General features: G+C 67.0%; 38 protein-coding genes (1 of these 38 running past the window's edge). 26 read left to right on the forward strand and 12 right to left on the reverse strand.

The annotated features are described in order from the left end of the window. Both AC1DFC_RS13645 and AC1DFC_RS13650 read right to left on the reverse strand, forming a co-directional pair. Nucleotides 1–1,022: the 5' portion of a sugar ABC transporter ATP-binding protein gene (locus AC1DFC_RS13645; protein WP_413332459.1), read on the reverse strand. Its footprint begins 574 nt before the window's first position; the window shows 1,022 of its 1,596 coding nt (coding positions 1–1,022); its start codon is at nucleotides 1,020–1,022; the stop codon falls past the left edge of the window. A gap of 125 nt (nucleotides 1,023–1,147) precedes the next feature. Further along, nucleotides 1,148–2,092: a sugar ABC transporter substrate-binding protein gene (locus AC1DFC_RS13650; protein ID WP_007838312.1), complete on the reverse strand. Its 945-nt coding sequence runs from the start codon at nucleotides 2,090–2,092 to the stop codon at nucleotides 1,148–1,150. Nucleotides 2,093–2,300: 208 nt separating this feature from the next. On the opposite strand from AC1DFC_RS13650, the gene ychF reads away from it, so the two are divergent. Further along, the gene (gene ychF / locus AC1DFC_RS13655; protein WP_007838310.1) at nucleotides 2,301–3,392 is read left to right on the forward strand and encodes a redox-regulated ATPase YchF; all 1,092 of its coding nucleotides are present in this window, start codon (nucleotides 2,301–2,303) and stop codon (nucleotides 3,390–3,392) included. Nucleotides 3,393–3,579: 187 nt separating this feature from the next. Continuing rightward, complete coding sequence (locus AC1DFC_RS13660; protein ID WP_007838308.1) at nucleotides 3,580–4,254, forward strand: glutathione S-transferase; 675 nt, start codon at nucleotides 3,580–3,582, stop codon at nucleotides 4,252–4,254. Here AC1DFC_RS13660 and AC1DFC_RS13665 read toward each other — a convergent pair whose 3' ends face one another. After that, the gene (locus AC1DFC_RS13665) at nucleotides 4,255–4,719 is read right to left on the reverse strand and encodes a YqaA family protein (protein WP_007838306.1); all 465 of its coding nucleotides are present in this window, start codon (nucleotides 4,717–4,719) and stop codon (nucleotides 4,255–4,257) included. Between the two features lie 175 nt (nucleotides 4,720–4,894). Between AC1DFC_RS13665 and dusB the strand changes: the two genes are divergently transcribed. Genes dusB through purH form a run of 3 tightly spaced genes read left to right on the forward strand, consistent with a single transcriptional unit; the run spans nucleotide 4,895 to nucleotide 7,861 of the window. Further along, nucleotides 4,895–5,959 carry a tRNA dihydrouridine synthase DusB gene (dusB, locus tag AC1DFC_RS13670; protein ID WP_056595435.1) on the forward strand — a complete coding sequence of 355 codons (1,065 nt, stop codon included), beginning with the start codon at nucleotides 4,895–4,897 and terminating at the stop codon, nucleotides 5,957–5,959. A gap of 17 nt (nucleotides 5,960–5,976) precedes the next feature. Then, nucleotides 5,977–6,213 carry a Fis family transcriptional regulator gene (locus AC1DFC_RS13675; protein ID WP_007838304.1) on the forward strand — a complete coding sequence of 79 codons (237 nt, stop codon included), beginning with the start codon at nucleotides 5,977–5,979 and terminating at the stop codon, nucleotides 6,211–6,213. A 16-nt stretch (nucleotides 6,214–6,229) separates the two neighbouring features. Beyond that, on the forward strand, nucleotides 6,230–7,861 hold the full coding sequence (purH, locus tag AC1DFC_RS13680; RefSeq protein ID WP_478179404.1) for a bifunctional phosphoribosylaminoimidazolecarboxamide formyltransferase/IMP cyclohydrolase: 1,632 nt from the start codon (nucleotides 6,230–6,232) through the stop codon (nucleotides 7,859–7,861). Nucleotides 7,862–8,068: 207 nt separating this feature from the next. Here the strand turns inward: purH and AC1DFC_RS13685 are convergent, their stop codons facing one another. The 3 genes from AC1DFC_RS13685 to thiD all read right to left on the reverse strand — a co-directional run bounded on the left by AC1DFC_RS13685 (nucleotide 8,069) and on the right by thiD (nucleotide 11,088). Next, on the reverse strand, nucleotides 8,069–8,542 hold the full coding sequence (locus tag AC1DFC_RS13685; protein ID WP_007838392.1) for a hypothetical protein: 474 nt from the start codon (nucleotides 8,540–8,542) through the stop codon (nucleotides 8,069–8,071). Between the two features lie 169 nt (nucleotides 8,543–8,711). Beyond that, nucleotides 8,712–9,998 (reverse strand): glutamate-1-semialdehyde 2,1-aminomutase, encoded by a 1,287-nt coding sequence (gene hemL / locus AC1DFC_RS13690; RefSeq protein WP_007838394.1) that lies wholly within the window; start codon nucleotides 9,996–9,998, stop codon nucleotides 8,712–8,714. 127 nt (nucleotides 9,999–10,125) lie between these two features. Further along, nucleotides 10,126–11,088: a bifunctional hydroxymethylpyrimidine kinase/phosphomethylpyrimidine kinase gene (gene thiD, locus AC1DFC_RS13695; RefSeq protein WP_007838396.1), complete on the reverse strand. Its 963-nt coding sequence runs from the start codon at nucleotides 11,086–11,088 to the stop codon at nucleotides 10,126–10,128. Nucleotides 11,089–11,199: 111 nt separating this feature from the next. On the opposite strand from thiD, the gene AC1DFC_RS13700 reads away from it, so the two are divergent. The 6 genes from AC1DFC_RS13700 (at nucleotide 11,200) to AC1DFC_RS13725 (ending at nucleotide 21,277) form a co-directional block, all read left to right on the forward strand. Next, the gene (locus tag AC1DFC_RS13700; RefSeq protein ID WP_007838397.1) at nucleotides 11,200–11,370 is read left to right on the forward strand and encodes a rubredoxin; all 171 of its coding nucleotides are present in this window, start codon (nucleotides 11,200–11,202) and stop codon (nucleotides 11,368–11,370) included. Nucleotides 11,371–11,454: 84 nt separating this feature from the next. After that, entirely contained in the window at nucleotides 11,455–11,853 is a 399-nt protein-coding gene (locus AC1DFC_RS13705) for a response regulator (RefSeq protein WP_007838399.1), read from the forward strand. Next, nucleotides 11,853–12,218, forward strand: a complete 366-nt coding sequence (locus tag AC1DFC_RS13710; RefSeq protein WP_007838401.1) for a response regulator — start codon at nucleotides 11,853–11,855, stop codon at nucleotides 12,216–12,218. Before AC1DFC_RS13705 ends, AC1DFC_RS13710 begins: the two co-directional genes overlap by 1 nt. A gap of 19 nt (nucleotides 12,219–12,237) precedes the next feature. Further along, nucleotides 12,238–12,771, forward strand: a complete 534-nt coding sequence (locus AC1DFC_RS13715) for a chemotaxis protein CheW (RefSeq protein WP_007838404.1) — start codon at nucleotides 12,238–12,240, stop codon at nucleotides 12,769–12,771. A 42-nt stretch (nucleotides 12,772–12,813) separates the two neighbouring features. Beyond that, nucleotides 12,814–15,129 carry a methyl-accepting chemotaxis protein gene (locus AC1DFC_RS13720; protein ID WP_007838406.1) on the forward strand — a complete coding sequence of 772 codons (2,316 nt, stop codon included), beginning with the start codon at nucleotides 12,814–12,816 and terminating at the stop codon, nucleotides 15,127–15,129. A gap of 31 nt (nucleotides 15,130–15,160) precedes the next feature. Continuing rightward, entirely contained in the window at nucleotides 15,161–21,277 is a 6,117-nt protein-coding gene (locus AC1DFC_RS13725) for a hybrid sensor histidine kinase/response regulator (protein ID WP_478179405.1), read from the forward strand. A 57-nt stretch (nucleotides 21,278–21,334) separates the two neighbouring features. On the opposite strand, the gene AC1DFC_RS13730 is transcribed toward AC1DFC_RS13725, so the two are convergent. After that, a complete protein-coding gene (locus tag AC1DFC_RS13730) occupies nucleotides 21,335–22,837 on the reverse strand; it encodes a cryptochrome/photolyase family protein (RefSeq protein WP_478179406.1) in 1,503 nt (500 codons plus the stop codon). Here AC1DFC_RS13730 and AC1DFC_RS13735 point away from each other — a divergent pair, their 5' ends adjacent. The 6 genes from AC1DFC_RS13735 to AC1DFC_RS13760 all read left to right on the forward strand — a co-directional run bounded on the left by AC1DFC_RS13735 (nucleotide 22,838) and on the right by AC1DFC_RS13760 (nucleotide 27,765). Next, the gene (locus tag AC1DFC_RS13735) at nucleotides 22,838–23,437 is read left to right on the forward strand and encodes a YqgE/AlgH family protein (protein ID WP_007838420.1); all 600 of its coding nucleotides are present in this window, start codon (nucleotides 22,838–22,840) and stop codon (nucleotides 23,435–23,437) included. 118 nt (nucleotides 23,438–23,555) lie between these two features. After that, nucleotides 23,556–23,987, forward strand: a complete 432-nt coding sequence (gene ruvX / locus AC1DFC_RS13740; RefSeq protein WP_478179407.1) for a Holliday junction resolvase RuvX — start codon at nucleotides 23,556–23,558, stop codon at nucleotides 23,985–23,987. Next, complete coding sequence (pyrR, locus tag AC1DFC_RS13745) at nucleotides 23,984–24,481, forward strand: bifunctional pyr operon transcriptional regulator/uracil phosphoribosyltransferase PyrR (protein WP_478179408.1); 498 nt, start codon at nucleotides 23,984–23,986, stop codon at nucleotides 24,479–24,481. Before ruvX ends, pyrR begins: the two co-directional genes overlap by 4 nt. Continuing rightward, a complete protein-coding gene (locus AC1DFC_RS13750; protein ID WP_056516281.1) occupies nucleotides 24,481–25,443 on the forward strand; it encodes an aspartate carbamoyltransferase catalytic subunit in 963 nt (320 codons plus the stop codon). The genes pyrR and AC1DFC_RS13750 overlap by 1 nt, the downstream gene beginning before the upstream one ends. A 139-nt stretch (nucleotides 25,444–25,582) precedes the next feature. Beyond that, nucleotides 25,583–26,866: a dihydroorotase gene (locus AC1DFC_RS13755; protein WP_478179409.1), complete on the forward strand. Its 1,284-nt coding sequence runs from the start codon at nucleotides 25,583–25,585 to the stop codon at nucleotides 26,864–26,866. A gap of 152 nt (nucleotides 26,867–27,018) precedes the next feature. Beyond that, nucleotides 27,019–27,765: a lysophospholipid acyltransferase family protein gene (locus AC1DFC_RS13760; protein ID WP_007830981.1), complete on the forward strand. Its 747-nt coding sequence runs from the start codon at nucleotides 27,019–27,021 to the stop codon at nucleotides 27,763–27,765. Between the two features lie 303 nt (nucleotides 27,766–28,068). Here AC1DFC_RS13760 and AC1DFC_RS13765 read toward each other — a convergent pair whose 3' ends face one another. Further along, on the reverse strand, nucleotides 28,069–28,431 hold the full coding sequence (locus AC1DFC_RS13765) for a hypothetical protein (protein WP_478179410.1): 363 nt from the start codon (nucleotides 28,429–28,431) through the stop codon (nucleotides 28,069–28,071). A 285-nt stretch (nucleotides 28,432–28,716) separates the two neighbouring features. Between AC1DFC_RS13765 and AC1DFC_RS13770 the strand changes: the two genes are divergently transcribed. The 7 genes from AC1DFC_RS13770 to AC1DFC_RS13800 all read left to right on the forward strand — a co-directional run bounded on the left by AC1DFC_RS13770 (nucleotide 28,717) and on the right by AC1DFC_RS13800 (nucleotide 36,130). Continuing rightward, on the forward strand, nucleotides 28,717–29,073 hold the full coding sequence (locus tag AC1DFC_RS13770) for a cupin domain-containing protein (protein WP_042673053.1): 357 nt from the start codon (nucleotides 28,717–28,719) through the stop codon (nucleotides 29,071–29,073). A gap of 234 nt (nucleotides 29,074–29,307) precedes the next feature. Further along, complete coding sequence (locus tag AC1DFC_RS13775; RefSeq protein WP_478179411.1) at nucleotides 29,308–30,969, forward strand: ABC transporter substrate-binding protein; 1,662 nt, start codon at nucleotides 29,308–29,310, stop codon at nucleotides 30,967–30,969. 26 nt (nucleotides 30,970–30,995) lie between these two features. Continuing rightward, nucleotides 30,996–31,949, forward strand: coding sequence for an ABC transporter permease (locus AC1DFC_RS13780; RefSeq protein ID WP_413334451.1), 954 nt, complete (start codon nucleotides 30,996–30,998; stop codon nucleotides 31,947–31,949). 19 nt (nucleotides 31,950–31,968) lie between these two features. After that, nucleotides 31,969–32,868: an ABC transporter permease gene (locus tag AC1DFC_RS13785; RefSeq protein ID WP_478179412.1), complete on the forward strand. Its 900-nt coding sequence runs from the start codon at nucleotides 31,969–31,971 to the stop codon at nucleotides 32,866–32,868. A gap of 4 nt (nucleotides 32,869–32,872) precedes the next feature. Then, nucleotides 32,873–33,913, forward strand: a complete 1,041-nt coding sequence (locus AC1DFC_RS13790; protein ID WP_478179413.1) for an ABC transporter ATP-binding protein — start codon at nucleotides 32,873–32,875, stop codon at nucleotides 33,911–33,913. Beyond that, nucleotides 33,910–34,920 carry an ABC transporter ATP-binding protein gene (locus tag AC1DFC_RS13795; RefSeq protein WP_478179414.1) on the forward strand — a complete coding sequence of 337 codons (1,011 nt, stop codon included), beginning with the start codon at nucleotides 33,910–33,912 and terminating at the stop codon, nucleotides 34,918–34,920. Before AC1DFC_RS13790 ends, AC1DFC_RS13795 begins: the two co-directional genes overlap by 4 nt. A gap of 31 nt (nucleotides 34,921–34,951) precedes the next feature. After that, nucleotides 34,952–36,130, forward strand: a complete 1,179-nt coding sequence (locus AC1DFC_RS13800) for an amidase (protein ID WP_478179415.1) — start codon at nucleotides 34,952–34,954, stop codon at nucleotides 36,128–36,130. A gap of 10 nt (nucleotides 36,131–36,140) precedes the next feature. Here the strand turns inward: AC1DFC_RS13800 and AC1DFC_RS13805 are convergent, their stop codons facing one another. Continuing rightward, a complete protein-coding gene (locus tag AC1DFC_RS13805; RefSeq protein ID WP_413334443.1) occupies nucleotides 36,141–36,656 on the reverse strand; it encodes an ureidoglycolate lyase in 516 nt (171 codons plus the stop codon). A 418-nt stretch (nucleotides 36,657–37,074) separates the two neighbouring features. Here AC1DFC_RS13805 and AC1DFC_RS13810 point away from each other — a divergent pair, with 418 nt between their 5' ends. Then, nucleotides 37,075–37,287, forward strand: coding sequence for a hypothetical protein (locus tag AC1DFC_RS13810; RefSeq protein ID WP_478179416.1), 213 nt, complete (start codon nucleotides 37,075–37,077; stop codon nucleotides 37,285–37,287). Nucleotides 37,288–37,676: 389 nt separating this feature from the next. Here AC1DFC_RS13810 and AC1DFC_RS13815 read toward each other — a convergent pair whose 3' ends face one another. The 3 genes from AC1DFC_RS13815 to AC1DFC_RS13825 form a co-directional block, all read right to left on the reverse strand. Beyond that, nucleotides 37,677–38,309, reverse strand: coding sequence for a hypothetical protein (locus AC1DFC_RS13815; protein WP_478179417.1), 633 nt, complete (start codon nucleotides 38,307–38,309; stop codon nucleotides 37,677–37,679). A gap of 84 nt (nucleotides 38,310–38,393) precedes the next feature. Then, nucleotides 38,394–38,714, reverse strand: coding sequence for a hypothetical protein (locus AC1DFC_RS13820; protein WP_413334441.1), 321 nt, complete (start codon nucleotides 38,712–38,714; stop codon nucleotides 38,394–38,396). 149 nt (nucleotides 38,715–38,863) lie between these two features. After that, entirely contained in the window at nucleotides 38,864–40,432 is a 1,569-nt protein-coding gene (locus AC1DFC_RS13825) for an MFS transporter (RefSeq protein WP_478179418.1), read from the reverse strand. Nucleotides 40,433–40,563: 131 nt separating this feature from the next. Between AC1DFC_RS13825 and AC1DFC_RS13830 the strand changes: the two genes are divergently transcribed. Next, complete coding sequence (locus AC1DFC_RS13830; protein WP_007830996.1) at nucleotides 40,564–41,469, forward strand: LysR family transcriptional regulator; 906 nt, start codon at nucleotides 40,564–40,566, stop codon at nucleotides 41,467–41,469. The last annotated feature ends 806 nt before the right edge of the window (nucleotides 41,470–42,275 follow it).

Consider the following 42,275-nt stretch of genomic DNA (forward strand, 5'->3'; position numbering starts at 1 on the left):
CCGGCGCGGATGGCCTGCATCGGCGAGCGCCAGCCCTTGTGCGCGTGCTGCGTGGGCTGGCCGTTTTCATAAAGGGAGATCTCGCCGCGGTCCGCGCGGTCGGCGCCGAACAGCAGGCGCACCAGTTCGGTCCGGCCCGAGCCGACGAGGCCGGCCAGGCCCATGACTTCGCCCGCGCGCAGGTCGATGTCGACGTCGCGCACGACCTGCGCCCGGCCGATGCCGCGCGCGCTCAGCAGCACCGGGCCCGCCACGCGGCGGTCGCGGCCTTCATGTTCGTGCACCGCGCGGCCCACCATGCGCTGCACCAGTTCGGATTCGCGCACGCCGGCCATGGCGCGCACGTCGACCAGCCGGCCGTCGCGCAGCACCGCCACGCGGTCGGCGATGCGCTGCAGCTCTTCGAGGCGGTGCGACACGTAGACGATGGCCACGCCGCGCGCCTTCAGCAGGTCGATCTGCTCGAACAGGTGCGCGGTTTCGCGCGGCGTGAGCATGGCGGTGGGCTCGTCGAGCACCAGCACGCGCGTGTCGTCCTGCAGGTTGCGCGCGATCTCGACCATCTGCTGCTGGCCGATGCCCAGCCGCGCCACGGGCGTGGCCGGGTCGATGTTCTGCATGCCGATCTTGGCCAGCTGCTGCGCGGCCAGCTCGTGCAGCTTGCCGCGGCGGATCCAGCCGGTCTTGTTGGGCAGCCGGTCGAGCAGCAGGTTCTCGGCCACCGACAGCGTGGTGACGAGCCCGAGCTCCTGCATGACCATGCGCACGCCCAGCCGCTCGGCGTCGCGGCGCGAGGTGGGCGCAAAGGGCTTGCCGTCGAGCAGCATCTGGCCGCGCGTGGGCTGCACCAGGCCGCAGACGATCTTCGACAGCGTGCTCTTGCCGGCACCGTTCTCGCCCGTGAGGGCCAGCACTTCGCCGGGGTTGAGCACGAGCGAGACGTCGTCCAGCACCGGCGCCGCATAGTCCTTGCCCATGGCGCTCAGCGAGAGCACTGGCGTACTTCGATCGTTGTCAGCCATCGATGGGCAACCTCATTCATTCATTCCAGAAACACCACGGAACCGGCTTCGCCGGGCCGTTGGTGTTGCCCCCGGTAGGGGGAAGGCGCGCGCGACACGAAGTGCGCGAAGCCTGGGGGCGAGCATTATTTCGTGACCAGCACCACGTCGGTCTTCACTTCGGCGGGCATCTCCGACTGCTTCTTCTTGTCGGCGATGGCCTTCAGCGCGGTCTCGATGCCGAACACGGCCTGCTTGGCGGCGAACTGGTCGGCGGTGGCGAGCACGCGGCCGTCCTTGAGCATCGGCTTGATGGCGCCGATGTTGTCGTAGCCCACCACCAGCACCTTGCCGGTCTTGCCCGCGGCCTTGACCGCAGCCACGGCACCCAGCGCCATGCTGTCGTTGCCGGCGAGCAGGGCCTTCAGGTCGGGGTGCTCGCGCATCATGCCGGCGGCCACCGTGTTGCCCTTGTCGATTTCCCACTGGCCCGACTGCACGCCCACCACCGTTGCGCCGGCAGCCTTCATGGCATCTTGATAGCCCAGCGTGCGCTGCTGTGCATTGAAGGTGGTCGACACGCCTTCGATGATGCCGACCTTGTCGCCGGCCTTCAGCTCCTTGGCGAGCGCATCGCCCACCAGCTTGGCGCCGGCGCGGTTGTCGGGGCCGACGAACGGCACCTGGATGCCCTTTTCCTTGAGCGCGGCCGCGTCGAGCTGGTTATCGATGTTGACCACCAGGATGCCCTTGTCGATGGCGGCCTTGATCACCGGTACCAGCGCCTTCGAATCGGCCGGGGCGATCACCAGCGCGTTGATCTTCTGCGCCACCATCTGCTCGACCATCTTGATCTGGGCGGCGGTGTCGGTCTCGTCCTTGATGCCGTTGGCCACCAGCGTGTATTCGGAGGCATGGGCCTTCTGGTGCGCCTTGGCGCCGTCTTCCATGGTGCGGAAGAACTCGTTGGCCAGCGACTTCATGACCAACGCGACCTTGGGCTTGTCCTGTGCGAAGGCGGGGGTTCCGGCAATGGCGCCCAGCAGCATGAGGGCGGCAGCGCTTTGCAGGGTACGGCGGGTGAACTTCATGGGAATGTCTCCTGGGATGGTTGATCAGAGCGGTACGCCGGTCTTTGCCGGGGGCTCCGATGTTAGCCGAGGGAAACGTTTGCGCAAACGTTTGCTAATCGGGGCTAACCCTGATGTTTTTGGGTAGGGAAGGAGGGGGTGAAGCCCTGCCCGGACCGGCCTGCAATCCCGCTCGCCTAAAATTGGCGGTTACCCAAGAGGACCCCCCATGAGTTTGCAATGCGGCATCGTCGGCCTGCCCAACGTCGGTAAATCCACCCTTTTCAATGCGCTGACCAAGGCCGGCATCGCGGCCGAGAACTATCCGTTCTGCACCATCGAGCCCAACGTGGGCGTGGTGGAAGTGCCCGATCCGCGGCTTGCGCAACTGAGCGAGATCGTCAAGCCCGAGCGCATCGTGCCCGCCATCGTCGAGTTCGTCGACATCGCTGGCCTGGTGGCCGGTGCCAGCACGGGCGAAGGCCTGGGCAACAAGTTCCTGGCGCACATCCGCGAGACCGACGCCACCGTCAACGTGGTGCGCTGCTTCGACGACGAGAACGTGATCCACGTGGCCGGCAAGGTCGACCCGATCTCCGACATCGAAGTGATCCAGACCGAACTCTGCCTGGCCGACCTCGCCACGGTCGAGAAGGCGCTGCACCGCCACACCAAGGTGGCCCGTTCGGGCGACAAGGACGCGCAGAAGCTCGTCGGCCTGCTCGAGCGCTGCCAGGCCGCGCTGAACGAGAACACGCCGGTGCGCGCGCTCGAGTTCACGAAGGAAGAGCAGCCGCTGGTGAAGAGCTTCACGCTGATCACCGCCAAGCCCGCGATGTTCGTCGGCAACGTGGCGGAAGACGGCTTCGAGAACAACCCCTACCTCGATCGCCTGCGCGAATACGCCGCCAAGCAGGGCGCGCCCGTGGTCGCCATCTGCGCCAAGATCGAAGCCGACCTGGCCGAGATGGATGACGAAGACAAGAAGATGTTCCTCGCCGAGATCGGCCAGGAAGAGCCCGGCCTGAACCGCCTGATTCGCGCCGCCTTCAAGCTGCTGGGCCTGCAGACCTACTTCACCGCCGGCGTGAAGGAAGTGCGCGCCTGGACCATCCACATCGGCGACACCGGCCCGCAGGCCGCAGGCGTGATCCACGGCGACTTCGAGAAGGGCTACATCCGCGCCCAGACCATCGCGTTCGAGGACTACATCGCCTTCAAGGGCGAGCAGGGCGCGAAGGACGCGGGGAAGATGCGGTCGGAAGGCAAGGAATACGTCGTGAAGGATGGCGACGTGATGAACTTCCTGTTCAGTTCGTAATAGGGCTCGCCCCCAGGCTGCGCGCACTTCGTGTCGCTTCGCCTTCCCCCTACCGGGGGCGACACCTGAGGCCCGGCCGAGCCGGTTCCTCGGTGTCTCGCGAAAACGCGGTTCGCGGGTTTTGCATGTTGTTGGGTAGACTCCGCGCGCCCGAATCGCTCGATTCCTCCTGACAAGGCCCGCCTCCATGCTCACCGTCCACCACCTCAACAACTCTCGCTCGCAGCGCGTGCTCTGGCTGCTCGAAGAACTCGAGCTGCCCTACGAGATCGTCCACTACCAGCGCGATCCGCAAACCAGTCTGGCGCCTGCTTCGCTGCGGGCTGTCCATCCGCTGGGCAAGTCCCCGGTCGTCACGACGCAGGACGGGCTCACGCTTGCGGAGTCGGGCGCGATCATCGAGACGCTCATCGAGCGCCATGGCAACGGCCGCCTCGCGCCCGCGGTGGGTTCGCCCGAGGCGCTGCGCTATCGCTACTGGCTGCATTTCGCCGAAGGCACGGCGATGTCGCCGCTGCTGCTGAAGCTGGTGTTCGACCGCATCGAGACGAGCAAGATGCCCTTCTTCGCGAAGCCCATCGCCAAGGCCATCGCGGCAAAGGCGAAGTCGGCGTTCATCAACCCGAACATCGCGAATCACCTGAACTACATGGAGGCCGAACTCGGCAAGAGCGAGTGGTTCGCGGGCGATGCCTTCACAGGCGCCGACATCCAGATGAGCTTCGTGGTCGAAGCTTCGCAGGCGCGCGGCGGGCTCGATGCGAAGCGGCCGAAGCTGATGTCGTACCTGGAGCGCATCCACGCGCGTCCCGCGTACAAGCGCGCACTCGAGCGCGGCGGCCCCTACGCTTTGTTGAACTGATCAGAAGACCTGCAGCAGCGCCACCGTCATGGTGATGTAGCGCAGGAATTTCCCGATCGCCATGTAGGCCACGCAAGGCCAGAACGGCAGCTTGAGCCAGCCCGCCACCGCGCACAGCGGATCTCCCACCAGCGGCAGCCAGCTGAGCAGGCAGGCCTTCGGGCCGAGCCGCTCCAGCCAGCCCAGAACCCGCACATGGTGTTTCGAGTGCGAGTATTTGTCGGCCACCTTGTGCGCGCCGTAGCCCATCCACCAGTCGACCGCGCCCCCCAGCGTGTTGCCGATGGTGGCCACCGCGATGGCCGGCCAGAACATGTCGGGGTTGAGCTTGAGCAGCCCGAAGAGAAAGGGCTCGGAGCCCACCGGCAGCAGCGTGGCCGAGACGAAGGCCGCGACGAACAGGGTCGACAGGCCGTATTGCGGCAGCGCCAGCAGCGCCATGAGGGAGTCGAGCCACGCTTGCATAAGGTGGGCGAAGTATAGGCAGTGCTCACCTCGCAATTCCGTGGGAGAAAGCCCCGGATCGCACCGGTGTTTACACGGGTACCCGGACCGCAAATCGTTTCAGTCGCTGAAATGCGGCGTGGCTACAATCGTGCCTCATTTTTCAGCAGCCGAACGCGCACCGCTCCCCTTCCAAATGACCTTGCAGATCGGCACCCACACGCTGGAAAACCGCCTGTTCGTCGCGCCCATGGCCGGCGTGACGGACCGGCCCTTCCGCATGCTGTGCCGCCAACTCGGCGCTGGCTACGCGGTCAGCGAGATGGTCACGTCGCGCAAGGAACTCTGGGGCACGCTCAAGACATCGCGCCGTGCGAACCACGACGGCGAACCGGGCCCCATCGCGGTGCAGATCGCCGGCACCGACGCGGCCATGATGGCCGAGGCCACGGTCTACAACATCGAGCGCGGCGCGCAGATCATCGACATCAACATGGGCTGCCCGGCCAAGAAGGTCTGCAACAAGTGGGCCGGGTCGGCGCTGATGCGCGACGAACCGCTGGCGCTTGAAATCGTGCAGGCCGTGGTCGATGCCGCGCAGCCTTTCAACGTGCCGGTCACGCTCAAGATGCGCACCGGTTGGAGCGAAGAGCACCGCAACGCGGTGAAGCTCGCGCGCGATTTCGAATCGGCCGGCGTGCAGATGCTCACGGTGCACGGCCGCACGCGCGAGCAGGGCTACAAGGGCTTTGCCGAGTACGACACCATCGCGGCGGTAAAGGCCGCGGTGCGCGTGCCGGTGGTGGCCAACGGCGACATTCGTTCGCCGGAGAAGGCGCGCGACGTGCTTGCGGCCACCGGCGCCGACGCGGTGATGATCGGCCGCGCCGCGCAGGGCCGGCCGTGGATCTTCCGCGAGATCGCGCATTTCCTGGAGACCGGTACGCACCGCGCGCCGCCGCTGGTGGCCGAAGTGCGCCGCTTGCTGCTCGACCACCTGGTGGAGCACTATGCGCTGTACGGCGACTACAGCGGTGTGCGCACGGCGCGAAAGCACATCGGCTGGTATGTGCGCACGCTGCCCGACGGCGAAGCGTTCCGCGCACGCATGAACACCATCGAGGACTGTGCCGAGCAGCTGCGCGCGGTCGGCGGCTATTTCGACGGGCTGGCGGACCGCATGGACCGCATGCCCGTGCAGCACCTGGCGGACGAAGAGGCGTCGTCGGGTGAAGAGGAGGCGGCTTGCGCCGTCGATTGAGAAAAAGAGAAGAAGCAATGAGCAAGAAACATATCGAGGACTGCGTACGCACCAGTCTGGACAGCTACTTTCGCGACCTGCGCGGCACCGAGCCCGACGGCATGTACGAAATGCTCGTGCGCGTGGTCGAGAAACCCCTGCTCGACGTCGTCATGACGCGCGCGGAAGGCAACCAATCCAAAGCCGCGCAATGGCTGGGCCTGAATCGCAACACGCTTCGCAAGAAGCTGGTCGAACACAAACTTTTGAAATAACTCCACGGCATATCCCATGGCCCAGACCGCACTCATCTCCGTTTCCGACAAAACCGGCATCCTCGAATTCGCCCAGGCGCTGCATGCGCTGGGCATCAAGCTGCTGTCCACCGGCGGCACCGCCAAGCTGCTGGCCGATGCCGGCCTGCCCGTCACCGAAGTCGCCGACCACACCGGCTTCCCCGAAATGCTCGACGGCCGCGTGAAGACGCTGCACCCGAAGATCCACGGCGGCCTGCTCGCGCGCCGCGACCTGCCCGCGCACGTGGCGGCCATCAAGGAACACGGCATCGACACCATCGACCTGCTGGTGGTCAACCTGTACCCGTTCGAAGCCACGGTGGCCAAGCCCGGCTGCACGCTCGAAGACGCGATCGAGAACATCGACATCGGCGGCCCGGCCATGGTGCGCAGCGCGGCAAAGAACTGGAAGGACGTGGGCGTGCTGACCGACGCATCGCAATACGCCGTGGCACTCGCCGAGTTGAAGGCCGACGGCAAGCTCAGCGACAAGACCAAGTTCGCGTTTTCGGTGGCCGCGTTCAACCGCATCGCCGACTACGACGGCGCCATCAGCGACTACCTCTCGGCCATCGACTTCGACGCCAGCATCGGCCAGCCCGCGCCCAAGCGCTCGCTGTTCCCCGCGCAAAGCAACGGCCGCTTCGTGAAGGTGCAGGACCTGCGCTACGGCGAGAACCCGCACCAGCAGGCTGCGTTCTACCGCGACCTGTACCCGGCGCCCGGTTCGCTCGTGTCGGCCAAGCAGCTGCAGGGCAAGGAGCTCAGCTACAACAACATCGCCGACGCCGATGCGGCGTGGGAATGCGTGAAGAGCTTCGACGTGCCCGCCTGCGTGATCGTGAAGCACGCCAACCCGTGCGGCGTCGCCATCGGCAAGGACGCTGCCGAGGCTTACGGCAAGGCCTTCAAGACCGACCCGACCTCGGCCTTCGGCGGCATCATCGCCTTCAACCGCCCTGTGGACGGCGCGACCGCACAGGAAATCGCCAAGCAGTTCGTCGAAGTGCTGATGGCGCCGGGCTACACGCCGGAGGCGCTCGAAGTGTTCCAGGCCACCAAGGCCAAGCTCAACGTGCGCGTGCTCGAGATCGCGCTGCCCGCGACCGCAGGGTCGCCTGGCTCCCGTGGCGGCGCCACCGACTGGGACAACGGCCGCAACGCCATGGACGTGAAGCGCGTCGGCTCGGGCCTGCTGATCCAGACCGCCGACAACCACGAGCTGGCCGTCAGCGACCTCAAGGTGGTCAGCAAGAAGCAGCCCACGCCGCAGCAGCTGCAGGACCTGCTGTTCGCCTGGAAGGTCGCGAAGTACGTCAAGAGCAACGCGATCGTGTTCTGCGCCAACGGCATGACCATGGGCGTGGGCGCGGGCCAGATGAGCCGCCTCGATTCGGCGCGCATCGCCAGCATCAAGGCCGAGCACGCCGGCCTGTCGCTGAAGGACACGGCCGTGGCGAGTGACGCCTTCTTCCCGTTCCGCGACGGCCTCGACGTGGTGGTCGATGCGGGCGCGAGCTGCGTCATCCAGCCGGGCGGTTCGATGCGCGACCAGGAAGTGATCGACGCTGCCGACGAGCGCGGCGTGGTGATGGTGCTGTCGGGCGTACGGCATTTCCGCCACTGACGACGCTCCCTTCCAGAACACCGCGGAACCGGCTTTGCCGGGCCGCTGGTGTTGCCCCCGGTAGGGGGTTGGCGAAGCGACACGAAGTGCGCGCGGCCTGGGGGCGAGCCAAGGGCTACCGCGGAACCGGCTTTGCCGGGCCGCTGGTGTTGCCCCCGGTAGGGGGGTGGCGAAGCGACACGAAGTGCGCGCAGCCTGGGGGCGAGCTCATTCCCCGAACCGGTATTTCAGCTGCAAGGTGAGCGCGCCGTACAGCCGGTTCTTGATCGTCGGCACGTAGGCGATGTTCAAGCCCCAGTGCCTGCCTTCGATGGCGGCCACCGGAAGGATGGCCGGGAACCAGTTGCTGTTGCGGTAGTTGGGGTAGCCGTCGAAGCCGCCGACCACGGCGCCGAACTTCACGCCGTAGAACTCGAAGGGCAGCACGTACAGTCCGAGGTAGTTCGATTGCCTGCGGTCGCTGTTGTGGAAGGTGCCCGCCGTGATGCGGTACGTGTCGTTCAGCGGGTACTCGACGCCGAGGCCCTGGTTGACGTTCTCCAGCCCCTTGCTGCGGTCGAAGTGTGCCGAGTAGAAGCCGGGGTTGACCCAGATGTTCTTCGGCTCGAAGGCGTCCTGTGCGCACGCGAGTGCCGGAAGAAGAAGGGCCGCCAGCATCGGCAGCGTGCGCAAGGGGATCATGGGCCGGAACGTCTTCGGTGTCTGTACGTGCAGGGCCGCTTCGATGGCAGGCGCACTTTTCTTGGGATCCCTGGTGCCGCAACCCGTGAAGCCGCCTTCGCCAAGTGCCGGCGCAATATACCCGGCGCAATCACGAAATTCGTGACACCGCGCCGCGATTCGCGCGGCCTCAGCGCTTCCTGAAGATGTCCTGCGCGGCCTCGACGGTGGCGGCGATGTCGTCGTCGGTGTGGGCCGCGCTCACGAAGCCCGCTTCGTAGAGTGCCGGCGCGATGTACACGCCGCGGTCGAGCAGGCCGTGGAACAGCGCATTGAATTTGGCGTTGTCGGTGGTCATCACGGTGGCATAGTTTTGCGGCAGGTCCTTCATGAGGAAGAAGCCGAACATGCCGCCTTCGCTGTCGGCATTGAAGGGCTGGCCTTCGGCCGCGGCTGCGGCCTTCAGGCCGTCGACCAGCGAGCGTGTCTTCTTGCCGAGCGCTTCATAGAAGCCGGGCCTGGCGATCTCCTTCAGCGTTGCAAGGCCGCAGGCCGTGGCCACCGGATTGCCCGACAGCGTGCCTGCCTGGTAGACCGGGCCCAGCGGCGCGAGCTGCTCCATGATCGCGCGCGGACCGCCGAAGGCCGCGAGCGGCATGCCGCCGCCGATGACCTTGCCGAGCACCGTGAGGTCGGGCTTGATGCCGAGCACGCCCTGTGCGCCGTGCAGGCCCACGCGGAAGCCGGTCATCACTTCATCGAATATCAGCAGTGCGCCGTGCTGGGTGCACAGCTCGCGGCAGCGCCGGGCGAACTCGGGTGTCGCGCGCACGAAGTTCATGTTGCCTGCGATGGCCTCGATCATCAGGCAGGCGATGTCGTTGCCGTGCAGCGAGAAGGCTTCTTCCAGCTGCTGCAGGTTGTTGTACTCGAGCACGATGGTGTGCTGCACCACCTCGGGCGGCACGCCGGCGGAGGTCGGGTTGCCGAAGGTGGCGAGGCCGGAGCCGGCCTTCACCAGCAGTGCATCGGCATGGCCGTGGTAGCAGCCTTCGAACTTGACGATGCTCTTGCGGCCGGTGGCGCCGCGCGCGAGGCGCAGCGCGCTCATGGCGGCCTCGGTGCCCGAGCTCACGAGCCGCACCATTTCCATCGACGGCACCAGCGCGAGGATGGCTTCGGCCAGCTCGATCTCGCGCTCGGTCGGCGCGCCGTACGAGAAGCCTTCGAGCACGGCCTTCTGCACCGCCTCGACCACGGCGGGGTGGCCGTGGCCCAGGATCATCGGACCCCAGGAGCCGATGTAGTCGATGTAGCGCTTGTCGTTGGCGTCCCAGAAATAGGCGCCATGCGCGCGCTGGATGAAGCGGGGCGTGCCGCCCACGGCCTTGAAGGCGCGCACGGGCGAGTTCACGCCTCCGGGGATCACGGCGCGGGCGCGCTCGAAGAGGGTGTTGTTGCGGTCAGTGTTGGGCATCGGAGGCAAGTGGGTGGTTATTCAGTGGAGGGCCGCCGCGCACGGCCGCCCGAAGCGGCCGGCACGCCCCCGGTAGGGGGTAGGCGAACCGACACGAAGTGCGGGCTGCCTGGGGGCGAGCAACATGTCAGTGCCGGGTGTCGTGGGGTGGGAGGGCGAAGTCCGGTTCGGCGCCCGGGTCTTCATCGTCATCGTCGTCCTCGGGCTCGGCCCAGAACAGGCGGTCGGGCAGCACATGGCCCATGCCGGGGCGGAAGCCCGCGTCGAGGCATCGGTCCATGTAGGCCAGCGCTTCGCTGGTTGCGGCCACGAGGTCGGTGCCGCTGGCGAGCAGGGCGGCCAGCGCGGCCGACAGGGTGTCGCCGGCGCCGGCGAAGACGGCCTCGAGCCGCTCGTATTTTTCGCTGGCGAGCACCGACTGCGGGGAGGCCAGCACGTTGTCGATGAACTGCTCGGGCAGCATCAGGCCGGTCACGAGCGTATAGGGCACGCCGAACTCGCCGGCGGCCTTGGCAATGTCGCGCGCAGTGGGCGGACGCTCCCCGTTCCAGTCCGGAAGCAGCCAGCGCCACAGCGTACTGTGGTTTCCTACCAACACTGTGGTTTGCGGCAAAACAAGTTCCCGAAAAGCGTCCAGATAAGGCTCGATCAGGTTCTCGTCCCACCACGAAAGGTTGGGCATGTAGGCCACCACGGGCACCTCGGGATAGTCGGCGGCGGTCTCGGCGATGGTGCTCAGGGCCTCGGTGGTGCCGGCAAAGCCCACCTTGATCAGCTGGACTTCCACGTCCTCCAGGATGGCGCGCGCCTGCTCGGCGATGGCCTCTTCATCGAAGGGAAAGTGGTCGAAAATCTCGGCCGTGTCCCTGGCGTAGGCCCCTGTGACAACGGGCAGGATGTGTGCGCCCACCGACGCCATGGCGAGGGCGTCGGCGCCCAGTCCGCCCGCCCCGCTGGGATCGCTGGCATTGAACACCAGCACGCAGGGGGGATTCAGGTCGTGTTCGGCGACCGATTCGTCGTCCTGCGAGGGGTCGTTAAGATCGCCCGGTTTGCGGGTGTTGTCTGCGGAATGTAAGTAGATGGTCATAAGCCGGGCGGAATCCCCTGGATGGTGGCATAGGCGCGACGTTTACCGTCCGTCAGTGAGATACGCATAGATACACTCGTTGCATTTAATGAACAAGGACTTTAAGCTCCGATGAATACGAAAACTTGGATGTGCCTGATTTGTGGGTGGATCTATGACGAAGCAGTGGGTGTACCGGAAGACGGCATCGCGGCAGGCACGGCCTGGGCCGATGTGCCGATGAACTGGACCTGTCCTGAGTGCGGTGCGCGCAAGGAAGACTTCGAAATGGTTGAAATCTGAAAGCATGGCATAGATAGAGCTACGCGGTCTGCGTCGGTGTTCGGCGCGGCGGGCTTCCAAGTCTCATGAGCAGGAGCATTTGCAATGGGCCCGAATGGATCAGGTTACAAGGTGCTTGTCATCGACGACAGCAACACCATCCGGCGCAGTGCCGAGATTTTTTTGAAGCAGGGTGGGCATGAGGTTCTTCTCGCGGAGGACGGCTTCGACGCGCTCTCGAAGGTCAATGACCACAAGCCGCATCTGATTTTCTGCGACATCCTGATGCCGCGGCTCGACGGCTACCAGACCTGCGCCATCATCAAGCGCAACGCCAATTTCTCCAACGTTCCGGTCGTCATGCTGTCCTCGAAAGACGGTGTATTCGACAAGGCCCGCGGCCGCATGGTCGGTTCGCAAGACTACCTGACCAAGCCTTTCACCAAAGACCAGCTGCTGCAGGCCGTGCAGCAGTTTGGCATCGTTCAACAGGAAGCGCAGTAATGCCCATTCGAAAAATCCTCGTCGTCGACGACTCCAAGACGGAACTGATGTTCCTGACCGACCTCCTCCAGAAGAACGGCTTTGCCGTGAAGACGGCCGAAAACGCCGACGACGCCATGCGCCGCCTGGAGGAAGAGCAGCCCGACCTGATCCTCATGGACGTCGTGATGCCCGGCCAGAACGGCTTCCAGCTCACGCGCGCCATCGCCCGCGACCCGAAGTACGCAGCCATCCCGATCATCCTGTGCACCAGCAAGAACCAGGAAACCGATCGCGTCTGGGGCATGCGCCAGGGCGCACGCGACTACATCGTGAAGCCGGTCAACGCGACCGACCTGATGTCCAAGATCAGCGCGTTGGCCTGAGCGGAAGTCTGCTGAGCCCATGGCGAATCGCGACGCTCTGAGAGCCTTCCAGTCCCGGCTGGCGAGCCGCCTGCAGGCGGCTCGCACGACGGGCGTGGCCGCCACGTGGCTGGCGGTCGAGGCGGGCGAGGGCAAATACCTCTTCCCGCTGGGACACGCCGGCGAAATCTTTCCCTGGACGCCGCCACAGCCTGTGCCCTACACGCAGGCGTGGTTCCTCGGCGTTGCCAACCTGCGCGGCGGCCTCTATGGCGTCGTGCAGCTGTCGGCATTCGCCACCGGCGTTCCGGGCGCGCTGGCCGCCACCGAGGCGGCCCGCATCCAGTCGCGGCTCGTTGCTTTCAACGAGCTGCTCGAAGTCAACTGCGCTTTGCTGGTCGATCGACTGGCGGGGTTGCGGGGTGCGGAGGCCTTCACGGCCTCCGAACCTCCTGGCGCAGAAGCACCTGCCTGGCATGGGCATCTGTTTACCGACGCGGCGGGAGAGCGCTGGCAGGAAGTCAACCTGCAGGCGCTTTCCCAGCAACCCCAGTTTTTGAGCATTGGTGCGTAGTGCCCCCGCACGCCGTACCGGAAACTATCTGAAGGACCGACCGTGAGCTCGATCGCCGACAAGTTCAAGAAATTACTGCCCGTGACCAACGGGAACGACAAGGCCCGCGTCGATGGCTCCGGTTCCACGTTGTCTATCGACGACGTAGACACCGTCCAGGTCCCGGACGAGAAAACCGTGCGTATCGCCAAGAAGGGGGCCGCGCCCGCGGACACCGGCTTCAGCGACCTCGACCTGCCGGGCGGCGGCGGCGACGCCGCCAACGAGCCGGGCGCTGCGGTTGCCGAAGCGGTGCCCGACACCATCGACGGCCGCGCGGGCTCCAATCCGGCGCGGCAGCAGCGTATCCTGGCCATCATGCTGGCGGTCGCGGTGCTGTTGCTGTTGCTGGTGGCCGGTTCCGCCATTCTTCGCGCGGACCGCCTGGCGCAGCAGGTGGCTGCCACCGGCCAGTCGCTGATGCAGTCGCAGCGCCTTGCCAAGTCGATCTCGCAGGCCCTCGTCGGCAGCGCCTCGGCGTTCGTCGAAGTGAAGGACAGCGCCGACGACCTCTCGCGCCGCGTCGCGGGTCTGACCAACGGCGACGACTCGTTGCACCTGGAGCGAGTGGGCAACCAGTACGACGAGGAGATGAACAAGATCAATCCCCTCGTCACCCGTGCCGATGCCAGCGCCAAGGCCGTGCTGGCCCAGCGCCAGATCCTGACGCAGGTGGGAGCCGCCTTGCGCGACATCAACCAGCAGTCGTCCACGCTGCTCGAAATGACGGAAACCGTCGCGTCGCTGAAGATGCAGCAGAACGCCACGCTGCCCGAGATCTCGGCCGCCGGCCAGCTGGTGATGCTGACGCAGCGCATCGGCAAGTCGACCAACGAGTTCTTCACGGTCGAGGGTGTGAACCCCGACGCCGTGTTCCTGCTCGGCAAGGACCTGAACACCTTCCAGGAAACCACCCGCGGCCTGCTCGACGGCAATGCACAGCAGCGCTTCCCCGGCTCGAAAGACCCGCAGACGCGCCAGCAGCTCGAAGCCATCCTGAAGACCTACGAGCAGATGCGCACGCAGGCTTCCGCGATTCTGGGCAACCTGCAGGGCCTGGTGGCGGCACGCGAAGCGCAGGCTTCGATCCTGACCGACAGCGAGCCGCTGCGTAAATCGCTCGGCGACCTGCAGGACAAGCTCTCCGCACGCACCGGCCTCGGCGCCGGAACGATCGTGCTGCTGTTCGTGCTGTCGCTGGCCGCCCTGGCCCTCGCCGGTGCCATCGGTTTCGTGCAGGTGCGCGAAGGCCGCGAACGCGCCGCCAACGCCGAGCGCGAACGCCTGGCCGCCGAGCAGTCCTCCGAAGAGGTGGGCCGCATCAACAACGCCAACCAGGCCGCCATTCTTCGCCTGATGAACGAACTGCAGACAGTGGCCGAAGGCGACCTGACGCAGGAAGCCACCGTGACCGAGGACATCACCGGCGCCATCGCCGACTCGGTGAACTACACGGTGGAAGAACTGCGCTTGCTGGTGGGCAACGTGCAGAACACGGCGACCCGCGTGGCGCAGACGACGTCGCAGGTGGAAAGCACCTCGACCGAACTGCTGGCCGCCTCGACCGAACAGCTGCGCGAAATTCGCGAAACCGGCCAGTCGGTGCTGACCATGGCCGAGCGAATCAACGGCGTGTCCACGCAGGCGCAAGAGTCCGCCACGGTGGCGCGCCAGTCGCTGCAAGCCGCATCCTCGGGCCTGCAGGCCGTGCAGAATGCCATCGGCGGTATGAATTCCATCCGCGACCAGATCCAGGAAACCTCCAAGCGGATCAAGCGCCTGGGCGAGTCGTCGCAGGAGATTGGCGAAATCACCGAGCTGATCTCGGACATTACCGAACAGACGAACGTGCTGGCGCTGAACGCTGCCATCCAGGCCGCATCCGCCGGTGAAGCCGGCCGAGGCTTCTCGGTGGTGGCGGAAGAAGTTCAGCGACTGGCCGAACGCTCCGCAGACGCCACGCGCCAGATCTCGGCGCTGGTGAAGGCGATTCAGACCGACACGCAGGATGCGGTGGGCGCCATGGAGCGTTCCACGCAGGGTGTGGTCGAAGGGGCCAAGCTGTCCGACAACGCGGGTACCGCGCTGTCCGAGATCGACCGCGTGTCGCGCCGTCTTGCCGACCTCATTGAGCAGATTTCGCAATCCGCCTCCCGCGAAGCCGATTCGGCCAACGTGGTGGCCGCGAACATCCAGCACATTTTTGCCGTGACGGAACAGACCGGCGAAGGCACGCGCACCACCGCCCAGCAGGTGCGCGAGCTGTCGCAGATGGCCGAAGAACTGCGCCGTTCGGTGGCCCGTTTCAAGATTGCCTGACCCCGATAGATAAGAACGGCGAGCACCCAACGTGTCGATTCAAACCCCTGCCACGGCCCCCCCCGCCGGCAACATGCCGGCCACCGAAGACCTCGGGCCGCTGGCCTGGGTGCTGGGAGAAATCCAGAAATCCCTTGACGGTGTAGGCAAGTCGCTGCGGCGCTTCGTGCGCGACGTGGACGCTGCTGCGGCCGAGCCCGAGAGCGGCCCGCTGCAGATGGCCCGCCAGCAACTGCACCAGGCCGTTGGCGCCCTTCAGATGGTGGGGCATTCCTCGCCCGCTCTGGTGCTTGGCGCCATCGAGTTCGCGGTACAGGGCTTCATTGCCGAACCGCAGCGCTGCACCGACGCCGCAGTGCTCAAGATCGAGCGTGCCGGCTTCGCCGTCGTCGACTTCCTGAACGCCTTGCTGGCTGGCAAGCCCGTGTCGTCGGTGGCGCTGTTTCCCCAGTACCGCGACGTGCTGGAACTGGTCGGCAACGAGCGCGTGCACCCCGCCGACCTGTGGAGCACCGCGTGGCGCTGGGTCGAGATCAAGCCTGCCCTCACGCAGGCCGCCGTGGCCTACGACCCGGCCGTGCGCTCGCGGCTCGACCGCGAAGTGCTGCAGCTGGTCAAGACCGGCGACGTGCACGCCGCGCGCCGGCTGCATGCGCTGTGCCTGGGGCTCGGACGCGGCGCGCTGCTGCCCCGCGTCGCCAGCTTCTGGACCCTGGCCGCCGGCTTCTTCGAAGCCCTTGCCACCGGCCTGATCGCGCCCGACGCCTACGTCAAGCGCGCCGCCTCGCGCGTGCTGCTGCAATACGCCACCCTCGCGCGCGGCGACAGCCTGGTGTCCGACCGCCTCGGCCAGGACCTGCTGTTCTTCTGCGCTCAGGCCGTGCCCACCGGCAGCGACGACGCCGCCACGCTGCGCACCGTGCGCAACGCCTGGGGCATCGCCAGCGAGCCGCGCGTCGACTACACCGTCGAGCAGTTCGGCCGCTTCGATCCGCTGGTGCTGCAACAAGCCCGCAAGCGCATCGAGACCGCAAAGGAAATGTGGTCGGCGCTCTCGGGCGGCGACATCACCCGCACGCGCCAGGTGGCCGACACCTTCGCGCAGCTCGGCGAATCGCTGCAGAAGCTGCATCCGCCGAGCCTGCCGATGGTGCTGGCCCTGACCCACGCGGTCGAAGCCTCCGTGCGCACAGGCCAGGCGCCCGGTACCGAACTCGCGATGGAAGTCGCCACCTCGGTGCTGTACCTGGAAGCCGCGCTCGAAGACCTCGACCCGAGCGATCCGCAGCTCACGGCCCGCACGCTGCAGCTGGCGGGGCGCATCGAACGCGTGCGCGCGGGCGGCCATTCCGAGCCGCTCGAGCCGTGGATGGAAGACCTCTACCGCCGCGTGAGCGACCGCCAGACCATGGGCACCGTGGTCGACGAGCTGCGCAGCCACCTGAGCGAGCTCGAGAAATCGCTCGACCAGTATTTCCGCCGCCCGGCCGAAAAAGGCCTGCTGCGCACCGTCCCGACGCAGCTCCTGCAGATGCGCGGCGTGTTCTCCGTGCTCGGCCTCGACCAGGCCGCGCTCACCGTGCAGCGCATGCGCGACGACGTCGAGGCGATGCTCGTCAGCACCTCGCCGGCCGAGGAAATGGCCGGCTTCGACGCGCTGGGCAACAACCTCGGCGCGCTCGGCTTCCTGATCGACATGCTGGGCTACCAGCCCGCGCTGGCCAAGCGCCTGTTCGTGTTCGACGCCGATGCTGGCGAACTCAAGCCGCTGATGGGCCGCCAGGCCACCGACAGCACGGCCGACGCTGCCGCCCCGAGCCAGGCTCCGGCCGCCGTAGCCGTGCTCAGCATCGAGGAAGTCGACGCCCAGATCGCCTCGAAGCTCGCCGCACTGGCCACGCCCAACCGCAAGGCCAAGGTCTCGCCGATCGAGGAATTCAGCAACAAGGCCGACAGCTGGACGAACAAGATCACCGGCCCGAGCGCGCTGCCCGACACCGAAGTCACCGAGCTCGAAGAAGACGACCTGCAGAACATCTTCCTCGACGAAGCCCGCGAAGTGGTGGAGAACGGCCTGGCCGCCATCGCAGAACTCGCCGGCTACCCGGACGACACCGAAGAACTCACGATCCTGCGGCGCGCCTTCCACACGCTCAAGGGCAGCTCGCGCATGGTCGGCCTCACCGACTTCGGCGATGCCGCCTGGTCGCTCGAACAGGTGCTCAACACCTGGCTGGCCGACCAGCGCCCCGCCACGCCGGAACTGCTGTCGGGCACCGAGCGCACGCTGAAGGAATTCGGCCAATGGGTCGAAGCCATCGCTTCGGGTTCTGCGCACGGCTGGCAGTCCACGCAGTTCAGCCGCGTGGCCAACGCGCTGCTGGCTGGCGAGCCCGTGCCCCCGCCGGTGCGCATGGCCGACGCCGAGGCCCTGGCGGTCGCCGCGCGCCACATCGCAGCCGAAGAGCCTGTGACCGCGCCCGCCCCCCTTCTCGAGGTTCCGGCGCCGGTGGCGGCGGAGCTGCCGCCGCTGCAGCTGCCGGATCTGCCCGATCTGTCGCTGGCCCCGGAAGTACCTGCGCCCGCACCCGCTGCGGCGCCCGAAGCGCCGCTCGAAACCGTGGCGTGGCAGGAGCCCACTGCGCCCGCCGCGCCCGAGACCGACGACGATTTCGCGTCGACCGATTTCATCGACTTCGAGTCGAAGCAGACCACCGAGCCCGCGGCGCTGACAGCCCTGCCGAGCGGCGAGGAGTTCGATTTCCTCTTGCCCGCGAAGACGCCCGTGGCCACCGAGCCGAAGCTGGCGGAAGCCGAGCCCGTGATCGAAGTCGTCGAAGCGGTCGAAGCCACCGTGCCGACCACCGCCGGCCTGCCCGATCTCGATTGGGAACCCGCGCCGCTGCCCRTGCAGGCCGCCGCCGAGCCGGAAGTCATCGAAGCCGCGGCGCTGCCGCCGCATGAGGAAGAACCGGTCGCCGAGCCCGAGCTGCAATCGGTCGCCGAACCGGAACCGGAACCCGAACCCGAACTGCCCGCCCCGGCGGTTGCCGAGGTGATCGCGCCCATTTTCGAGGCGCCGGTGGCGCCTGCCGAAGCCCAGATCCTGGTCGCCGACGAAGCGCCCGAGCCCGTTGCCGCGGCAGCCACGCCTGTCGTGTCTGCCGAACCGCAGGAAGAAGCCGCGGAAGACATCGCAGCCGCGGCTGCGAGCGCCGAAGACCAGGTCAAGGTCATCGGCCCGCTGCGCATCGGCATCCAGCTCTACAACGTCTACCTCAACGAGGCCGATGAATGGTCGCGCCAGCTCGCCACCGACGTCGGCGAATGGGCGCTCGAATCGCACGAACGCCTGCCCGACTCGACCGTTGCGCTGGCCCACTCGCTGGCCGGCAGCTCGGCCACGGTCGGCTTCCACAGCCTGTCGGGCATGGCCCGCCTGCTCGAAGCCGCGCTGCAGCACCTGCAGATGCTGGGCAGCGGCACGCGGGAGCAGGGCATGGTGCTGGTGGCCGCGGCCGACGAACTGCGCCGCCTGCTGCACCAGTTCGCCGTCGGCTTCCTGCGCGACCCGGCCGAAGGCACGCTGCAGGCGCTGCGCGACATCGCCAATTCGCCGATGCCGACCGAACTCGCCATGCGTGCCGAGGCCCGGCCGCTGCATCAGGTGGTGGTTGCCGAATCCGTCGCCGACGTGGCGCTGGACGATTCCGAAGACGCCATCGACCTGGCCGACGCGGTCGACGTCGACCTGTTCCCGATCTTCGAGGAAGAGGCGGCCGAACTGCTGCCGCAGCTCGGCGAGGCGCTGCGCCAGTGGGCGCATCACCCAGACGATGGTGCCCCGCGCGCCTCGGTGCTGCGCACGCTGCACACGCTCAAGGGCAGCGCACGGCTGGCCGGCGCCATGCGCCTGGGCGAGCGCGCGCACCGCATGGAGTCCGAGATCGAAATCCTGGGCTCCCAGGGAGCGGCACGCGCCGACATCGAAAAGCTGCTGGCGCGCCTCGACACCCTGCAGGCCACCTTCGACGCATTGCGCGCGGCCGACGACGCCACGCAGGTCGAGCTGGCCCAGATCGTGGCCGCGGCCACTGCGACCGCGCCTGCCGCCCCGCCGCCGCAGGTTGCGGCCGAAGCCGGCGTGCCCGCGAACGACGAAATCGCCGCTCCCGTGGCGAGCCTCGAAGACCAGCCTGGCGTCCCCGCGACGCTGCAGCCGCGCCCCGCGCCCGCGCTGCTCACGCCGCTGCGCGCCGCAACGGGCCAGGCCGTGCGCATCCGCACCCAGCTGCTCGACCGCCTGGTCGCGCAGACCGGCGAGGTCATCATCACGCGTTCGCGCCTGGAGGCCGAGCTGGGCCAGCTGCGCGGCTCGCTGTCCGACCTGACGGGCAACCTGGACCGCCTGCGCCAGCAACTGCGCGACATCGAGGTGCAGGCCGAAAGCCAGATGCAGTCCCGACTGGCGCAGGCCAAGGACTCGCAGCAGAGCTTCGACCCGCTCGAGTTCGACCGCTTCACCCGCGTGCAGGAACTCACGCGCATGATGGCCGAGTCGGTGAACGACGTGGCCACCGTGCAGCGCACGCTGCAGAAGACGGTGCAGGCCACGGAAGACGATCTCAGCGTGCAGGCGCGCCAGACGCGCGAACTGCAGCGCGGCCTGCTGCGCACGCGAATGGTGGAGTTCGAGGGCATCTCCGACCGCCTCTACCGCGTGGTGCGCCAGGCCTCGAAGGACACCGGCAAGCAGGTGCGCCTGGACATCGTCGGCGGCTCCATCGAAATGGACCGCGGCGTGCTTGACCGCATGACGCCCGCCTTCGAGCACCTGCTGCGCAACTGCGTGGCGCACGGCATCGAGAGTGCGGCGGTGCGCGAGAAGGCCGGCAAGGACGCCAGCGGCCTGATCGTCATCGACCTGCACCACGAAGGCAACGACGTCTCGGTGAGCTTCCGCGACGACGGCGCCGGCCTCGACAACAAGCGCATCGCAGAGCGCGCCCGCGCCCTCGGCCTGCTCGAACACGACAAGGAGCTGTCGGCCGAGGAAGCCACCGAGCTGATCTTCAAGCCTGGCTTCTCGACGGCGGGGCAGGTCTCCGAACTGGCCGGCCGCGGCATCGGCATGGACGTGGTGCGCGCGCAGATCGCGGCGCTCGGCGGCCGCATCGAAACGCACAGCAACCCCGGCCAGGGCACCACCTTCAAGCTGGTGCTGCCGCTGACCACCGCCGTGACGCACGTGGTGATGCTGCGCGCAGGCGAAGTGTCGATCGGCGTGCCGTCGAACCTGGTGGAGCTGGTGCAGCGCGTGGGCGGCACCGACCTCGAGGCGGCCTACCTGCACAACAGCCATCCGTTCGGCAGCGAGCAGGTGCCGTTCTACTGGGCCGGTGCGCTGCTGCAGGCCTCGACCCGCAGCGAACACGCGGTGGCCAGGAACAACACGATCGTGGTCGTGCGAAGCGCGGCACAGCGCGTGGCCCTGCACGTGGACGAAGTGCTGGGCAACCAGGAAGTCGTGGTCAAGAACCTCGGCCCGCAGCTCGCGCGGCTGCCCGGCTTGGCCGGCATCTCGGTGCTGGCGTCGGGGGCGGTGGCGCTGATCTACAACCCGGTGGCGCTGGCCTCGGTGCATGGCGAACAGGCGCGCGAGCGCCAGGCCGCCGCGCTGGCAGCGCCGGCGCACGGCGCCGCGGCCGAACACGGCGCGCCGCAGCAGCCGCTGCCGACGCTGGCTCCGGTGGCACCGCAGGTCCCGCTGGTGCTGGTGGTGGACGACTCCATCACCGTGCGCCGCGTCACGCAGCGCCTGCTGCAGCGCGAAGGCTATCGCGTGTCGCTCGCGGCCGATGGCCTGCAGGCGCTCGAACGGCTGCAGCAGGAGCGCCCGGCGGTGGTGCTGTCGGACATCGAGATGCCGCGCATGGACGGCTTCGACCTGGCCCGCAACATCCGCGCCGACGATTCGATGGCCGGCCTGCCGATCATCATGATCACTTCGCGCATCGCCGAGAAGCACCGCGAATACGCGCGCACGCTGGGCGTGAACCACTACCTCGGCAAGCCGTACTCGGAAGAGGAACTGCTGCGCCTGGTGCGTGCGTACACGAGCGAATCGACGCTGGCTGCTGCCGCTTGATGCTGGCCGGGGCGCTCCCGGCGGCGACCAGAGAACAGGGGCCTTCGGGCCCCTTTCTCATGGCTTCTGCAGCACCTTGGCCCGCGCCGCCGCGTAGCGCTGCAGCGTCTTCTCGCGCGCCTCGGCGTGGTCCACCACCGGCTTCGGGTACGTCTCGCCGAGCGTAATGCCCGCCGCCTCCAGCTCCACCGGCGAGGCCAGCCAAGGCGCATGGATCGCCGCGTTCGACAGCCCCGCGAGCTGCGGCAGGTAGCGGCGGATGAACTTGCCCTCGGGGTCGAAGCGCTCGCTTTGTGTCACCGGGTTGAAGATGCGGAAGTAGGGCTGCGCGTCGCAGCCGCTCGAACTGGCCCACTGCCAGCCGCCGTTGTTCGAGGCCAGCTCGAAGTCGTTCAGGTGCAGCGCGAAGTAGGCCTCGCCGCGCCGCCAGTCCAGCCCCAGGTCCTTGCACAGGAAGCTCGCCGCCACCATGCGCAGGCGGTTGTGCATGTAGCCGCTCTGGTTGATCTGCAGCATGGCGGCGTCCACCAGCGGATAGCCGGTGCGGCCTTCGCACCAGGCGTCGAACAGCTGGTCGGCGTGCTTGCCGTGGTGCCACTGGATCCGGTCGTACTCGGGCCGGAAGCTCTTCGACTCGCCGCCCGCGTGCACGTGCGGAAAGTGCGCCAGGATCTGGAAGTAGAACTCGCGCCAGATCAGCTCGCTCAGCCAGACCGCCGCCCCGGCATTGCCCTGCAGCGAGAGTTGGTGCGCCAGGCTCGCAAGCTGCCGGATCGACACCGTGCCGAAGCGCAGGTGCACGCCCATGTAACTGGGCCCGCGCACCGCCGGGAAGTCGCGCGCCTCGGCGTAGCGGTCGATGCGCTCGAAGAAGTCCTCGAACAGCAGGCCCGCGCCGCGCGTGCCGGTGGGAATCTCCAGCGCCGAGAGGTTGCTTTTCTCGAAGCCGATCTCCCGCAGCGCGGGCACCGGCTCTCCGTAGGCCTGGGGCGAGGGCGCCAGCGCGTCGGCGTGGCTGCGCACCGGGTACGGCTTCAGGAAGAACGAATCGACCTTCGCCAGCCAGGCCCGCTTGTAGGGCGTGAACACGGTGTAGGGCTGGCCGGTCTGGGTCAGGATCTCGTCGCGGTCGAAGACGGTCGAGTCCTTGTAGGTGTGGAAGGCCACGCCCGCGTTGGCCAGCGCCCCGAACACCCGGGCGTCGCGCTCCAGCGCGTCGGGCTCGTCGTCGCGGTTGGCGAACACCGCCTGCACGCCGAGCTCGCGCGCCAGCGCCGGAATCTCCTGCACCGCCGCGGCATGCCGCACGACCAGCCCGCCGCCCAGTGCGCGCAGCTCGGCTTCGAGCTCCACCAGCGATTCGCGGATGAATTCCACCCGGCGGTCGACCGAGGGCAGGGCGTCGAGGATGGCCTTGTCGAACACGAAGGCGCAGACCACCTGGCGGCAGGCCCGCAGCGCGCGATACAGGGCCGCGTTGTCGTCCACCCGGAGGTCCCGGCGGAACCACATGAGCCCTTTGGGATAGGTCTTGTCGACGGCCAGTAAAATCGGGGGCATATGGCCGCCGATTCTGCCCCGATGAACCTCACGCATCACTTTCTGATAGCGATGCCCGGGATGGAAGACAAAACTTTCAACCGCAGCGTCGTGTACCTCTGCGAACACAGCGAGCGCGGAGCGCTCGGCCTCGTGATCAACAAACCCAGCGACATCAACCTCAAGGTGCTGTTCGAGAAAATCGAGCTCCACCTGGCCCGCCCCGAACTGGGCGAGGCCCCCGTCTTCCAGGGCGGCCCGGTGCAGACCGAGCGCGGCTTCGTGCTGCACGAGCCGGTCTTCACGCAGGCCGAGAAGCCCGAGGAATCGGTCTACGCCTCGACCATGACCATTCCCGGCGGGCTCGAGATGACCACCTCCAAGGATGTGCTGGAGGCCCTGGCCACCGGCGCCGGCCCGCGCAAGGTGCTGGTCTCGCTGGGCTATTCGGCCTGGGGCGAGGGCCAGCTGGAGTCGGAACTGGCCGAAAACAGCTGGCTCACCGTGGGCGCCGACCCGGCCGTGATCTTCGACACGCCCGTGGAGCAGCGCTACGACAAGGCCTTGCTGCTGCTCGGTCTGGAGGCCTGGAAGCTTTCCCCGGACGCGGGTCACGCATGATGAACCTGGCTCGCCCCCAGGCTGCGCGCACTTCGTGTCGCTTCGCCAACCCCCTACCGGGGGCGGGCCGGCCGCTTCGGGCGGCCGTGCGCGGCGGCCCCCTGTGAGCGGACCGGCGATGTCTGACAGCGCTCGGCCCCCAGCACCTGCCGTTGTCCCCGCCAATTTCCAGAGCTTCCTGGGGTTCGACTTCGGCGCCAAGCGCACCGGCGTGGCCAGCGGCAACCGGCTGCTGCGCACCGCCAGCCCGCAGGCCACCATCAAGGCCGAGGGTGCCGATGCCCGCTTCGCGCAGGTCGAGGCGCGCATCAAGGAATGGCAGCCCGACGCGCTGGTGGTCGGCGTGCCCTACCACCCCGATGGCGCCCCGCACGAGAACACCCGCCGCGCGCAGAAGTTCGCGCGCCAGCTGCGCGGGCGTTTCAATCTGCAGGTGTTCGAGGTCGACGAGCGTTACAGCACCACCGAGGCGCTGGCCTCGGGCGCACGCGATGCCGATGCGGCTTCCGCCTGCATCATCCTGGAGCAATTCTTGAGGAGTCTCCCGTGAGTTCAATCCCCGACGCCGAAGCGCTCTACACGAAGCTGCTCGCCGGCGTGAAGCCGCTGATGCGCCCCGAAACGAAGCTGGTGGGCGTCACTTCCGGCGGCGCCTGGCTGGTCGAGCGGCTGCAGAAGGACCTGGGCCTGAGCGGCGCGCCCGGCATCATCTCGTCGGCCATGCACCGCGACGACTTCGCGCGCCGCGGGCTCTCGGCCAGCGCGCAGACCTCGCTGCCCTTCGACGCGAATGGCGCCGACGTGCTGCTGCTCGACGACGTGCTCTACACCGGCCGCACCATCCGCGCCGTGCTCAACGAGCTGTTCGACTTCGGCCGTCCAGCCAGCGTGCGGCTCGCCGTACTGGTCGACCGCGGCGGGCGCGAGCTGCCGGTGGCTGCCGACTTCGCCGCCACCACGCTCGCCTTGCCGAACACGCAACTGCTTGCCCTCGCCCGCGCCGAAGATGGCGCCTTCAGCCTCAAGGTGGAGGAAAACCGCTGATGCTCTACAAGCGAAACCCCCAGCTCAACAAGAACGGCGAGCTGATCCACCTGCTGTCGATCGAGGGCCTGCCCAAGGACATCGTCACGCACATCCTCGACACGGCCGCCAACTTCACCAGCGTGAGCGACCGCGAGGTGAAGAAGGTGCCGCTGCTGCGCGGCAAGAGCGTGTTCAACCTCTTCTTCGAGAACAGCACCCGCACCCGCACCACCTTCGAGATCGCGGCCAAGCGCCTCTCCGCGGACGTCATCAACCTCGACATCGCGCGCTCTTCGGCCACCAAGGGCGAGTCGCTGCTCGACACGATCGCCAACCTCAGCGCCATGGCCGCCGACCTGTTCGTGGTGCGCCACAGCGAGTCGGGTGCGCCGTACCTGATCGCTCAGCACGTCGCGCCGCACGTACACGTGGTGAATGCCGGCGACGGCCGCCATGCGCACCCGACGCAGGGGCTGCTCGACATGTACACGATCCGCCACTACAAGAAGGACTTTGCGAACCTCACGGTCGCGATCGTCGGCGACGTGCTGCACTCGCGCGTGGCGCGCTCCGACATCCACGCGCTCACCACGCTCGGCTGCGCCGAAGTGCGCGTGGTCGGTCCCAAGACATTGGTGCCCGGCGACATGGCCGGCATGGGCGTGCGCGTGTGCCACACGCTCGAGGAGGGCATCAAGGACTGCGACGTCGTCATCATGCTGCGCCTGCAGAACGAGCGCATGAGCGGCGCGCTGCTGCCGTCGTCGCAGGAGTTCTTCAAGACCTTCGGCCTCACGCCCGAGAAGCTGCAGCTGGCCAAGCCCGACGCCATCGTGATGCACCCCGGCCCCATCAACCGCGGCGTGGAAATCGACTCCGCCGTGGTCGACGGCAAGCAAAGCGTGATCCTGCCGCAGGTCACCTTCGGCATTGCCGTCCGGATGGCCGTCATGAGCATCGTCGCAGGCAACGAAGCATAAAGATGTTGCTCGCCCCCCGTCTTCGCGCACTTCGTGTCGCTTCGCCAACCCCCTGCCGGGGGCAACACCGGTGGCCCGGCGGAGCCGGTTCCACGGTGTTTCCCGAAAAGGCCCCGACTGCCACCGGAAGAACAGACGCATGAACATTCTTATTTCCAACGGGCGCGTGATCGATCCCGCCTCCGGCGTCGACAAGAAGGCCGACGTCGTCATCAGTGATGGCCGCATTGCCGGCATCGGCAACATCCCCGCGGGCTTCAAGGCCGCGCGCACCCTCGATGCCACGGGCTGCATCGTCGCCCCCGGCCTCGTCGATCTCGCCGCGCGCCTGCGCGAGCCCGGCTACGAACACGAAGGCATGCTCGAAAGCGAAATGGCCGCGGCCATCGCCGGCGGCGTCACCAGCCTCGTGTGTCCGCCCGACACCGACCCGGTGCTCGACGAGCCCGGCCTTGTCGAGATGCTCAAGTTCCGCGCCGAGAAGCTGCAGCGCGCACGCCTGTTCCCGCTCGGTGCGCTCACGCGCGGCCTGGCCGGCGGCGTGCTGACCGAGATGGCCGAACTCACCGAAGCCGGCTGCATCGGCTTCAGCCAGGCCGACGTGCCGCTGGCCGACACGCAGGTGCTGCAGCGCGCGCTGTCTTACGCCAGCACCTTCGGCTACACCGTGTGGCTGCGTCCGCAGGACCGCGATCTCGGCAAGGGCGTCGCGGCCAGCGGCCCGCTCGCCACGCGGCTCGGCCTCGCGGGCGTGCCCGTGTCGGCCGAGACGATCGCCATCTTCACCATCGTCGAGCTCATGAAGGCCACCGGCGCGCGCGTGCACCTGTGCCGCATCTCCAGCGCGCGCGGCGTGGCACTGGTGCGCGAGGCCAAGGCGCAGGGCCTGCCGCTGACCTGCGACGTCAGCATCAACTCGCTGCACCTGGCCGACACCGACATCGGCTACTTCGACAGCCGCGCCCGCCTGAACCCGCCGCTGCGCCAGCAGGGCGACCGCGACGCGCTCTCGGCCGCGCTGGCCGACGGCACCATCGACGCGCTGGTGTCCGACCACACGCCAGTCGAGGCCGACGCCAAGACGCTGCCCTTCGCCGAGAGCGAACCGGGCGCGACGGGCCTCGAACTGCTGCTGCCGCTCGCGCTGCAGTGGGGCGAGCGCAGCGGCGCAGGCATGGCGCGCGCCATCGAGGTCATCACCTCGGCGCCGGCGCACCTGCTGGCGTCCGCCGACGCGGGCACCGGCATCGGCCGCCTCGTCGAAGGCGGCGTGGCCGACCTGTGCGTGTTCGACCCGGCGCTCGAATGGCAGGTGCAGCCCGATGCGCTCAAGAGCCAGGGCAAGCACACGCCGTTCGCCAGCTACCCCATGCAGGGCCGCGTGCGCCACACACTGGTGGCAGGCCGCGTCGTCCACGGCTAGAAATGAAGCTCGCCCCCAGTCTTCGCGCACTTCGTGTCGCTACGCCAACCCCCTTGCAGGGGGCAACACCAGCGGCCCGGCAGAGCCGGTTCCGCGGTGTTCCGCGACCATGCATTGGCATTGAAGCAAGTAGCTGAGAGGGCGCACGTCTGATGTTTCATTCGCTGAAAGCCTGCTGGCGCCTCCTGCATGCGATTGCGCATGCGCTGGCCGGCTGGTGGACGATCCGTTTCACCTTCCCCGGCCTCTCGCAGCCCGAGCGCAATGCACGCGTGCAGGCATGGTCGAAGCGCATGCTCGAGATCATGGGCATCACGCTCAAGGTGCAGGGCACGCCGCCGCCCGAAGGTCCGGTCCTGCTGATCTGCAACCACCTCTCCTGGCTCGACATCACCTGCATCCACGCGGCACGCCATGTGCGCTTCGTGTCGAAGTCGGACGTCAAGAACTGGCCGCTGATCGGCACGCTGTCGAATGGCTCCGGCACGCTCTACATCGAGCGCGAACGCCGCCGCGACGCGCTGCGCGTGGTGCACCACATGACCGAGGCGCTGTGCAACGGCGACCTGATCGGCGTGTTCCCCGAAGGCACGACCAGCGACGGCCGCGGCCTGCTGCCGTTCCATGCCAACCTGCTGCAGGCGGCCATTTCCTCGGGCGCACCCGTGCTGCCCGCCGCGCTGCGTTTTGCCGATGCCGCCACCGGCGAAACCAGCCAGGCCCCGCGCTACATCGACGACGACAGCCTCGCCGCGTCGCTGTGGAACACGCTGCGTGCGCCGCCGCTGCTGGCCATCGTGCGCTTCGGCGAACCGCAGCATCCGCACGGCCGCGAGCGCCGTGCCTGGGCCCAGTCGCTGCATGAAGACGTGCAGCAGCTGCGCCGCGAGACGCACTGACGAGAGAGACAAAAAAAGCGCCCCGCAAGGGAGGCGCTTAACGGCGCACGGATGCGCCGTGAGGAGGAATCGATCCGTTTCTTCTTCGACTTCGCTTTTCTTCTTGTTTCGTCAAAGAATCCCGAAGATCTTCAGGCCGATGATCACGATCAGGGGTACGCCGCACAGCCAGAGGATGATGCTTTTCACGATCTCCTTGAAACAGGCAGGCCTGCAGATTGGCCGCGGCGCAGCCTCACCGGTGCGGGAGAAAGCAAACCATGCGCGTGGGCGGGTGCCTACACGAGGAGCAACCCGGTCGGATCAGTAGCGTTCCTCGTAATAGCGGCGGTGCTGTTCGCGCTCCCATTGCCGGCGACGCCATTCACGGCGCTCGGCGCGGCGTTCTTCCCAGCGCGAGTCGGGCTCGTAGTAGGCCGGAGGCGGAACCGAGTACGCGGGCTGCTGGTAGCGCACCGGCGGAGGGGGCTGGTAGTAGGTGGGCGGCGGCGTATAGACGGGCGCCGGCTCGTAGTAGACCGGCGGCGGCTCGCTGACGACCACGCCCGGCACGCCGATGCCGATGGACCAGCTCGTTTCTGCATTGGCCGATGCGGCCATGCCCAAGGTGCCTGCGGCGACGACGCCGACAGCGGCGAGCTTGAGAACAGTTCTGCGAAAAGTCATTGGGGACTCCTGGAGGGCGGAAAAAATAAGCCCTCATGGGTGTCCAACGCGCCGGCCCCCGCAACCGCGCACTTCGCTGCTGTGAAGAACGTTCCCAGATGTGACGAGCCCGGTCGCGATCGATGCGGCGGCCGTCAGCCCGTAGCCGCTGCGTGCAGGCAGATCGCGCTGCGGCGGGCCGCCAATCGCGCATTTGCCACCGATTCCGGCATCGACTTCGGCACCCACGCGGAAGCGCACGACCCTAGCATGAAAGATCCCGTGTTCAACTTCACCAGACCTTTCATGTCAAACAATCTGCTCGTCAACTTCAACCTCGACCAGCTCGGCGAACCGCGCGAATACCGGCCGCCGGCCGAACGTGTCATCGAAGGCGACATCGTGTGCCGCAACTGGGACGTCGACAGCGCCAAGGACGGCAAGGTGCGCGCTGGCGTGTGGGAGTCGACACCCGGTGTGAACCATTCCATCAAGGGTGAGACCTGGGAGTTCTGCCTGATCCTGTCCGGCCTGGTCGAGATCACCGAGGCAGGTCAGAGCCCGGTGACTTACGGAGCCGGCGACTGCTTCATCATGAAGCCTGGCTACGTCGGCACCTGGCGCACCATCGAAACGGTGCGCAAGGTGTGGGTCATGGCTTGAGGGGGAGAGAGCCGAGCGTGTGGATCGCGCCGTGGCCGGTGCATGACATGACATCGGCGCGCCGGCATTCGACTAGATCGTGCAGCGCGGCGCACTCACCACCGGCCTGACCTGGCACCTCGCGCGCCTGCGCTGGTCGTGGACATGGATCCAGGGACTGATCGCTTGTTGGCACATGTCGTGCTTGAGCGTTTCCTTTCGTCCTTTTCGCCATTCCACCCAACGGAGTTCCATGTGAAGCGTGCTGCCCCCGCCCTGTTCCTGAAGCCCCTGGCCGCCTGCGCGGCAATTGCGACCCTGGCCCTGGCCGCCTCCCATGCGATGGCACAGGAAAAGACGCTGCGCATCGCCATGACGGCAGCCGACATTCCGCGCACGCTGGGCCAGCCCGACCAGGGCTTCGAGGGCAACCGCTTCACCGGCATTCCGATCTACGATTCGCTCACGCAGTGGGATCTGTCGAAGGCCGACGCACCGAGCGTGCTGGTTCCCGGCCTCGCCACCTCGTGGGCAGTGGACGCCAAGGACAAGACCAAGTGGGTCTTCAAGCTGCGCCCCGGCGTCAAGTTCCATGACGGTTCGGCCTTCACCGCCGACGCCGTGGTGTGGAACGTGCAGAAGGTTCTCGACAAGGACGCCCCGCAGTTCGACCCCAGCCAGGTCGGCGTGACGGCTTCGCGCATGCCCACGCTCAAGTCGGCGCGCAAGATCGACGACACGACGGTCGAGCTCACCACCAGCGAGCCCGACGCCTTCCTGCCGATCAACCTCACGAACCTGTTCATGGCCTCGCCCGCGCACTGGCAGAAGAAGTTCGATGCCGCCGCAGGCGCCACGCCTGCAGACAAGGCCAAGGCCGCCTGGACCGCCTTCGCCGCCGACCCTGCCGGCTCGGGTCCGTTCAAGGTCACGCGCTTCGTGGCGCGGGAGCGGCTGGAGCTGGCCGCCAACAAGGGCTACTGGGACGCCAGGCGCGTGCCGAAGATCGACAAGGTCGTGATGCTGCCGATGCCCGAAGCCAATGCGCGCACCGCCGCGCTACTGGGCGGCCAGGTCGACTGGATCGAGGCGCCCGCGCCCGACGCCATGGCGCAGATCACGCAACGCGGCTTCAAGATCTATTCGAACGCGCAGCCGCACGTATGGCCATGGCAACTCTCGTTCGCCGAAGGCTCGCCCTGGCTCGACAAGCGCGTGCGCCAGGCGGCCAACCTGTGCATCGACCGCGGCGGCATGAAGCAACTGCTGGGCGGCATGATGGCCGAGCCCAAAGGCACGGTGCCGCCGGGCCACCCGTGGTTCGGCAAGCCCAGCTTCGACATCCGCTACGACGTGAAGGCCGCGCAGGCCCTCATGACGCAGGCCGGCTACTCCGCGGCCAAACCGATCAAGGTGAAGGTGCAGATATCGGCCTCGGGCTCGGGCCAGATGCAGCCGCTGCCGATGAACGAGTTCGCGCAGCAGTCGCTCAAGCAGTGCTACTTCGACGTGCAGTTCGACGTGATCGAATGGAACACGCTCTTCACCAACTGGCGCAAGGGCGCGAAGGACCCCTCGGCCAATGGCGCCAATGCGGTCAACATCAGCTTCGCAGCGATGGACCCGTTCTTCGCGATGGTGCGCTTCGTGAGCACCAAGGCCTTCCCACCGGTGTCGAACAACTGGGGCTACTACGGCAGCCCCGAGGTCGACAAGCTGGTGGCCGACGCGCGCACCAGCTTCGACGACAAGGTGCGCGACGCCGCGCTCGCAAAGCTGCACACGCACATCGTGGACGACGCGCCGTTCGTGTGGATCGCCCACGACGTGGGGCCGCGCGCACTCTCGTCCAAGATCAAGAACGTGGTGCAGCCGAAAAGCTGGTTCATCGACATCGCCACCATGACGATGGACTGACCCCCTCCCGCAGCCAGCCACGAGCCATGTTCGCCTACCTCCTGCGCCGCGTGATCTACGCCGTGCCGATCATGATCGGCGTGGCCCTCGTGTGCTTCCTGCTCGTGCACATCGCGCCCGGCGATCCGCTGGTGTCGATCCTGCCGCCCGATGCGTCCGCCGAACTGCAGGCGCAACTGCGCGAGCTGTACGGCTTCAACCGTTCGCTGCCCGAGCAGTTCGCGATGTGGCTGTGGCGCGCGGTGCACGGCGACCTGGGCGTGTCCATCGCGAGCAATCGCGCGGTGGCCGGCGAGGTGTTCACCGCCGTGGGCAACACGCTGCGGCTGGCGGTGGTGGCCACCTTCATCGGGTTCGTGCTGGGTTGCCTCTTCGGCTTCGTGGCGGGCTACTTTCGCGGCTCGTGGGTCGACCGGCTGGCCTCGGTGTTCTCGGTATTGGGCGTGAGCGTGCCGCACTACTGGCTGGGCATGGTGATGGTGATCGTGTTCTCGTCGCAGCTCATGTGGCTGCCGGCCACCGGCGCGGGCCCCAGCGGCTCGGACGACTGGGCGTGGGACTGGGCGCACCTGCAGTTCCTGCTGCTGCCGGCGCTCACGATGTCGGTGATTCCCATGGGCATCATCGCGCGCACGGTGCGCGCGCTGGTGGCCGACATCCTCGACCAGGAGTTCATCGTGGGCCTGCGCGCCAAGGGGCTCACTCACCTCGGCGTGTTCCGCCACATGGTGAAGAACGCGGCGCCCACGGCGCTGGCCGTGATGGGCCTGCAGCTGGGCTATCTGCTCGGCGGCTCGATCCTCATCGAGACCGTGTTCTCGTGGCCGGGCACCGGCTTCCTGCTCAACTCGGCCATCTTCCAGCGCGACCTGCCGCTGCTGCAGGGAACGATCCTCGTGCTGGCGCTGTTCTTCGTGCTGCTGAACCTGCTGGTCGACGTGCTGCAAACCTTGCTCGATCCGCGCATCGCGCGTGCCTGAAGAAGAAAGCCGCCAAGCAATGTCCACCGTGCTTCCCATCTCTTCCGCCGTTGCCGTCGAACCCTTGCCGGCCCAGCGCTCTCGCGGCTACTGGGTTTCGGTGTGGCTGCGTCTGCGGCGTGACCCGGTCGCCGTCGGCGCGGCCATCGTCGTGTTGCTGCTGATCGCGCTCGCTGTCTTCGGCACATGGTTCGCGCCGGCCGACCCGTACCAGTCGTCGATGCTCAAGCGCCTCAAGCCCATAGGCACCGAGGGCCTTCCGCTGGGCAGCGACGAGCTGGGCCGCGACATGCTCTCGCGCCTTATCGTCGGCGCGCGGCTGTCGCTGTTCATCGGCATCACGCCGGTGCTGTGCGCCTTCGTGCTGGGCACGATCATCGGCATCGTCGCCGGTTATGCGGGCGGGCTGACCAACACGCTGATCATGCGCACCATCGACGTGTTCTACGCCTTTCCCTCGGTGCTGCTGGCCATCGCTCTGTCGGGCACGCTGGGTGCGGGGGTGGTCAATTCGTTGATCTCGCTGACCATCGTGTTCATTCCGCAGATCGCGCGCGTGGCCGAGAGCGTCACCACGCAGGTGCGCACTCGCGACTACGTGGAAGCGGCGCGCGCTTCGGGCGCCAGCCCCTTCATCATCGTGCGGGTGCATGTGCTGGGCAATGTGCTCGGGCCGATCTTCGTCTACGCCACCAGCCTGATCGCGGTGTCGATGATCCTGGCCTCGGGCCTGTCGTTCCTGGGTTTGGGCGTGAAACCGCCGGAACCCGAATGGGGCCTGATGCTCAACACGCTGCGCACTGCGATCTACGTGCAGCCATGGGTCGCTGCGTTGCCGGGCGCGATGATCTTCATCACTTCGATCTCTTTCAACATCCTGTCCGACGGGCTTCGCTCGGCGATGGACAACAAGGGGTGAAGCCATGGACGCACTGAAGGATATCGGCGGCCCCGCCCAACCGCTCCTCACCATCAAGGGCCTGGTCAAGCACTTCCCGCTCAAGAAAGACCCGCTCGGCCGCGGCGGTGGCGTCGTGCGGGCGGTCGACGGCGTGGACTTCGAGGTGCTCAAGGGCGAAACGCTCGGCGTGGTCGGCGAGTCGGGCTGCGGCAAGTCGACCACCGCCCGACTGCTGATGCAGCTGATCGAGCCGACGCGCGGCGAAGTCGTGTTCGACGGCCGCGAAGTCGGCAGCCGGGACCTGCCGCTGAAAGAATTCCGCCGCCAGGTGCAGATGGTGTTTCAGGACAGCTACGCCTCCCTCAACCCGCGCCTCACCATCGAAGATTCGATCGCCTTCGGGCCGCAGGTGCACGGAGTGTCGCGGCGCGAATCGGTTGAACGTGCGCGCGACCTGCTCGCCCGCGTGGGCCTGTCGCCGCAACGCTTTGCCGAGCGCTACCCGCATGAACTCTCGGGTGGCCAGCGGCAGCGCGTGAATATCGCGCGGGCCCTCGCATTGCAGCCGCGCATGGTGATTCTCGACGAGGCCGTCTCCGCGCTCGACAAATCGGTGGAGGCGCAGGTCATCAACCTGCTGCTCGACCTGAAGGCCGAGTTCGGGCTGACCTACGCGTTCATCAGCCACGACCTCAACGTGGTGCGCTACGTGAGCGACCGCGTGATGGTGATGTACCTCGGCCAGGTGGCCGAGATCGGCCCGGCCGATGCGCTGTACGACGCACCCGCTCACCCCTACACGCGTGCGCTGCTTTCTTCCATGCCGTCGATGGACCCGGACCACCGCACCGAAGAAGCAGCGCTCGCGGGCGATCCGCCGAACCCCATCAACCCGCCCTCGGGCTGCCGCTTTCATCCGCGCTGTGCGCTGGCCGCGCCGGTGTGCGCCAAGGTCGTTCCCGAGCGCATCGTCACCGGCTCGCAGCACGCGGTGAGCTGCCTGATCCACGAGGCGGGCAGCGGGCATCCGATGGCCATCGAAACCCCGAGGAAAGCAGCATGAGCGACAACGATAAACCGATGGTCCGCCTGCGCGACCTCAGCGTCACCTTCAGTGGCGGTCGCAAGCCGGTGCACGCCGTCAGCGGCGTGAGCCTTGAAGTGCAGCGCGGCGAGGTCGTCGCGCTGATCGGCGAGTCCGGCTCAGGCAAGAGCGTGACCATGCGCACCCTGCTGCGACTGCACCCCGAGCGCCGCACCCGCATGGGCGGCACGGTGCAGGTGGCCGGGCGCGACGTGCTCGCGATGTCGCAGCGCGAGCTGGCCGACTTCCGCGGCAAGGTCGCATCGATGATTTTCCAGGAGCCGCTGCTGGCGCTCGATCCGGTGTATTCGGTGGGCGCGCAGATCGTCGAGTCGATCCGACGGCACGAATCGGTCACGCAGGCCGAGGCGCAACAACGCGCGCTGGCGCTGTTCGAGCGTGTGCGCATTCCGAGCCCTGAACGGCGCCTGCAGGCCTATCCTCACGAGATGTCGGGCGGCATGCGCCAGCGCGCCATGATCGCGCTGGCACTCGCCTGCAAGCCCCAGCTGCTGCTGGCCGACGAGCCCACCACCGCGCTCGACGCCACGGTGCAGATCCAGATCCTGCTGCTGCTGCGCGAGCTGCAACGCGACCTGGGGCTGTCGGTGATCTTCGTCACGCACGACATCGGTGCCGCCGTCGAGGTGGCCGATCGCATCGCCGTGATGTATGCGGGCCGCATCGTCGAGAAAGGCACTGCGCGCGAGCTGATCCGCTCGCCGCGCCATCCGTACACGATTGCACTGCTCAAGAGCCGCGCGCATGGTGCGCTGGCACGCGGCACGCGGCTGGAAACCATCGGCGGCGCGCCGCCCGACCTGTCCGCGTTGCCGCCCGGCTGTGCCTTTGCCGAGCGCTGTGCGCTCGCGAGCGATGCCTGCCGCGCGGCGCAGCCGTCGGTGCTCGAGCTTGCACCCAGTCATCGCGTGCGCTGCATTCATACCGATGCGGCGGCGGCCATCGCGCCGGTGCTCCTCGCCTGACTGACCACCCCCACACGCCCCATCCATCGCCATGCCCCTGCACGACCCCGCCCACGCCTTCGTTCCGTACCCCGATGCGCCAGTGCCGCGCGCTGCGACCGGTCCGCTCGTCGACCTGAGCTTTGCAGCAAAAGACCTGTTCGATGTGGCCGGTTACCCCACGGGCGGCGGCAACCCCTTCGTGCTGGCGATGTCGGGCATCAAGACCCGCACCGCGCCCACGGTGCAGAAACTGCTCGATGCCGGCGCACGCTTCGCCGGCAAGACAGTGACCGACGAACTCGCGTTCTCGATGAACGGCAACAACGCGCACTTCGGCGCACCGGTCAATGGCGGCGCGCCGCTGCGCATCACGGGCGGCTCGTCGTCGGGCTCGGCCTCGGCGGTGTCGTCGAATCTGTGCGATTTCGCGCTCGGTACCGACACCGGCGGCTCGGTGCGTGCGCCGGCCAACCACTGCGGCCTGTACGGCCTGCGTCCGACGCACGGCCGCGTGAGCCTCGAAGGGGCGCTCGACCTGGCGCCGAGCTTCGACACCTGTGGCTGGTTTGCGCGCGACGTCGGCACATTTGCGCGCGTGGCCGATGTGCTGCTGGGTGCCGATGCGGCCACCTTGCCCGAGCGCGTGCGGCTGCTGCGGCCCGATGACGTCTGGGCGCTGGCCGTGCCCGCCGCGGCCGATGCGCTCCAGGGCGCGGCCGGCCGAGTGCAGGACCTGCTCGGCCCCGCGCAAGGCACCACGGTGGCGCTGGAATCCTTCGACGCGATGTACTGGCACTTTCGCTACCTGCAGTCGCGCGAGGCCTGGCTCACCGACGGACCGTTGATCGAGCGCTACGCGCCGCCGCTCGGCCCGGGCGTGGCCGAGCGCTTTGCGTGGTCGCGCGAAGTGACCGATGCGCAGGTGACGACCGCGCGCATTTTCCGCACGGCCTTTCGCGCGCACCTGACCCACCTGCTCGGCACCGACGGCGTGCTGCTCCTGCCGACCATGCCAGACATCGCGCCGCTGCGCAGCGACAGCGAGGCTTCGATGGAGGACTACCGCAACCGCGCGATCCGCATGCTGTGCATTGCGGGCCTGGCGGGCTTTCCGCAGCTGTCGATTCCGCTGGCCACGCGCGAGGGTGCGCCGCTGGGCATTTCGCTGCTCGGGCCGGCCGGGTCGGACCGGTCGCTGGTTGCGCTGGCACAGCGCATCGTGGGCTGAAGCCGGGGCTTCAGAGCCGCACGCTGCCGCTCTGCCGAAGAAGGCAGATGTCGCAATCGACGCCGCCCCCCGCGCGTTCGATCACCACGAAGTCGCCCGCATCCACCGCCAGCAGCGCGTGATGCCAGGTGCCGGGCGCAAGCACCACGCCCTGGCGCCCGTCGGTGACGAAGGCCGCGAGTTGCTTCGCTGACGTAGGCGCCTCGCCCGCGCGGGCGACCACGATCACGAAGCGCCTGTCGCCCAGCGGCACGAAGCTCTGGCTGCCGAGCGCATGGCGCTCCATCTCCGATACCTCGTGCGGAAAGCGCCGAGCCTGGGCGCGGAACAGCGCCAGCATCGGCCGGCCGCCTTCGGCGTCGAGCCGCAGGTCGTCGAGCAGGTCGAAGCGCCGCGCATTGCCGCCGTTGATGGGCCGGCCTTCGACGGCGGGCACCTCGATCACGATGCCATACGGCGTGAAGGCTTGGGAAGTCAACGGCTTCGCCACGAGTGCCACGGCGCCTGTTGGGAGGTCATTGTTCATGTCTCGATTGCAGCAGAAATGTGGCCCACGCGGGTCATGTGCCGGGTGTGACCGGCACGCTGCCGACCGAGCCGAACATGGCATTTGGCGAGGCGACCGGCATCCTCAAAAAGCGACTCCGGCTGAGAGGGACTTTCCTACGATGCCCGGCTGCAGGCGCTTTGTCATGAGCGGTCGCAGGAGCAGCGGGGCGTTTGTCTCGGTGGAGAAGGGGCGAACCGCTCATGTGCGCATGCGGTGCAACTTCTACAGTGACTTGACGGCCAAACGCTCTGTGCTCAGACGGTAGAAAGCGGTGCCGGTTCGTCGACACACTGGAGAAGCGCATGAAATCGCACAGTCTGCCACCAGGAGCTTTCGCTCACGGACTGCAACGCTTCGATCCACTCATGCTTCAGAGACCATGCCCGCTGTCTTGATGGATTCCGATCTGCCTGAAGGCTGGAGCTGCTCGGTAGAGCTCGAGATTTCTCTTGATGGCGCCTACACCGCGCGGGCCGAACTGCGGCACGAAATCACGCGGTGCTGCGTGCTGTTGGTTACCCAGCAGCCGACCCGTGAAGCCGCGATCGAATGCATGAAGTCGCGTGCCTCTCGCTTCATAGAGGAATGGAATGCAAGATCGCCATAGCATGGTGTTACGCGACGCGGCATCCGAAGGCGGGCGCACGTACATATCGGGGGCGCTCATGCTGTAAGCCACTCCTTATGTGGCTCAACAGCGGGCATCTGGCGCTCGCATCCGAGGCATGCATTCCCGCAATCGTGCCGCCGTCCCTGACGGCTCAAAAGGGCCGTTGTCGAATCGCGCTCAATGACTTAGTCGACCTCTGCAGATTCGGCGCATCCTGCTCGGTGCGTTGGGATGAATCGTGATTGACTAGCAGAAGTCCGCTTCGCGCTCGAGCGACTGCTGAAGTATCAGCTACCGGGCCAAGAGCCGCCAGTTGCAGCAGTAGGAAGCAGCCCATGTCGACAAGCGCGGCGCAATACCGCTGCATGTCCGTTTCGAAGAACCTGTTAGGCATCAACCCAGCCTCTTGTGAAACGTGCAAAGTTGTACTCGTCGATGACCTTAATCGCGCTAGATCCGTCAGCGCCATTCTGCAAATTTTTCGGCAAACCAGTTGCAATGGCTTTCGTCATCCACAGGAAATCGAGATACTTTCCGACAGGGTCTTTTGCGTAGTGACAGCCGTAGCCGCGTGCGATCTTGTCGTCCCAAAGAGGCAAGAAACTTGGGGCCAGAAGATGCAGCGCTTTAGCAGTGGCAACGGGACTCTGCGTTCCCTTTTTAGATCCGCTCCGAATCGCCAGCGCAGCAGAAAAACATTTGAAGAGCCTTCGAACGAGAGACTCGTCAGCTTCGCCGAATTCCAAGATGTTCCGCGTACGGAGGCTCTCCAGATAGGACATATTCTTCTCTATGCATCGCTCAAGCTTAAAGAAGTCAAACTGCCCATACCGATAGAAGGCTTGGTTCCAGGTGAGAAGGAGAACACCCATTCCGTCTGCCACCTCCCGCGCGTTTCCCCAGTGGTGATTCACCAAGAAGGTAGCAGTTTTGTACATGGCTTCGCGAGGAAGGTTCTTCCTGAATGCCTTGCTGCCGCGCAGGATTACTCTCTGTCCAGGCAAATCCTTGGCTGTCATCACTCTTGCTCCTTTTATTCCTATCGCAATGCAGCAGTTCAGCCGCCCGCGACGTCAGCACCTTCAACGGCTTGCATGGGAGCTTTACCAAACAATCTTTTTCTCGTTTCCCCAACCTTCGCGCCCCGTCTTTACGCCCCTGTGTTCCGGCGTCGCCTGGATGCGGAAGACAAGGCGCCCGTTCTCAGGGCCGCCTTGGTGTACGCGAAAGCCAACGATCTTTCCGCCGAATCGGGACGGCTCGTTCTGGCCGTCATGAAGGTAAAGGTCTCCGCCCTCGGCCACGAGCCGTTCGGCGGTCGGCACTGAGACGACCCAATAGCCGCAGTCGTATTCGTACGGGTTGGCGGCGTCTTTGACTTTGTGGGTGTTTCCGAGGCGTTCGACGAGGTGAAGGGCTGGCATTCGGTTCGCTCCTGTGAGCAGCAATTGTGCAATCGACCGAGGCGAGCCCGTCAAATCGAAGTCGATGTCCGGTGCTCGCTGCGCTCCGCGGCAGCTCTGCCGATGCCTGCAGGCGGTAGCGAAATGCTCGCCCGGGGCTCGATGGAGCCTCAGTGCCCGCGAGCCACGCCGGGCAACACGTCCTGTGCGGGCGAGGCGCGCCGACGACCGAGTACCGCAAGGCTGAGCCCTGCGGTCAACGAAGCTCCGAGCCCGCCGTACAGCATGACCCATCCGAAGCCATGGGTCACGGCGGCCTGGAGGATCGCGCCGGCGGCATCCGGTGCAGCCAGCGTCGCCAACATCTGCTGCGCGCCCGCCACGTCCCCGCCGGCAAGCCGCTCGGCCAGCGCACGCAGCCGCGCTGCATCGAGCGCCGGCCCCAGCGCCGTGCGCAGCGCGGCCAGGATGCCCGCCACGAGCACCAGCCCCATCACGGCGATGTTGATGGCCAGGGTGATGAGGCGTGCGCTGACGTCCATGCCCGAGGCCATGCCGGCGCGGTTGGCGGGCACCGAGGCGGTGGTCATGTTGGTCGCGGGCGTGGTGGTCAGGCCCAGACCGATGCCGGCGATCAGCGCGCCGGGCAACACCGTCCAGTTGCCCAGGTGCGTGAGGCTGCTGCCCAGCTTCATCAGCGCGAAGCCCAGGCCGATCAGGAACAGGCCGGCGGGGATCACGAAGCGCGCCTGGTAGCGCAGCAGCAGCCATTGCGCGATCGGCGGCATCACAAGAAAGGGCACCGTGTAGAACAGGAGCGCCAGCCCGGCAGTGGTGGTGTCGTAGCCCAGGCCGGCGGAGAAGTACAGCGGCAGGTAGATCATGAACGGCCAGTAGCTGCAGTTCATGCCGATGCAGCCGAGGATGGCGCCCGAGAAGTCGCGGATCTTGAACACCGAGAAGTCGAACATCGGATGCGGATGCAATCGCTCGACCGCGACGAACGCGATCAGGCTGAACACCGTTGCCGCTGCCAGGCCCAGCGCGGCCGTGCTGGTCCAGCCCAGGCCCTCTCCCTGCGTGATGAGGGAGGTGAGCCCGAGCACCGCGACGGTCAGCGTGGCGATGCCGGCGAGGTCCAGCTTCTGCTGGCGGGCCTGCGGGTCGCTGGACTCCGCCACGCCGGCCATGATCAGTGCCAGGCCCAGCAACGCCAGCGGCGCGTGCACCAGGAAGACCCAGTGCCAGCTGGCCAGCGCGACGATGACGCCGCCGATCACCGGGCCGAAGCCCAGACCGATGCCGGCTACCACGCCCCAGATCGCGAAGGCGCGGCCGCGTGCCTTGCCGTCGGGGAACTGGTGCGACAGGATCGCGATGGAGCAGATGAACATCGCGCCGCCGGCCATGCCCTGCAAGAAGCGGCCGGCGATCAGCACCGCAGTGCTGGGCGCCAGGCCGCACAGCAGCGATGCGATGCCGAAGGCCAGTACGGTGAGCGCGAACACGCGGCGCCGCCCGTAGCGGTCGGCCAGCGTGCCGGTGGCCATCAGTACCGTGGTGCAGGCGATGGTGTAGGCGTTCATGATCCATTGCAGGTCCTGGAAGTCGGCGTGCAGCTGCGCTTCCAGCACCGGCAGGATGACCGGCACGCTGGAGATCTCCAGGCCGAACAACAGTGCCGCCAGGCAAATGGCGGCCAGCGCAAGGGTGGGATGGCGAGGGGTGGAAGAAGACATCGGCGCGTCGTGAAAGGAAAGAAGGTCGACAGTGGAAACAGGAGGTTCCAGGCATTCTCAAGACCCTGATTTCATTACGCAAATGATTAAATTTCCTTCCATTCAAGAAGCTGGTTCATTAATCTAGCGCCATGAGCTTCGACACCGGCCTGCTGCAGGCATTCATCGCCGTCCACCAGGCCAACGGCTTCACCCGTGCCGCCGAGCAGTTGCACCTGACGCAATCGGCGGTCAGCCACCAGATCCGCCGGCTGGAAGAACTGGTCGGGCGCCCGCTGTTCCACCGCACCACGCGGCGCCTGAGCCTGACCGCCGACGGCGAGGACTTCCTGCGCCATGCCGAGCGCATCCTTCAGGCGCAGGACGCGCTGACGCGGCACTTCCGCTGCTCGCCCATCGAAGGCACGGTGCGCTTCGGCGTGCCCGAGAGCTTCATGAGCGAGGGCCTGCCGCAGCTGTTGCGCCAGTTCTCGCGCAGTTGCCCCAACGTCCGGCTGGAGGTGAGCGTGGGTCTGACGCTCGACCTGGCCACGATGGTGCGCGAGCGCGAGCTCGACCTGGCGGTGGTGGTGTCGGTCTCGGGCGCGGTCGAGGGCACGCTGCTGCGGCGTCTGCCGATGGTATGGGCCGCTGCCGAGGGCTTCGAGCGCCCCGACGGCGCCTCGCTGCCGCTGGCCTATTCGCCGACGCCCTGCGTGTGCCGCCAGGTCAGCATCGATGCGCTGAACAAGGCCGGCATCCCCTGGCACGGCGCCTTCAGCTCGCACAGCCTGCAGGACCTGCGCACGGTCGCGCTGAGCGGCCTCGCGGTGGCCACGTTCACCCGCGACAACCTGCGCCCGGGCATGGTGGCGCTGGACGAGCGCGACGGCCTGCCCGCGCTGCCGACGCTGGACTTCACGCTGGCCTACGGCGAAGGCGACGCGAAGGAGCGCAGTCCGGCCGTGGTCGAGCTCGGCCGCCTGATCGAACAGGCCGAGTGGGCCCGCCAGGACAAGCCCGCGCGGCGACCACGCCGCACGCTGCGCGTGGCGTAACGCCGCCTCGACGCCTGGCTGAAACCGGACCACGCGAACCTGGAGGCCTCGTACGCGGTCCTCGATGAGCGCGAGCGCCCGTATTACGAGCACAGACTACGCGGCGTAGGGCTATGTGCGGCCGCCATTTGCCGACGGCAGCTTCAGACTGGCAATCGACATTCGCTTCTGGACAACGAATGCCGGCTGTAGCAGCAAGTGGCCATAGGGACCAGCGGAGCACGGCCGACCGGTCTGCGGCCCGAACCCAGGCGTTCGCATTGACCGTGCACGGTGCCACCGCCATTGATTGCCTTCCTTGTTGATGAGAACTGGTCCTGGTCCCGGCGCAGGCCATAGTCCGCCAGACGCACGGTATAGGTGGCCCGAGGCTCAGGCACTACATCTTCGAAGTTGAAGGGCACTTCGTTCAAGGCACGAGCAGAGGCAGAAGTAAGGCTCTATCAGATTCGCAAGAGATTCTTCGATCTCAAATGTTGATCTGCAAGGCGGCGCGTCCCTGCTCGACATGCCACGGCAATGCAGCGATAAACTGGGATTTCAGCAGCTTCACGCTTGTGGCCAACCGCCAGTCGATCTACTTCAACTTTCACCACGAGAGCAACCTTGCGGCAAATGGTGCACTCCACCTTCGTCTCTTCAACGTCCTGCGACAGGACTGTGGACTTGTTCAGATCATTCTTAGCTCGTAGATCGCAGCAGCTGCTCCATCCTCGAGCCGCGCTGCATGACCGCGCCGGCCTTCTGCATCCGCTCCTTCTCGCTCAGCCCGGGGTCGCGCATGATCTGCTGGCTCGCCTTGAACA

Source organism: Variovorax sp. 10L421 (assembly GCF_056395365.1).

Excerpts from the sequence above, each read along its gene's own strand:
- AC1DFC_RS13650 (WP_007838312.1), bottom strand. The coding sequence starts at position 2,092 with ATGAAGTTCACCCGCCGTACCCTGCAAAGCGCTGCCGCCCTCATGCTG.
- ychF (WP_007838310.1), top strand. The coding sequence starts at position 2,301 with ATGAGTTTGCAATGCGGCATCGTCGGCCTGCCCAACGTCGGTAAATCC.
- AC1DFC_RS13660 (WP_007838308.1), top strand. The coding sequence starts at position 3,580 with ATGCTCACCGTCCACCACCTCAACAACTCTCGCTCGCAGCGCGTGCTC.
- AC1DFC_RS13665 (WP_007838306.1), bottom strand. The coding sequence starts at position 4,719 with ATGCAAGCGTGGCTCGACTCCCTCATGGCGCTGCTGGCGCTGCCGCAA.
- dusB (WP_056595435.1), top strand. The coding sequence starts at position 4,895 with ATGACCTTGCAGATCGGCACCCACACGCTGGAAAACCGCCTGTTCGTC.
- AC1DFC_RS13675 (WP_007838304.1), top strand. The coding sequence starts at position 5,977 with ATGAGCAAGAAACATATCGAGGACTGCGTACGCACCAGTCTGGACAGC.
- purH (WP_478179404.1), top strand. The coding sequence starts at position 6,230 with ATGGCCCAGACCGCACTCATCTCCGTTTCCGACAAAACCGGCATCCTC.
- AC1DFC_RS13685 (WP_007838392.1), bottom strand. The coding sequence starts at position 8,542 with ATGATCCCCTTGCGCACGCTGCCGATGCTGGCGGCCCTTCTTCTTCCG.
- hemL (WP_007838394.1), bottom strand. The coding sequence starts at position 9,998 with ATGCCCAACACTGACCGCAACAACACCCTCTTCGAGCGCGCCCGCGCC.
- thiD (WP_007838396.1), bottom strand. The coding sequence starts at position 11,088 with ATGACCATCTACTTACATTCCGCAGACAACACCCGCAAACCGGGCGAT.
- AC1DFC_RS13700 (WP_007838397.1), top strand. The coding sequence starts at position 11,200 with ATGAATACGAAAACTTGGATGTGCCTGATTTGTGGGTGGATCTATGAC.
- AC1DFC_RS13705 (WP_007838399.1), top strand. The coding sequence starts at position 11,455 with ATGGGCCCGAATGGATCAGGTTACAAGGTGCTTGTCATCGACGACAGC.
- AC1DFC_RS13710 (WP_007838401.1), top strand. The coding sequence starts at position 11,853 with ATGCCCATTCGAAAAATCCTCGTCGTCGACGACTCCAAGACGGAACTG.
- AC1DFC_RS13715 (WP_007838404.1), top strand. The coding sequence starts at position 12,238 with ATGGCGAATCGCGACGCTCTGAGAGCCTTCCAGTCCCGGCTGGCGAGC.
- AC1DFC_RS13730 (WP_478179406.1), bottom strand. The coding sequence starts at position 22,837 with ATGCCCCCGATTTTACTGGCCGTCGACAAGACCTATCCCAAAGGGCTC.
- AC1DFC_RS13735 (WP_007838420.1), top strand. The coding sequence starts at position 22,838 with ATGGCCGCCGATTCTGCCCCGATGAACCTCACGCATCACTTTCTGATA.
- ruvX (WP_478179407.1), top strand. The coding sequence starts at position 23,556 with ATGTCTGACAGCGCTCGGCCCCCAGCACCTGCCGTTGTCCCCGCCAAT.
- AC1DFC_RS13750 (WP_056516281.1), top strand. The coding sequence starts at position 24,481 with ATGCTCTACAAGCGAAACCCCCAGCTCAACAAGAACGGCGAGCTGATC.
- AC1DFC_RS13755 (WP_478179409.1), top strand. The coding sequence starts at position 25,583 with ATGAACATTCTTATTTCCAACGGGCGCGTGATCGATCCCGCCTCCGGC.
- AC1DFC_RS13760 (WP_007830981.1), top strand. The coding sequence starts at position 27,019 with ATGTTTCATTCGCTGAAAGCCTGCTGGCGCCTCCTGCATGCGATTGCG.
- AC1DFC_RS13765 (WP_478179410.1), bottom strand. The coding sequence starts at position 28,431 with ATGACTTTTCGCAGAACTGTTCTCAAGCTCGCCGCTGTCGGCGTCGTC.
- AC1DFC_RS13770 (WP_042673053.1), top strand. The coding sequence starts at position 28,717 with ATGTCAAACAATCTGCTCGTCAACTTCAACCTCGACCAGCTCGGCGAA.
- AC1DFC_RS13780 (WP_413334451.1), top strand. The coding sequence starts at position 30,996 with ATGTTCGCCTACCTCCTGCGCCGCGTGATCTACGCCGTGCCGATCATG.
- AC1DFC_RS13785 (WP_478179412.1), top strand. The coding sequence starts at position 31,969 with ATGTCCACCGTGCTTCCCATCTCTTCCGCCGTTGCCGTCGAACCCTTG.
- AC1DFC_RS13790 (WP_478179413.1), top strand. The coding sequence starts at position 32,873 with ATGGACGCACTGAAGGATATCGGCGGCCCCGCCCAACCGCTCCTCACC.
- AC1DFC_RS13795 (WP_478179414.1), top strand. The coding sequence starts at position 33,910 with ATGAGCGACAACGATAAACCGATGGTCCGCCTGCGCGACCTCAGCGTC.
- AC1DFC_RS13800 (WP_478179415.1), top strand. The coding sequence starts at position 34,952 with ATGCCCCTGCACGACCCCGCCCACGCCTTCGTTCCGTACCCCGATGCG.
- AC1DFC_RS13805 (WP_413334443.1), bottom strand. The coding sequence starts at position 36,656 with ATGAACAATGACCTCCCAACAGGCGCCGTGGCACTCGTGGCGAAGCCG.
- AC1DFC_RS13810 (WP_478179416.1), top strand. The coding sequence starts at position 37,075 with ATGGATTCCGATCTGCCTGAAGGCTGGAGCTGCTCGGTAGAGCTCGAG.
- AC1DFC_RS13815 (WP_478179417.1), bottom strand. The coding sequence starts at position 38,309 with ATGACAGCCAAGGATTTGCCTGGACAGAGAGTAATCCTGCGCGGCAGC.
- AC1DFC_RS13820 (WP_413334441.1), bottom strand. The coding sequence starts at position 38,714 with ATGCCAGCCCTTCACCTCGTCGAACGCCTCGGAAACACCCACAAAGTC.
- AC1DFC_RS13825 (WP_478179418.1), bottom strand. The coding sequence starts at position 40,432 with ATGTCTTCTTCCACCCCTCGCCATCCCACCCTTGCGCTGGCCGCCATT.
- AC1DFC_RS13830 (WP_007830996.1), top strand. The coding sequence starts at position 40,564 with ATGAGCTTCGACACCGGCCTGCTGCAGGCATTCATCGCCGTCCACCAG.